This window comes from Liquorilactobacillus oeni DSM 19972, assembly GCF_001436275.1.
GTDB classification, from domain to species: Bacteria; Bacillota; Bacilli; order Lactobacillales; family Lactobacillaceae; genus Liquorilactobacillus; species Liquorilactobacillus oeni.
The window spans coordinates 1-52,671 of sequence record NZ_AZEH01000019.1; the positions used below are offsets into that span (position 1 = coordinate 1).

Annotated in this window: 43 protein-coding genes; 10 read left to right on the forward strand and 33 right to left on the reverse strand. The window is 35.2% G+C overall.

Annotated features, from left to right (window positions below; all coding sequences use genetic code 11):
- Positions 1 to 627: 627 nt before the first annotated feature.
- From FD46_RS00915 to FD46_RS00950, 8 genes are all read right to left on the reverse strand, one after another.
- On the reverse strand, positions 628 to 2,691 hold the full coding sequence (locus tag FD46_RS00915; protein WP_057895306.1) for an LTA synthase family protein: 2,064 nt from the start codon (positions 2,689 to 2,691) through the stop codon (positions 628 to 630).
- A 101-nt stretch (positions 2,692 to 2,792) separates the two neighbouring features.
- Positions 2,793 to 3,026: a YkuJ family protein gene (locus FD46_RS00920; RefSeq protein WP_057895307.1), complete on the reverse strand. Its 234-nt coding sequence runs from the start codon at positions 3,024 to 3,026 to the stop codon at positions 2,793 to 2,795.
- Between the two features lie 279 nt (positions 3,027 to 3,305).
- Complete coding sequence (locus FD46_RS00925; protein ID WP_057895308.1) at positions 3,306 to 4,322, reverse strand: lysylphosphatidylglycerol synthase transmembrane domain-containing protein; 1,017 nt, start codon at positions 4,320 to 4,322, stop codon at positions 3,306 to 3,308.
- Positions 4,306 to 5,346, reverse strand: coding sequence for a glycosyltransferase family 4 protein (locus FD46_RS00930; protein ID WP_057895309.1), 1,041 nt, complete (start codon positions 5,344 to 5,346; stop codon positions 4,306 to 4,308). Before FD46_RS00930 ends, FD46_RS00925 begins: the two co-directional genes overlap by 17 nt.
- A 29-nt stretch (positions 5,347 to 5,375) precedes the next feature.
- Complete coding sequence (locus FD46_RS00935) at positions 5,376 to 6,557, reverse strand: glycosyltransferase family 4 protein (protein WP_057895310.1); 1,182 nt, start codon at positions 6,555 to 6,557, stop codon at positions 5,376 to 5,378.
- A 257-nt stretch (positions 6,558 to 6,814) separates the two neighbouring features.
- Positions 6,815 to 8,536: a phosphoenolpyruvate--protein phosphotransferase gene (ptsP, locus tag FD46_RS00940; RefSeq protein ID WP_057895311.1), complete on the reverse strand. Its 1,722-nt coding sequence runs from the start codon at positions 8,534 to 8,536 to the stop codon at positions 6,815 to 6,817.
- Positions 8,536 to 8,802: a phosphocarrier protein HPr gene (locus FD46_RS00945; protein WP_057895312.1), complete on the reverse strand. Its 267-nt coding sequence runs from the start codon at positions 8,800 to 8,802 to the stop codon at positions 8,536 to 8,538. Before FD46_RS00945 ends, ptsP begins: the two co-directional genes overlap by 1 nt.
- Before the next feature lie 186 nt (positions 8,803 to 8,988).
- On the reverse strand, positions 8,989 to 9,168 hold the full coding sequence (locus tag FD46_RS00950) for a hypothetical protein (protein ID WP_057895313.1): 180 nt from the start codon (positions 9,166 to 9,168) through the stop codon (positions 8,989 to 8,991).
- 184 nt (positions 9,169 to 9,352) lie between these two features.
- On the opposite strand from FD46_RS00950, the gene FD46_RS00955 reads away from it, so the two are divergent.
- From FD46_RS00955 to FD46_RS00965, 3 genes are all read left to right on the forward strand, one after another.
- A complete protein-coding gene (locus FD46_RS00955) occupies positions 9,353 to 11,554 on the forward strand; it encodes an ATP-dependent Clp protease ATP-binding subunit (protein WP_057895314.1) in 2,202 nt (733 codons plus the stop codon).
- A 337-nt stretch (positions 11,555 to 11,891) separates the two neighbouring features.
- Positions 11,892 to 12,164, forward strand: a complete 273-nt coding sequence (locus FD46_RS00960) for a DUF1827 family protein (RefSeq protein WP_057895315.1) — start codon at positions 11,892 to 11,894, stop codon at positions 12,162 to 12,164.
- Between the two features lie 85 nt (positions 12,165 to 12,249).
- On the forward strand, positions 12,250 to 13,314 hold the full coding sequence (locus FD46_RS00965; protein WP_057895316.1) for a MucBP domain-containing protein: 1,065 nt from the start codon (positions 12,250 to 12,252) through the stop codon (positions 13,312 to 13,314).
- Positions 13,315 to 13,392: 78 nt separating this feature from the next.
- On the opposite strand, the gene FD46_RS00970 is transcribed toward FD46_RS00965, so the two are convergent.
- The 7 genes from FD46_RS00970 to rlmD form a co-directional block, all read right to left on the reverse strand.
- Positions 13,393 to 14,970: a peptide chain release factor 3 gene (locus FD46_RS00970; protein ID WP_057895317.1), complete on the reverse strand. Its 1,578-nt coding sequence runs from the start codon at positions 14,968 to 14,970 to the stop codon at positions 13,393 to 13,395.
- A 63-nt stretch (positions 14,971 to 15,033) separates the two neighbouring features.
- Entirely contained in the window at positions 15,034 to 16,314 is a 1,281-nt protein-coding gene (locus FD46_RS00975) for a hemolysin family protein (protein ID WP_057895318.1), read from the reverse strand.
- A gap of 70 nt (positions 16,315 to 16,384) precedes the next feature.
- Positions 16,385 to 17,851 carry an ATP-binding cassette domain-containing protein gene (locus tag FD46_RS00980; RefSeq protein WP_057895319.1) on the reverse strand — a complete coding sequence of 489 codons (1,467 nt, stop codon included), beginning with the start codon at positions 17,849 to 17,851 and terminating at the stop codon, positions 16,385 to 16,387.
- A gap of 151 nt (positions 17,852 to 18,002) precedes the next feature.
- The gene (locus FD46_RS00985; RefSeq protein ID WP_057895347.1) at positions 18,003 to 19,124 is read right to left on the reverse strand and encodes an AI-2E family transporter; all 1,122 of its coding nucleotides are present in this window, start codon (positions 19,122 to 19,124) and stop codon (positions 18,003 to 18,005) included.
- A 118-nt stretch (positions 19,125 to 19,242) separates the two neighbouring features.
- A complete protein-coding gene (gene ntdP / locus FD46_RS00990; protein ID WP_057895320.1) occupies positions 19,243 to 19,788 on the reverse strand; it encodes a nucleoside tri-diphosphate phosphatase in 546 nt (181 codons plus the stop codon).
- Between the two features lie 110 nt (positions 19,789 to 19,898).
- Entirely contained in the window at positions 19,899 to 21,071 is a 1,173-nt protein-coding gene (locus tag FD46_RS00995) for a serine hydrolase domain-containing protein (RefSeq protein WP_057895321.1), read from the reverse strand.
- A gap of 32 nt (positions 21,072 to 21,103) precedes the next feature.
- Positions 21,104 to 22,492, reverse strand: a complete 1,389-nt coding sequence (gene rlmD, locus FD46_RS01000) for a 23S rRNA (uracil(1939)-C(5))-methyltransferase RlmD (RefSeq protein ID WP_057895322.1) — start codon at positions 22,490 to 22,492, stop codon at positions 21,104 to 21,106.
- A gap of 113 nt (positions 22,493 to 22,605) precedes the next feature.
- On the opposite strand from rlmD, the gene recX reads away from it, so the two are divergent.
- Entirely contained in the window at positions 22,606 to 23,397 is a 792-nt protein-coding gene (gene recX / locus FD46_RS01005) for a recombination regulator RecX (RefSeq protein ID WP_057895323.1), read from the forward strand.
- A 194-nt stretch (positions 23,398 to 23,591) separates the two neighbouring features.
- On the opposite strand, the gene FD46_RS01010 is transcribed toward recX, so the two are convergent.
- The 4 genes from FD46_RS01010 to map form a co-directional block, all read right to left on the reverse strand.
- Positions 23,592 to 24,512 (reverse strand): YihY/virulence factor BrkB family protein, encoded by a 921-nt coding sequence (locus FD46_RS01010; protein WP_083479327.1) that lies wholly within the window; start codon positions 24,510 to 24,512, stop codon positions 23,592 to 23,594.
- A gap of 62 nt (positions 24,513 to 24,574) precedes the next feature.
- Positions 24,575 to 25,081, reverse strand: a complete 507-nt coding sequence (locus FD46_RS01015; RefSeq protein WP_057895324.1) for a LysM peptidoglycan-binding domain-containing protein — start codon at positions 25,079 to 25,081, stop codon at positions 24,575 to 24,577.
- Between the two features lie 438 nt (positions 25,082 to 25,519).
- Positions 25,520 to 26,392 carry a UTP--glucose-1-phosphate uridylyltransferase GalU gene (gene galU / locus FD46_RS01020; protein WP_057895325.1) on the reverse strand — a complete coding sequence of 291 codons (873 nt, stop codon included), beginning with the start codon at positions 26,390 to 26,392 and terminating at the stop codon, positions 25,520 to 25,522.
- Between the two features lie 162 nt (positions 26,393 to 26,554).
- Positions 26,555 to 27,343, reverse strand: coding sequence for a type I methionyl aminopeptidase (gene map / locus FD46_RS01025; protein ID WP_057895326.1), 789 nt, complete (start codon positions 27,341 to 27,343; stop codon positions 26,555 to 26,557).
- Between the two features lie 174 nt (positions 27,344 to 27,517).
- On the opposite strand from map, the gene FD46_RS01030 reads away from it, so the two are divergent.
- From FD46_RS01030 to FD46_RS01040, 3 genes are all read left to right on the forward strand, one after another.
- The gene (locus FD46_RS01030) at positions 27,518 to 27,976 is read left to right on the forward strand and encodes a flavodoxin (RefSeq protein WP_057895327.1); all 459 of its coding nucleotides are present in this window, start codon (positions 27,518 to 27,520) and stop codon (positions 27,974 to 27,976) included.
- Positions 27,977 to 27,998: 22 nt separating this feature from the next.
- Positions 27,999 to 28,931, forward strand: coding sequence for a glycosyltransferase family 2 protein (locus tag FD46_RS01035; protein ID WP_057895328.1), 933 nt, complete (start codon positions 27,999 to 28,001; stop codon positions 28,929 to 28,931).
- Between the two features lie 83 nt (positions 28,932 to 29,014).
- A complete protein-coding gene (locus tag FD46_RS01040) occupies positions 29,015 to 31,873 on the forward strand; it encodes a YfhO family protein (protein ID WP_057895329.1) in 2,859 nt (952 codons plus the stop codon).
- A gap of 321 nt (positions 31,874 to 32,194) precedes the next feature.
- On the opposite strand, the gene FD46_RS01045 is transcribed toward FD46_RS01040, so the two are convergent.
- The 4 genes from FD46_RS01045 to FD46_RS01060 all read right to left on the reverse strand — a co-directional run bounded on the left by FD46_RS01045 (position 32,195) and on the right by FD46_RS01060 (position 36,936).
- A complete protein-coding gene (locus FD46_RS01045) occupies positions 32,195 to 33,976 on the reverse strand; it encodes an ABC transporter ATP-binding protein (protein ID WP_057895330.1) in 1,782 nt (593 codons plus the stop codon).
- Positions 33,977 to 33,979: 3 nt separating this feature from the next.
- The gene (locus tag FD46_RS01050) at positions 33,980 to 35,707 is read right to left on the reverse strand and encodes an ABC transporter ATP-binding protein (protein ID WP_057895331.1); all 1,728 of its coding nucleotides are present in this window, start codon (positions 35,705 to 35,707) and stop codon (positions 33,980 to 33,982) included.
- A 76-nt stretch (positions 35,708 to 35,783) separates the two neighbouring features.
- Entirely contained in the window at positions 35,784 to 36,485 is a 702-nt protein-coding gene (locus tag FD46_RS01055) for a LiaF transmembrane domain-containing protein (RefSeq protein ID WP_057895332.1), read from the reverse strand.
- 4 nt (positions 36,486 to 36,489) lie between these two features.
- Positions 36,490 to 36,936 carry a LytTR family DNA-binding domain-containing protein gene (locus FD46_RS01060; protein ID WP_057895333.1) on the reverse strand — a complete coding sequence of 149 codons (447 nt, stop codon included), beginning with the start codon at positions 36,934 to 36,936 and terminating at the stop codon, positions 36,490 to 36,492.
- Positions 36,937 to 37,270: 334 nt separating this feature from the next.
- Between FD46_RS01060 and FD46_RS01065 the strand changes: the two genes are divergently transcribed.
- From FD46_RS01065 to FD46_RS01075, 3 genes are all read left to right on the forward strand, one after another.
- Positions 37,271 to 38,578: a GntP family permease gene (locus FD46_RS01065; protein WP_057895334.1), complete on the forward strand. Its 1,308-nt coding sequence runs from the start codon at positions 37,271 to 37,273 to the stop codon at positions 38,576 to 38,578.
- A 24-nt stretch (positions 38,579 to 38,602) separates the two neighbouring features.
- Positions 38,603 to 39,748: a glycerate kinase family protein gene (locus FD46_RS01070; RefSeq protein WP_057895335.1), complete on the forward strand. Its 1,146-nt coding sequence runs from the start codon at positions 38,603 to 38,605 to the stop codon at positions 39,746 to 39,748.
- A 152-nt stretch (positions 39,749 to 39,900) separates the two neighbouring features.
- Complete coding sequence (locus tag FD46_RS01075) at positions 39,901 to 40,740, forward strand: YitT family protein (RefSeq protein ID WP_057895336.1); 840 nt, start codon at positions 39,901 to 39,903, stop codon at positions 40,738 to 40,740.
- A gap of 38 nt (positions 40,741 to 40,778) precedes the next feature.
- Here the strand turns inward: FD46_RS01075 and FD46_RS01080 are convergent, their stop codons facing one another.
- From FD46_RS01080 to FD46_RS01130, 10 genes are all read right to left on the reverse strand, one after another.
- Entirely contained in the window at positions 40,779 to 42,905 is a 2,127-nt protein-coding gene (locus FD46_RS01080) for a methyl-accepting chemotaxis protein (RefSeq protein ID WP_083479328.1), read from the reverse strand.
- Between the two features lie 237 nt (positions 42,906 to 43,142).
- Positions 43,143 to 43,517 carry a PTS glucitol/sorbitol transporter subunit IIA gene (locus FD46_RS01090; RefSeq protein ID WP_057895338.1) on the reverse strand — a complete coding sequence of 125 codons (375 nt, stop codon included), beginning with the start codon at positions 43,515 to 43,517 and terminating at the stop codon, positions 43,143 to 43,145.
- A 20-nt stretch (positions 43,518 to 43,537) separates the two neighbouring features.
- Positions 43,538 to 44,560, reverse strand: coding sequence for a PTS glucitol/sorbitol transporter subunit IIB (srlE, locus tag FD46_RS01095; RefSeq protein ID WP_057895339.1), 1,023 nt, complete (start codon positions 44,558 to 44,560; stop codon positions 43,538 to 43,540).
- 26 nt (positions 44,561 to 44,586) lie between these two features.
- Positions 44,587 to 45,138: a PTS glucitol/sorbitol transporter subunit IIC gene (gene srlA, locus FD46_RS01100; RefSeq protein WP_057895340.1), complete on the reverse strand. Its 552-nt coding sequence runs from the start codon at positions 45,136 to 45,138 to the stop codon at positions 44,587 to 44,589.
- 20 nt (positions 45,139 to 45,158) lie between these two features.
- Positions 45,159 to 45,644: a transcriptional regulator GutM gene (locus FD46_RS01105; RefSeq protein ID WP_057895341.1), complete on the reverse strand. Its 486-nt coding sequence runs from the start codon at positions 45,642 to 45,644 to the stop codon at positions 45,159 to 45,161.
- Complete coding sequence (locus FD46_RS01110; protein ID WP_057895342.1) at positions 45,645 to 47,510, reverse strand: BglG family transcription antiterminator; 1,866 nt, start codon at positions 47,508 to 47,510, stop codon at positions 45,645 to 45,647.
- Between the two features lie 12 nt (positions 47,511 to 47,522).
- Entirely contained in the window at positions 47,523 to 48,326 is an 804-nt protein-coding gene (locus tag FD46_RS01115) for an SDR family oxidoreductase (RefSeq protein WP_057895343.1), read from the reverse strand.
- A 646-nt stretch (positions 48,327 to 48,972) separates the two neighbouring features.
- Positions 48,973 to 49,401: a GtrA family protein gene (locus tag FD46_RS01120; RefSeq protein ID WP_057895344.1), complete on the reverse strand. Its 429-nt coding sequence runs from the start codon at positions 49,399 to 49,401 to the stop codon at positions 48,973 to 48,975.
- Entirely contained in the window at positions 49,382 to 50,350 is a 969-nt protein-coding gene (locus FD46_RS01125; RefSeq protein ID WP_057895345.1) for a glycosyltransferase family 2 protein, read from the reverse strand. Before FD46_RS01125 ends, FD46_RS01120 begins: the two co-directional genes overlap by 20 nt.
- Positions 50,351 to 50,361: 11 nt before the next feature.
- Positions 50,362 to 52,263: a DUF6020 family protein gene (locus FD46_RS01130; RefSeq protein ID WP_057895346.1), complete on the reverse strand. Its 1,902-nt coding sequence runs from the start codon at positions 52,261 to 52,263 to the stop codon at positions 50,362 to 50,364.
- Positions 52,264 to 52,671: the final 408 nt, after the last annotated feature.

The window sequence follows — 52,671 nt, forward strand, 5'->3', positions numbered from 1 at the left end:
AGCCCTGCACATTTGATTTGTCGAAACTTTGTTCAGTTTTCAAAGGTCTACCTTGTCGTTTAACACAACTATTTAATAATAGCATCTGTTGTAATGAAAGTCAATAATTTATTTTGTATAAACATCCAAAACCATCAACATTATAGCTTAACATCAAGTCTACTGAAGAATCAATCAAAGCCCTTCAATCTCAACGACAATGAATATAATACCAAGTAATTAAGTATGCGTCAAGACTTTTATTTGTTCGTCAGCAATGTATATATTTAGCCTTTCATCTTTCTAAATATTCGCATTTGGTACTTATTAGTAACAATAAAATTTTAATTCTTTGTAGATTCCTCATAAATCCTTATTATTAGATAAGCTAAAGTGATATATTTCGTGATTTTTGAAATTTAATAATAAAACAGAGCAAAATTAAATAGAGTAACTTTTCTAAAACCCTCTATTTTGCATAAAGAATAGCAACACAAACATATATATGGCTATCAGCTTCTACGTATCAATAGAATAAAAAGAAGCCTCTCATACTTAATAAACAAAAAAACCGTAGTATTTGCAAGTGTTCTACAAATACTACAGTTCCTTATTTACATATAAACTATATGTTATTTTTTACATAAATCATTTCAGTTCCGGAGCGTCAGTACTAAATAGGTTAACTGTAGAATTACCATTCTTTTGCTGAAGCAAACTATTCTTCGAACTTTTTTGTTTCTGTTTTAACTCCTTCATCCCATCAGTATATTTATAATCATAGTCTTTTTTATTGACCTTTTTAAACCCAGACGGAGTATAGAACCTCAATAGATCTCCTGTAACTATTTTATCAGAAAGAGATAACACCTTGTCAGTCCTCGCCTGCATTTCGTTAACGCTCTTCTTTTGTTGAGCTGTCAGGCTAGAAGAAACAGCTTTCCCTTTATTGTCATATACCTGATTTCCTATCTTAGAAAATGTTGGAGAAACAAAATTGCCATCTCTAAAAGCAACTGTCTGATTTCTATTCACAGACAACAAATCATTACCTAACTGAATCGTATCGGTATTTTTAAGTCCAAGTAAATCCATCAATGTAGGCATAACATCAATCTCACCACCATAAGTATGGTTAATTCCACCCTCAAGTCCGTTCATATGGATCATGAATGGCACCTTTTGAAACATTGCAAGATCATAGTTTGAAACAGAACTCTTACCTAGTAGCTGGGCAATCGCTTTTTTATGGTTATTCGAAATACCATAATGATCTCCATACACAACTATCATTGAGTTATTATAAAGTCCAGATTTTTTTAGATAATTGATAAATTCACCAAAAGCCTGATCCAGATAGTGTGCAGTCTGAACATAACCATCGACCGTCTGATCACCAGTTGTTGTTTTTGGAATACTTTGATTCTGTTTATCCAACTCATAAGGATAATGGTTAGTAACTGTAATTATTTTAGCATAAAAAGGCTGTGGCAATTGTTCAATATATTGAGTAGCCTGCTTAAGAAAAATTTTGTCTTTCAAACCATAACCAACGCTATAGTTTGTCTTCTGTTTATAATAATCATCATCAAAAAAATATTGATATCCCCATGATTTATACGTATTATCCCTGTTCCAAAAACTGCCTACATCTCCATGAAAAGCAGCGGTTGAATAACCATGCTGATCAAGAATAGCTGGGAGCGCCTGAAAAGTATTGGAAGTACCATAAGAGGTCATAACCGAACCAGAGGGAAGACCAAATAGCGAATTTTCAAGCATAGTCTCTGCGTCAGAAGTCTTCCCCTGTCCTACTTGGTGGAAAAAGTTATCAAACGACAGTGTATTGGTATCACTGAAAAATTTGTTTATATTAGGGGTAACTTCTTGCCCGTCTACCTTGTAGTTAATCAAAAATTGCTGAAAACTTTCAAGATGGAAAATAAATACATTCTTTCCTTTGGCTTTACCAAAATAAGAAACATTCGGTTCACTGCGGTTAGTCTTCAAGTAATTCAAGACATCATTCAGATCGCTGCTACTTGCGTTGGCCCTAGTAGAACTTTCTTTATACGTCTGATAAGCATTATAACCAGCATAAAAGTTAATTCCAAGATACTTTACAATATAGTTATTATCAAATGTTCTTGTAAGCAGCTGCGGTCTATCTTTTTCAGAAACAGAAAGATTAATTCCAAAAAGAGCAATTGCTAAAACTGAAAATAAAGCCGCATTCCTAATCTTTATCCTCCGCTTGTCAACCTTGATAAGCTTAAAAATAAGAAGCAGTCCCAAAACAATAACATCTAGAAAAACCAAAAAGTCACTTGGATGAATAATTTCAAGAATACTTAGGCCAAGATTATTAGACACTGAGCCTGAAGATTTGATAATTCCTAATGAAAGAAAATCAGAAAATTCCCGATAATACAGAATATTGGCAAATAACCACACTGATTCAAGAAGAGTGACAGTCATCATTATCCAGTACGACTTCCGCCCTCTAAAATACAATGCAATACCTAGAAGTAAAATTCCCATGGGTAAAGGATTCAAAATCAGTAAAAGTTTTTGAACGCTATCATTTACCCCAAGAGTAAACTTTGTCTGATAGGTAAAGTATGTTTTCAACCAAAAACAAAACACTACCAGTACAAAAAAACCAAGTTTTGTATTTAGGACATTCCTAATTTTTTTTAAGACTGACCCCATTTAACTGCCTCCATTTTAAAATTCCTTTTAGTAAAACATTATAGCCTTTTAACAGTGTTTTTTAAAACTAAAAAGCCTATCTTCACACATATTTAACATTTTCAGTCATTCAAGAGTTCATAAATTTCTATCGCAGCCAAATCAACATTGTCAAACTCAAACTTCTGATTTCCCGGAAGTTCTTCAAGAACAAAGGTCTGTGTTTCTGTATCATAAGTCACAGTACCACGCTCTTTTCCATCTACTTCAAAACGTCGTTGCTGATCCTCTGAACTCTCCGCACTAACCATTGCTTCCAGCCTCGAAATAATAGCCTTTAATTGTGATTTTTCCATAATATGATTTCCCTCTTCGTATTTTTATATCTTTTATTATATTGTTCATTGCCTGAATAAAGAAATAATATACACGTATTTACAGTTTTTTACCATCATTCTTTAGTAAAAATAGAGAAAAAAGAATGTGACCTAAGTCGGTAAAATTTGTTATGAGTAATTCGAGGTTAGACGAAAAATTTTAACTTATGGAACACGTTTATCCGGAATAAGTAGAGGAACTAGGCTAAAGTTTCACTTTTGACCCAGCCCCACACAAAAACTGTAAACACCTACCTTCTAACCTTTCTTCATTTTTTGCGGTTTAACTACGAGAGCGACCATTCCAAGAAACATTCCAAAATAATACGTGATAATTCTCCACAAAATCATTGCCAATATCAACTTACTGGAATTCGTAATAAAGCTTGAAAAAATAGTCGAAAAACTGTACTCAGCTCCTCCAGAACCGCCTGGTATCGGAAAAAGCGAAATTACCATTACTATTAAAATATGCATGGTAACTATCATCCAAAAATTAACACCCGAAATTCCCAGACCCAAAAGAATAAAATACGGAATAACATAGTAAAAAAATAATTGTACCAGCGTCAAACAACTAATTTTCAATAATAGTCTGCCATCTTTTTTTAAACGTAAACTCTCTTCATAAAAATTATCTATTTTTTCATCTATCTTAACTTCTAACTTCTCGTAACGGTCAGTTTTGGAAAATTTCTTAAATGGTTTAAAAAAAAACTTAACAGTTTTTTTAGTAAAATTATACCAATACATCACCATTAGAAGAGCCACAATTACACAAAGATGAACCACAAATCCCAGCACAAAAAGAAGTGACAAAACCTGCATCTTATCAGCCACATAGTGAAAGCCTGTTGTCAACGCAAAAATAAAATTCACAACAATCATTGACTGATATACTACAAATTTCATCAACAACACAGACGTTGCTCGTCCAGCATCAGCTCCTGATTGCAGCATTGCAAAAAGCTGTGCAGGCTGACCTCCAGAAGAAAACGGTGTAATTCCATTAAATAGCTGCTCAATAAAAGGTATTCTCAAAGCATCACGCCAACGCAAGGTCATTGTTTCTTTATGTAAGAGAGCTTTAACAACCGCTGCTTCGAAAAATAGGGAAAAAAACATACTTAAAAAGGCAACTAAAAGCCAACCCCACTGCAGCCTTTTAATATCTCCGATCAATTCTGAAAAAGACACATCTCTAACGGAAAACCAAAAAATAAATATCCCTAAAACCAACATAAGAAAAAAAACAATTTTATTTTTTTTTGTCATGTCCCACCATCTCAGTCTGTTCGCAATAAAAATCATACCAGATAGAAGCTAAATGTTTTTCAGAATAACGCTCAGCTGCTTCTAATGATTCTTTATGAAAACGTCTTAATAACTGCGGTCTACTTGCTAATTGCTCTAAACAGGCTTCAAACTCTGCAACACTATTGCCTGAAAGATAATAACCCTCAATAATTGCTTGATACAACTTTAAATTTCTCAAAACAACCGGAATTCCACAGCTAAAAGCCTCTAAAACACTCATTGGGAACAACTCATTGAATGATGGTAACAAAAAAACATTAGCAAGATTATAAAAATCGTTCATCTTCTCACGATCAACTATTCCTGGAAACAAAAGATTTTTTGGTGGATCGGCAACAACCTTTTTCAGCTTAGCATATCCGTCTGTTATCTTGCCAAAAGAAAAACCGCCTACCCATATAAACTGATATTGCGGAAGCCTTTTTGCAAGTTCGATGAAATCAAAAACTCCTTTACGTTCTTGAATTTGCCCAGTTCCGATGATTGTAAACCTAGTGGACTCAATGCCATATTTTTTTCGGAGCAAAAACTTCTTCTCCTTAGAAAATTCATAAAATTCAGTTTTTGAAACAAAATTCGGAATATAAGTTATCTTTTCTTTAGAAATTCCATATCTTTCAAGCTTTTTAATGAAACTTGGATTAACTACAACTAAACTATCCATTCTCTTGTAAAAGGCAATCAAATACCAAAAAAAAATTTGTTTAAAAGGTTGGGGGATTTTTAAGCTTCCCTCCAATGTTTCAGGCAGAAAATGCACATAACCAATTTTTTTCCCTTGACCAGGAAAAAAGGTATATAGAAAAAATTTAAAATCAACTGTATGATAATGGCTGATATCTGCCTTACCACATTTATTAACCGCGACTTGTATTTTGTCAGCAAAATGTTTTTTCAATAACCTAATCAATTCAGTATATGCACTGCCAACTCCTTGTCCTTTGACCTTAGTCGCAGAAGAAAACATGTGGATCCTCAACATATAAAAACTCCTCTAAAATATCAGTTGGATTAACCAATTTCTCCAGTATGGCTGGTTTCTTTTTGTTTATCATAAGCTTCTTGACAATCCTTATAAAACTTAAGGATCCGCTCACCAAAATTGTCGGCAGAAACACTCGCACGTTTAGCAGCCAGCTTTTCAGGTGAAATTTTTATCTTTCTACGTTTCAAATACTTGCAGATAACCTCAACTAATTCATCATTATTGCTAAAAGTACATCCGAAATCTGTATCTTCAAGTAATTCATCCGTATAAGGACTATGTGTTGCCACTACCCGCACACCAGATGCCAATGCTTCAATATACGTCAAACCCTGGGATTCAGAAACAGAGGTTGAAACAAAAAGGTCCGCCATTTGATAATATGCCGCTACTTTATCATTATCAATTTCACCAGCAAAAATGATTTTATTTTCCAATCCTAATTCTTTCGTTTGCAGCTTTAAACTTTGCATTGCAGGACCATCACCTACTATCATCAACTTTGCAGTTTGGATCCTTTGCAATACTGTTGGCATTACCGCTATAAGCCTATCAATATTTTTCTCATAGGCCAGCCGACTCAACGTCAATAACAAAGGCGTCCCCTTGGAAATATTATAGTAAGAACGCAAATCAAGCTCTGATTTGGTCCGGAATTTTGCCACATCTACACCTGTTGGAATAATAGAAATCGGACTTTTAATACCATAACGCTCAAGCGTATTAGAAACCCGTTCACTCGGGGCAACAATTCCATTCATATGATAACAAAAAGTACGTGACATCTGTTTTACATGATATGGCCTCAATAACTTGCCCTTAGCCACATAGTGAAGATAATCTTCATACATAGTATGGTAAGTGTGAATACAAGGTATCTTCAAATTTTTTGCAACAAACTTACCAATCCAACCCATTGAAAATTCTGTTTGGGTATGCACAATGTCCAGTCCCAATTCCTTAGCAACCTGATATGCTCTGAATAATCCTCTTACCGCAATCCGTCTATCAGTGAATGAGATAAACGGTATGCTGGTAAAGCGATAAATATTTCTTTCATATTGGCTAGGTTCTACATTCGGGTCAGTTGTTGTAAAAATATAAACATTATGCCCACGGCTTTCAAGCTGTTCACGCAAAGTTTTAATAGAGGTAGCCACGCCACTAACCTGTGGATAGTACGTATCTGTAAAAATACCGATATTCACGAGCATCCCCCTTAACATTAATTAGTCATTGTTAATTATATTGTTTCAATCTATTTATTGCAACGATTGTTAAAGTGTTCCTGCTCATTCGCTGCAAATCTTAACAAAAAAATATGCTGATCGTTATTATTTAAAATTTAAGTTTTAAGCAAAAGGTAATATTACTGGGATAAATACAACTTATTGCTATGATTAAAAAAAGCTAAATTCCAAATATGAAATTTAGCTTTTTTTATTTTTGTTCTGAAAGACTAGCTTTACTTAGTATACTTCTTTACAAGTTCAACTACCTCTTCCGTAGTTTCACAATCTGTCACAGCTTTCTGAGCTAACTCACTCATTTTGGTTGTGTCAAGTTTCTTCATTAAACTACGAGTTTTCAAAATAGAAGTTGCACTCATTGAAAATTCGTCAAGGCCAAGCCCAGCCAGAAGTGGAACCGCAATCTGATCTCCAGCCATTTCGCCACACATCCCTGTCCACTTGCCTTCAGCATGTGAAGAATCAATAATGTTCTTAATCAAACGCAAGATAGAAGGATTATAAGGCTGATAGAGATAAGAAACACGTTCATTTCCACGATCAGCAGCCATTGAATACTGGATAAGATCATTAGTACCAATGCTAAAGAAATCAGAATATTTCGCCAACTTATCAGCAATCATTGCTGCTGCTGGGATCTCCATCATCATACCAACTTCGATATCATCAGCTACCGGCGTCTTAGCAGCAACAAGTTTAGCTTTTTCTTCTTCATAAATTGCCTTAGCAGCCTTGAACTCTTTAACAGTCGCAATCATAGGAAACATAATTGCTAAACGGCCATAGTGAGATGCACGCAGCAATGCACGCAACTGTGTCCGAAAAATATCTTGTTTATTAAGACTGATTCGAATAGCACGGTAACCCAAGAACGGATTCATTTCTTCTGGTAAAGGTAAGTAAGGCAATTTCTTGTCTCCACCAATATCCATAGTCCGTACTACAACTTGCTTGCCGTTCATTCCCTCAACAGCCTGTTTATATGCCTTGAACTGATCATCTTCACTAGGAAGTTCGCTAGCATCCATATAAAGAAATTCAGAACGGAAAAGACCAACTGCTTCAGCACCATTATCATTTGCACCTTCAACATCTTTAGGTGTCCCGATATTTGCGCCTAAAATGAATTGTTTACCATCAGCTGAAACAGACTTAGCATCTTTTAATTGCTTCCACTCAGCTTTTTGTCTGGCAAAGGCAGCTGCTTTTTCTTTATACTCTTTAAGTTCAGCGGCTGAAGGATCTACAAGTGCAATACCCGCAGAACCGTCAATAACGACTTCCTGCCCTTCTTTGATAGTCGTTGTAGCATTTCCAGAACCCACAATCGCAGGGATCTCTAAAGTACGCGACATAATAGCAGAATGTGAAGTGCGCCCTCCGATATCAGTAATGAAACCCTTTACGAATTTACGATCAAGCTGCGCAGTGTCAGAAGGCGTCAGATCATGTGCAACAATAACAACTTCTTCGTCAATTAAGGCAGGATTTGGTAAAGTTACACCCAGTAAGTGACTCATCACTCTTTTTGTCACATCCCGAACATCACCGGCACGTTCTTGCATATAAGCATTATCTGTCATGCCTTCAAACATTGCAATAAAGGTATCAGTAACATCCTTAAGTGCTTTTTCAGCATTTGTTTTATCTGCCTTAATCTTCTTTTCAATATTTCCAATAAGTTCAGGATCAGACAAAATAGTGAGATGTGCTTCAAAGACTTCAGCCTCATCTGCTCCCAGATTAGCCTTTGCTTTTTCTTTGATGATTTTTAATTCAGCTTTTGCCTCGTCAACCGCTTTACCCAACCGTTTAATCTCAGCTTCAGGATCATCAATTGCTGTTTCGGAAAATGATAAATCGGGTTGTACAAGCATATATGCTTTTGCAGAAGCGATTCCATCGCTAGCAGCAATCCCCTTTAACTTTTCCGTCATTATTCAGCAAGTCCTTCCTTTTTCATTGTATCTGCAATAGCAGCAACTGCATCAGCTTCATCTGCACCATCAGCAGCAATTGTAACGTCAGCATTTTGTCCAACGCCTAAAGACATAACACCCATGATAGATTTCAAGTTAACAGACTTGCCATTATAACTTAGTGTAACATCTGAGTTATACTTGCTTGCTGCCTGTACCAAAAGTGTTGCTGGACGTGCATGAATACCTGTTTCTGCAATAATGTGAAATTCTTTCTTTTCCATAGTTGAATCGTACTCCTTTGCAATATAGTAAGTAATTAAGGACTGCAACGCATAAAATATATAAATGAAAACAATTAAAGAACACGTTTTCATTAATAAATAGCGCAACTCTCCCCACCAATCTAAATGGTAGCATGAATCAAATTACAAGACAAGCCCTTTATGCTTATCCATTAACAGCTTGAATTATTTTTCATAATGATAGATAATCACTCCCTTGTGTTTAGCCTCGCCAATAATTTTTTTGCGGTACTGCGAGTTCATCAAGGCCTTTTGAAATTGCATAAAATTATCAGGCATCACTTCTAACTTGTCCTTTTTTCCTCTTGCAAGCTCCGTTAAAAGCTCTCCAAAATTTGTTTCCACTTTCTCATCTTCTTTCCATCTATTCGCTCTATTTGCGCTTAATAATATCTGATTATTAAAAAAAAAACAAATTTATGAGCATTCCACTTGCGCTTATAAACTAAACTTAGTATACTTTCTCGTGAAAGGTCAAAGAAAGTCAAACTAATTTTGACCACTAAAAAAGGAAGGTCGTGAAACGACGATGATATGTCAAAATTGCCATCAAAATCCTGCTACTATTCATCTGTCGACTAGCATTAATGGCAGACAAACATCTATCGATCTTTGTCAAAATTGCTATCGAGTTATGAAAGAAAGAGCTCAGGGGAATCCTACACAAGGTTCAGCGCAAGATCCTTTTGGGTTTGGAAATTTAAACGATATTTTCCGTTCTATGAGTGATGGAGCAGCAAATAATTCCCAATACCAGAATAAGACAGAAAATCCACACCAATTTGCTGGAAATGGCGGACGCGGAAATCGCAGTGGGGGGATACTTGCACAATATGGAATAGATCTTACCGCTGAAGCAAAAAACAATAAAATTGATCCTGTAATAGGTAGGGATAAAGAAATTGCACGAGTTACAGAAATTCTTAATAGAAGAACAAAAAATAATCCAGTACTGATTGGTGAAGCCGGAGTCGGAAAAACAGCTGTTGTTGAAGGATTAGCGCAAAAAATTGTCAACGGTGACGTTCCACAAAAACTTTTAAATAAAAAAGTTATTCGACTTGATGTTGTTTCTCTTGTCCAAGGCACTGGAATTCGCGGTCAGTTTGAACAGCGTATGCAGCAATTGATGACTGAATTAAAGCAGAATCAAGATATTATTCTCTTTATTGACGAAATCCACGAAATAGTTGGTGCCGGAAATGCTGAGGGCGGAATGGACGCCGGCAACGTTTTAAAACCTGCACTTGCTCGTGGTGAACTTCAGCTCGTTGGTGCAACCACAATGAACGAATATAGGACAATCGAAAAAGACGCAGCCCTTGCCCGCAGACTTCAGCCTGTACAGGTCAATGAACCAACTACTGAAGAAACAATCGCTATCTTAAAGGGTATCCAGGGAAAGTATGAATCCTACCATCATGTTCGTTACACTTCTAAAGCTATCAAAGCAGCCGTAGAATTATCTAATCGTTATATTCAAGATCGTTTTTTGCCGGATAAGGCAATTGATCTGCTGGATGAATCCGGTTCACGTAAAAATCTTACTATCCAAGCAGTAGATCCCCAAGTAATAGAAGAAAAAATCAAAAAGGCAGAAGAACAAAAAAAGGATGCACTTAAAAAGGAAGACTATGAAAAGGCAGCTTATTATCGTGATCAGGAAAATAAGTTTGCAAGTCTAAAAAATTCAAAAACTACTAATGAAGATACACCTGAAGTTACTGAACAAGATATCGAAAAAATTATTGAAGAAAAGACAAATATTCCAGTAGGCGAGCTAAAGGAAAAAGAACAGCATCAGCTTAGGAATTTGGCTGCTTCGCTGGAAAATCATGTTATCGGCCAAAATGAAGCTGTCGACAAGGTAGCAAGAGCCATTCGCCGTAATAGAATCGGCTTTAATAAATCAGGTCGGCCAATCGGCTCATTCTTATTTGTAGGGCCTACCGGCGTCGGAAAAACTGAAACAGCACGTCAACTTGCCAAAGAGCTTTTCGGTACAGAGGACTCAATGATCAGATTTGATATGAGTGAATACATGGAAAAACACTCAGTTTCAAAATTAATTGGCTCACCTCCTGGATACGTTGGTTACGAAGAAGCCGGTCAATTGACTGAACAAGTACGACGTCATCCATACAGTTTAGTTCTTTTGGACGAAGTTGAAAAAGCCCATCCTGATGTAATGCACATGTTTCTACAGATCTTAGATGACGGGCGTTTAACAGATTCACAAGGAAGAACTATCAGTTTTAAAGATACGATTATAATTATGACTTCTAACGCTGGAAGCGGAGATTCAGTAGCAAATGTTGGATTTGGTGCCGAAGTTGCCGGAAAAACACATTCAGTAATAGATACACTTTCAAAATACTTTAAACCTGAGTTCTTAAATCGTTTTGATGATATCGTTGAATTCAATGCTTTAAGTAAAAAAGATTTAGTATCAATCGTTTCATTAATGCTTCATGACGTTCAGGATATGCTTTCACAACAAGGCTTGGTATTGACAGTAACAGACAAGGTAAAAGAAAAGTTAGTTGATCTGGGTTATGATCCTAAAATGGGAGCTCGGCCTTTGCGTAGAGTTATCCAAGAGCAAATTGAAGATAAAATTGCTGATTACTACCTTGAACATTCACAAATAAAAAGTTTTAAGGCAGAGTTAAAGAATAACACAATTCAAATCTTATCTGCAGCAAGTACCGTTCCTTCAGTAAATGACTAGGTCAACGATAGCAAATGGGACGTAAAAAGAAGGGACTGAGTCAAAACTTATGTTTTGGCTCAGTTTTTTTGGACTCTTTTGCAATTCCATATTAATGTGTTTCAATAGTCAGTCTTTTCCGCTTAATCACAAATTACTCATAGTCAAATTCGGACTATGTTCGTAATTAGCAGTTAATGCTTAAAGCCTAACGACTATTAGCACGCTCACTTCTTTTTTATTCATTCTGTGTTTCACCATAAATTGTTAAATTTATTGATAAACTAACTTTTTTATACGTTCTCAAGTAGTTTTTATATTATAATGAAGGTAGTGGAAACTAAAAGGGGGATTCAATATGCATCTTATTGACGTAAGCAATAGCTATTCAAGAAGAATTCAGCGGGAATTGACTCATTCCGATACTCACTTTATAAAAATCTACACACTTGGTAATACTCGTGTGGTTTTTAAGAAGAAAGCTAATAACGAAGAGATTGTACTTTCAAACAAAACACGTGAAGTTACAAATGAAGAAGTTGATCTTGTACTAAAAAAACTAACCAACGCCACGCGTACATCTAGTGAAATCACTCGTACTAAAAATACTGTTGATATTCAGTTAAGGTAGGATAACCTGTCTTCTTCATTAGTTTATTGTTATTTGTAAAACATTTATTCTGATCAGCCCAATAATTTTTAAGGTGGTGCTTATTTTGTCGTTTTCGCATTTTCTAAAAAAGCTGCTTTTGAGAAGCATTCCCTCCAAACACAAAAAAGCACACAATAGACAGCTTCATGCCGCTTTAAAAAAAAAAGTAACTAGTTTACCGTCGAAAAGAAACAAAGAAACTTTGCCGCAGGCTTTACAGCCAATCAACAAGGAACAGCAAAATGCCCTTTTGCTTATCGTTCATCATGATACAAAAGGACATGATCTTACAGCACCCGAGATAGTTAGCGGAAAAATCGGTGAAAAAATAAATTTCAGATTTAAGGCCTTTGACAATTACAACTTAATCAAAATTAAGGGATTTACGAGAAGCTTTACTACTCACTATGCCTTATTGACGTTAGTGTACCTTAAAAAAAATGCTGGATCCATCTGGATAATCAGCCGTGATTTTGATCAGCGTACTTTACTTTGCAAGCCCAAAGTAATAACCGGAAAAATTGGCGACACATTTCAAGTCTATTCTCCTTCTTTCCAAAATTATCACCTTGTAAGTGTTAAGGGACAAGTGAAAGGAGAGTTTTCAGCTTTCTCTTCACAAACTGTTTTATACTACCGAAAAAATACTTGGCTTAGCGTTAAAAACAGCAGAGTTCTTCTCAAAATATTAAGGAGTCCTAACTGCTTTGATCTTCCGGATGGCAACTTATTAAAAGTTGTTTTACCAGCTGGTACAGTTTGGCGTACCTTTACTGTCGTAAGAGCTCCTCACAACAAAATATGGTATTGCCTTGGCGGTGCTCTTTGGGTTGCTTTTGATGAACAAAAAATGGCTTTTGTAAATCAAGATTCATACTTTTTAAATTTTGAATCTGCTGCAAAAAAAAGGTATTCTTTTAAAAAGACTAATACAAAAGCTGTTATCGCCTTTGTCCCAGGCAAACAAGCTGCAATTTTTGAACAGCCTTTCGGAAAAACTGTTACCTTTTTGAAAGATGGGAAAAAAGTTTCTGTTACTAAAAAAACAGTCTTTGAAAACCTTACTTGGTATTATCTGAACGATTACGGCTGGATACAGGAATCATACATTTCCCTTAAAGAAGGATAAAGCTAATTTTTTCAAGAATTGCAAGAGGCTGCAGTACCAAAAAATTTGGTACTGCAGCCTCTTTAGTCTATATTTGCATTAAAGCTTTGCTGTTAATTTTACCTGTGGGTATTTATCTTTAAACCATCGCTCTGAAAATGCATTTTCAAAGAGAAATAATGGATTGCCTTGGAGATCCTTTACTAACAGATTACGTGAAGATGACATTTTTTCATCCAACTGTTCAGGCTCAATCCAACGCGCAATTTTTTTGCCCATGGGAGTCATAACAACCTCTGAGTGGTATTCGTTCAGCATTCTAAATTGAAAAACTTCAAACTGTAATTGTCCAACTGCACCAAGAATATATTCGCCTGTACTATAGCTTTGATATAGTTGCACTGCTCCTTCTTGAACAAGTTGTGCAATTCCCTTATGAAAGGACTTTTGTTTCATTACATTTTTTGCCGTTACCCTTACAAAAATTTCAGGTGTAAACTGGGGCAACTTTTCAAACTTTATTTTATTTTTCCCAGTATAAATTGTATCTCCAATTTGAAAGTTTCCAGTATCATATAATCCGATGATATCGCCAGCTACAGCCGATTCAAGATTTTCCCGTGTGTCAGCCATAAACTGCGTAGAATTCGACAACCGTAACTTCTTTTCATTGCGTGTGAGTGTAACATCCATTCCTCTTTCAAATTTACCGGAACATATTCTGACAAACGCGATTCGATCACGATGATTTGGATTCATGTTAGCTTGGATCTTAAAAATAAATCCAGAAAATTCAGATGCTGTGGGTTCTATCTTTTGACCATCTTCTAGGTCATGAACTGCAGGTGCAGGAGCAAACTTTAAAAAAGCATCCAGAAAAGTTTTTACACCGAAATTTGTCAGCGCTGAACCAAAAAAGACAGGAGTCAATTTCCCTTTTGCTACTTTTTCAGAGTTAAATTTATTTCCTGCATCCTGTAATAATTGAACTTCACCTAAAACTTGTCGGTAAATACTCTCTTCATGCAGCGGTTCAGCAGCATCAATCTCCCCAGCAGCATCTAGTGGGATAAAGCTTTCTGCCCTATCTTCCCGTTGATACAGCTCGATCCTATGATTAAAAATATCATAAATACCCTTGAGACCTTTTCCCATACCAATCGGCCAATTCATAGGGTAAGAAGCAATCCCTAAAACCTCTTCTAACTCAGTCACAAGATCAAGCGGTTCACGACCGTCCCGGTCTAACTTGTTAATAAAAGTAAAAATAGGAATTCCACGCATTTTACATACTTGAAACAACTTTTTGGTTTGCGGTTCAATTCCCTTAGCAGAGTCAATTACCATTACAGCAGCATCAACAGCCATAAGCGTTCTATAAGTATCCTCTGAAAAATCCTCATGTCCAGGAGTATCAAGGATATTAACTCTTTTACCCGCATAATCAAACTGCATCACTGAACTCGTAACTGAAATTCCACGCTTTTTCTCAATTTCCATCCAATCAGATTTAGCGAAACTGCCAGACTTTTTGGCTTTAACAGTTCCAGCTTTGCGCACGACTCCTCCAAATAAAAGGAGTTGTTCTGTTATAGTTGTTTTTCCAGCGTCCGGATGAGAGATAATGGCAAAAGTTCTTCTTTTATTAACAGCATCTGCCAAATTTTCGCTTTTCATAACTAACCTCTTTCGTAAAATAAATATAATAATAAAAAATAAGTCTAATCAAAATTATTTCTTCTATCTTTGGCTCTTTTCACGTCTTACACGTGCAATTGCCAGTGCCGGCGGTAAAATAACTCTCAAAGCCATTATTCTGGAATCGTCCACCTTTTCAGTTGTAAGTACTATATGTTCCGCAGTTTCAAACTTTTCTTTGCTATCATCTTCTGGAATAAAGCCTAACTTAGCAATCATATAACCAGCTATTGTATCAACATCGTTCATTTCTAAGGCCGTTCCAAATTCATTATTAAAGTCATCGAGTGCTAAACGTCCTTGAACAATAAACTCGTTATCAGAAATTTTTTGATAGCCCCGATCCGGATGATCAGACTCGTCTTCTATTTCACCCACAATTTCTTCTATAAGATCTTCAAGCGTGACTAACCCGACGACCCCACCATATTCATCAAAAAGGATGGCTATCTGATTTTTGGTCTTCTGCATTTCAAACATAACTTCATCAATCGGCATTGTCTCTGGAATAAAAAGTGCAGGCTGCATCACTCGTCGGATAGTAACGTGGTCAAATCCATTTTTTCTGGCAGTCCGTAAAATATTTTTAATATGCACAATCCCTACGATATTATCTTTATTCTCGTTAAAAACTGGGACCCTTGAATAGGGCATCTGTAAGATCGCGTCAATATTACGATCGTTATCATTCTGGATGTCGACCATAAACGCATCTGTACGTGCTACCATCACCTCACGTGCCATTTTTTTATGCATCGAGATTACCCCTTCTATCATCTCGAAAGCTTCAGAATTTAATCGTCCTTCATCTCGCTGTTCAGTTATCAAAGCTTCAATGACACTTGCCGATGTCTTTTCAGCCTTCACGCTAGATACTGTATTTTTTTTGCTGCGATTTATAAAAGCAAGAAAAAGCTCTATTAAAATAAAGGGATAACTGCAGATAACCGCAAATCGTTGAATTGCTCTCAGAAGACTGAAGTTATATTTTATTATGATTCTATACAAAGATTGCGTCAAAAAAGTACTTAGTATAATCGCAACAAAACAAAAGACTACCACCATTAAAAAGCCTTTAACAGAAAAAAAATTATCTTGGCTTATAAAAATTTCTGTAGCACACAAAATGCTAAAAAAGTAAAAGAAAAACTGGGCAAGGCTGACTGCCTGCTCATGTTTTTCAAGTGTGCCAAAAACATCACTTTCTATTTTGGAATGAGAATGGTAAATAAGTAAAAAACTTCTAAGAATACTTGCACACACCAGTGTAATCACAGCTAACATTGTGAAAATTAATTTGGCAAGACCGGGGTCTGAATTCATCTTTTCGCTCTCCAATTGTTAAAATTTGATACTAAACTATCTATAAATAAAAGGCTATCCTAACTTAGGATTATTTGGGAACGCGAATAACATCACCAGCTCTTAAATCACTATCAGAATTCATTTTGTTAATCTCTTTAATTTTATCAATAGTGGTTGCATATTTGCTTGCTAATCCTTCTAAAGTATCACCTGACTGAACATTAATCGTTTGAGTATTATCCATAAGCTTCTGTTGGCTTTCACTTGAAGCTTTTGCACTCGATTCACTTGAAGCTTTTGCACTCGATTCGCTTGAACTTTTTGCTTTTGCTTGTGACTCACTTACTGTTTTTATAGAAGATAGACGCGACTGAGATACTTTTTGAGCACTAGTCTTGGTTGCAGCTTCAGCATTCTTTGAGCTTTTTTGTTTTCTTGCTTTTGATGAATTCTTTTCAGCTGAACTAGACTCCTTTCTACCAATCATAGTACTCTGTGCCCTTTCAAATATTTCCGCAGCACCCTTGTAATCCAGTGTAACCCAAAGCGCAGCACCTATCAAAAGAACAACTACAATGATTAATAAAAATTTTGAATAGTTCTTCTTAGCAAGTTGCGTTTTTTGAATCTTCTTCTTTGGTTTTATCGAAGAATTGACTGGGTCAACTCCATGATCCTTGTAAAATGCCTTACGCATCCTAGGCTCATCTTTCCGTGTAAAACCATTCTTAAATTGTTCCACTTTAAATTCTTCATAAACAGTTCCAACTTCAAAATTCTGTCTTTCACGCTGCTTGTCTGAAAGAAAGTCATTTTTTTCAGGTAAGGTTAGTGCTTGATACCAACTAGAAAAATACTCAAACTGAACCATTACCTCTCGTGTAGGACCAAAATCCTGTACTTGTCCGAATTGTAGCCACATGGTTCGTTCACAGAAACGTTCTATATTGATAACATTAGTATCCGCAATTATAAATGAGCTTCCCTTATCTTTGAGAGCATCAATTCTTTTAGCAACTTTTTTAAAAAAAGCCAGATCAACAATACTTAAAAGACTGTCTATCAATACTAATTGCGGTGAGACATGGAGCGCTATTGCTAAAGATAAACGTGATACCAACCCAAGTGAATAAGTTTTCACTGGTCTGTACAGCCACTCGCTAAGTTCACTGAAATTAATAATTGCGTTAATCAAATGATTGGCTTTAAATTCATCAAGCTTCGCGTTAAAAACCGCCTGTTTGATATTCTCCAATCCAGTCAAATTTATATCTGAAGGTGTATGAATACTTGCTAAACTTAACTTAGAATCCATACTGATAAAACCAGTAGTCTGTTTTTCATTACCAGCAAGAATATTAATTAATGTTGCTTTTCCTGAGCCATTTGTTCCTAATAAACCAATTGCTTCTCCTTGATTAATATTCAAAGAAATACCACGCAGTTCCCAGAACTTTTTTGTCTCGCTAACAGGAAGTTTCGACTTCACTATATCTTTTTTTTCCGGTAGCAATGGTGCACATTTTGTAATATATTTTATTTCCATTTTTCTCATATATTCCACCTGTTGTTATTCACATCGTACTATTCACAATATTACAAGAAGGACTATTCTCCGTCAATGTAAAGAAAGAAACTAACTGCCACTAATTTAGATCCAAAAGAAAAATATTTCTTGAAAAGCTTTTTTTTGTACTACCCCACACTTACTTGCTTTTTTCGTTATTTAATAAATAGATATCACGAAAATATTTAACAATGACTTTTAACACAGCATAAAAAGGAATCCCTAATATCATTCCCATCAAACCAGCTAAGTTCCCAGCAACCAGCAGCAACATTATAATAGTTAAAGGATGAATATCAAGCGACTTACCTATTACATTAGGATAAATTAAGTTTCCATCTACTTGCTGTACAATCACACATACAATTACTACAAAAATCACCATTTTGAAAGAAACTGAAAAAGCAAGGATCAAGGCTGGCAATAACCCTAGGTAGGGTCCAAGATAGGGAATAATATTTGTTGTTCCTGCAAGCACACCCAATAAGAGCGCATATGGCATCCCTATTATCCAATAGCCTAATGACGTAAATGTTGCCACAAAAGTACACTCAATAACTTGTCCTGCTATATACTTAGAGATCGTGTCCCCCATTTTGGATAAAAGTTCTTCAACCTGTTCCGCCCGCTTTGTCGGCATCAATTTTTGGATATTGGGAATTAAACGATGACCGTCTTTCAGCATATAAAAAAGCATAAAAGGGACTGTGATAATGGTTACTGTAATACTGGTAATCATCCCAATTACTGTCCCAAGGCTTTTTGTCAAAGATCCTAGAAATTCAGCAACTGAGTTCATAAAATTCTTTCCAATTTTATCAACATAATCTTGCACATTAAGCTGCCGCATCCATTCGTGATCACTTAAATCATTATATAAATGATTTACACTTTTTTGCAGAATACTCAAATAATCAGGAGTATTCAAAATTAACTGTCCTACTTGGGAGATTAAAAGCGGCACCATAAAAGTAAGCGCCAAAGCGATAATCCCAATTAAAATTACAAACACTAACACCACAGCTAAAGCTCTATTAATGCGAAAACGACCAATATGAAGCTTCATAAAAAAAGCAACCACTGGTCTGAAAAGATAATACAAAAAACCTGATATAATCACAGGAATAAAAAGTGTAGAAATAAAAGTACCCACAGGTTCAAATACAAAGCTGATTTTTGTACATACCCAGATTAAAGTAGCAATAAGCAAAGCTTCTACAGTAAAATACATCATTTTTGATTTTTTCAATTTTTCAAGCATTTTAACACCAGCCAATCACTCATTTCTTAAATACATCAAACACTGTTTCATTTTGATAAAAAAACTGCAATCACAATTAAAAATGTGATCACAGCTTTTCGTGTCATAAACACATCGTTTACAAACGCCGTGACAGCTCAAGATAACGATTATACCAAATTTCGACATATTCTTTCGAAAAAGGGCCCTTCTTATTTTCTATCCAGTCAACAAGTATCAGCACATTATGCTTCAAAATTTTATCTGTTTCTTTAGAGTAATTCCATTTTGCAGCATGCTCTTCATACTCGTCAACATCGAGAAGCCTCTTTTCTCCATTAGGAAAAACCTTGACATCAAGGTCATAATCAATATATTTCAATGCCTCTTTGTCTAGAATTGCCGGAGAAGCAAGGTTACAATAATAAGAAATTCCATTGTCCCTAATCATTGTAACGATATTAAACCAGTAATGCTTATGAAAATAAATCAATGCAGGCTCTCTTGTAACCCAACGACGACCATCAGATTCTGTTACCAGAGTATGATCATTACAGCCGATTAACGAATTTTCACTTGTCTTCAGTACCATCGTATCGCGCCACGTCCGATGTAAACTGCCATCGTGCTTATAACTTTTGATGGTGACAAAATCACCTTCCCTTGGTTCCTTTGACTGACGCATGGAAAAACCTGCCTTCTATAAACACAGGTGCAGTTTCACACCGATATCATAACTATTATAGCAAACTTATAACAGAAATCCCAAAAATTATTTGCTTTAAGCTGATTTTTTTAAAATTTTGAAAGCCCATAATAAAGGCTGGTATCTAGTGTCAGATTAAAAGATCCATGTACGTTTGCTACGTTACTCTGCAAAATCACAGCATTTTTACCATGTACTGAGAGGTCCCCAATCGTCTCATAGCCATATTCACAACCATGAATGTGATATCCAGACTTTATTTTCCTTTTAGTAAATTGTGGCAACTGTGCCAGATGATACAACCCTGCACTGTAATTGTTTTTTGGGGGAAATGTTGTATACAGTATCTTTGTTTCATACGATGTCAGCAACTTGTCGCTCAGAAATCCACTTAGCATTCGGTACAAATCTGGAACACTCATATATAAATTTCCCGTTCCAAGCTCATTAGAATACTGAAACGGTTTTTCTTTAATTTCTTTTAAGAACTTATTTTGTCCTTGCGAATAAGCCAAGGCTTTATTTTGCATCATTTTAGCATTTCCATCAAAAAAATATGTCTCTGTTAGCCCCAATGGCTTTTTAATCATTTTTTCAAAAGACTGCTCATATCCTTGCTGAGTAACCTTTTGCAAAATTCCTGCCAATAAAACATAATTAGCCGGTTGATAATTTTGCTGGCCTATACTTTTAACTTGAATCTGAATTTTTGAACTAGTGTAATTTATCAAAGCATTCGGAGAAAGAACTGTCTGAGGTAAAGTTGAAAGGCTAACCCCGGAAGTCATATTAAGCATTTCTCTGATCGTTACTAAATTGGCAAATTTAATTTTAGGATAGAATTTAGCCAACGTATCACTCAAAGATATCCTCTTCTTTTTTTCAAGCTGCATAATCATCATCGCCGTAGCAGCTTTCTGTAAAGAAGCGATTTGATAAGTGGACCTGCTATCATTTGGTCTTCTTTCCTCAAGGTTTGCGTAACCATAACCTCTTTGATAAACAACCTTGCCATTCTTAATAATCAAGGCTTCGCCAACAAAATTATTTTTCTTCAACTGTTGGTCCGCATACCGGCAAAAATTTTTGAGTGCTGATGCACACTTTTGCTTCTCATCGACCTTTTTTATTTTATTTTTTTCAAAAATAGTTTGCTTCTGCGTCTGCCTATTTGCTTTGTCAAAAAACATTATACTTTTTGACGCAATACCAACTACAATAAATAGTAAAAACAATCTTAAAAATAACTTTTTTTTATTCATAAACTTACTACCTCAAAGTTAAACTTACTCCTTTAAAGCCCTAATTTAACTACAGCTTCACAACGTGCGGTTTGAGGAAACATGTCAATTGGTTGAATATATTCTACTCGGTATACTTTAACCAATTCTTTCAAATCACGTGCTAATGTCGATGGATTACAAGAAACATAGACAAACTTTTTAGGTTGAACTTTGAGAATAGTTTTAAGAAGGACCTGATCTAATCCAGTACGCGGAGGATCAACTACTAATGCATCAGCAACAAAACCTTCCTTTAGCCACCGTGGAATCACTTCTTCAGCCTTGCCGCATTCATACCATGTATTTGTACGCTGATTTAAGCGCGCATTTTCTTTTGCATCCTCAATAGCCGCGGCAGTAATATCCATTCCTCTGACTTCTTTGACGTTATCAGCAGCAAAAAGCCCAATTGTTCCCACACCGCAATATGCATCTATTAGTGTCTCACTGGGTGTAAGGGCCAATGCTTCTGCAACCTTCTGATACATAACTTTAGTTTGAAAAGGATTTAATTGGAAAAAAGCACGAGCAGAAAGCTTAAATTTAACTGTTCCTATTTTATCCATAATAAAGTCCTGTCCAGCAAGCAGTTTTGTCTGTTTCCCCCAAATAAGAGACTCTTTCTTATCATTTATATTTTGCAGAATAGAAACAAGTTGAGGTATCTTTTGCAGCAATTTTTCTATTAACAATCTTTTATGCGGAAATTTGGATGAATTTGTGATGAAGACCAACTGAGCTTGTCCATTTAAAAATGATTCCCGTACTACCAAAGTTTTTATAATACCAGAACTCTGCTTCTCGTTATAAATGGGTACTTCAAATTCTTTAAGCAACTTGCAGACTGTATTTATAATCTTCATCGTCAGCGGCCGTTGTGTACTAAAAGTCGGCAGCGCTACAAGTTGATGTGTTCCTCTTTTATACAAACCGGCTACTACTTCTCCATGTCTGTCCATTCGGACTTGAAATTGTGCCTTATTGCGATATCCATAAGGATTTTCCATTCCTATTGTAGCTTTGAGAGAAAAAGAACGGTACCCCTTTGGCTTAAATTTTTCTAGTGATTGTAAAATAACGTCACGTTTAAATTCAAGCTGTTTTTCATAAACAAGGTGTTCCAATTCTATTCCACCAACATCATAATTGTCTTTTTTTTCAACTCTGTCAGGGCTTTTTTTTCTAAACTTATGAACCCTTGCTAATGCAAAGTGAGGGTTGTTTTTGATTGCTTCGGCAACAATTTCTTCATTCGGCAAAGCATTCGGTACAAAAACGACCTTATGCTTAAAATATCCAATCCCCTCGCCATTAATACCTAACCTTTTAATAGTAAGTGGAAACCGTTGCCCAGGCAAAAGGACGACCCCTACTTGTTTTTTTCTTTTTTCCTGTCGCATTAAAGTAAACTCCTTAATATTATAATATCTAATTATAACACTGTTAAATCTTTTTTTTGAAAGGTGGCTTCATGTATAATAATAGTGATTGAAAAACATTTGGAGGCGTATTTATGACAGCTAAAATCACCAGAATTACAACACAAAAAAGAAAGGGCCGTTTTAATATCTTTCTTGATGATGAATACAGCTTTTCAGTCAGTGAAAACGTACTTACAAAATATCGTTTGCATAAGGGACAAGAAATCAATGCCCAACTGCAAGCTATACTCACAAAAGATGAGACTTTATCACAATTTTACGAAAAAGCTTTAAATTATCTTAGCTATCAAATGCGCAGTGAAAAAGAGCTGCGCTTATATCTTAAAAATCAAAATGCTCCAGTTAAAATAATTACTCAGGTGCAAAAAAAGCTACGCACAGAAGCTCTTTTGGATGATCATAAATTTGCAGCAAGCTATGTCAGAACGATGGTAAAGACAGCTGATAAGGGCTTCAAAATGATTGCAGTTCAGTTGCGTAAAAAGGGAATTTCAGAAGAAATAATCGAAGATGCTGCAACAGAATATGATAGAAATACTGTGAGTGTTAAAGTCAGCAAATTAATTGAAAAATTGATGAAGCAATATCGTAATGATTCTTCAAGTATGAAATTTCGGAAAGTAAAACAGCGACTGCTTGCAAAAGGATTTTCTGTTGATGAAATAAATACTGGGTTAGAAAATACGACTCTTAAAGATGATCCTGAACTTGAAGAGGATGCATTAAATACTCAGTTTAATAAACTTATAAATAAGTACCACTCACTGCAACCGGCTATAAAAAAGCTTAAAATAAAACAAGCTCTTTACCGTAAAGGTTTTAAACTTTCTGATATTGACATTTTATTAGAAAACAAATTTTAATAAACAAAAAAGGCTGGGTCAAAAGTTAACTTTTAACCCAGTCTCTCTGTTTTAATCTAAAATATGCAAATCAACGTGTTTCAACAGTCTGTCTTTTCCGCTTAGCCACGAAATAACTCATAGTCAAATGCAAGACTATATTCGCAATTTGCAGTTAATGCGCGAAGCCTAACGGCTATTGCGCACTAGCTCCTCTATTTGTTGCGTTCTTTATCTGAATGACGCTTTTTAAAAAAATGCTGTATCTTGCCTATTTTAGGCTCTATTTTCTGATACTTTTTTTCTTCCAATGTAGCGTTAAGTACTGCACCTAGCATGATGAGCCATCCAGAATAATTCAGCCAAAATAGCAAAACGATGAATGTTCCGATCGTACCATAACTCAGAACCGATTTAGCAAAATATCGCACATAAATTGAAAAAACCTGCGCAAGTATTATCCATCCAAAAGTTGTTAAAACAGCTCCAGGAAGAATCAAATGAAAATGAATTTTAGCATTCGGTAAAAAATAATATATCAAACTGATGATAAGGAATAACCCCAGCACAGTAACTGGCCACTTAAAAATACTAAAAAGACTGCTAAAATCGGTGGAAAGATGAAAAAGTGGGGTAATATAATCCAAAATAAGCTGACCAAAACTAAACAATGTTAAAATTACAGCAATTAGAATAACAAATACCAATGTCAAAAAAAAGGAAACAAGTCTAACTGCAATTGCGCCTTGTGAACTTTCAACTCCATAAGCATTGTTTAAAGCTAATTTTAGTGCATTAACTCCTTGGCTAGCCGCCCATAAAGCCACTAGCGCACTAATTGAAATCAAACCGCCGCTTCCCTTTTCCAAAAACGAAATAACTATGGGATGAAGCGTATTATAAATAGTATTTGGAACTGCCGTCTGCAAGTAAGTCAAGACAGTTTGAGCCTTGATATTCAAAAGCGGCATCAAATTCCCAATTAAAATAATCGTGGGAAAAATCGCTAACAATGAATAATATGCAATCACAATCGCAGTGTTGTTAATATTAACGGTGGCACTCCTTTGGAGCATATTCTTGACTACATTTTTAACCGCTGTAATCTTTGATTGTTTTCCTTTGATTTCCACCATTTCCCTTCAAACCTCAACTAAAACAGTAACCAAATTATAACATGACCTGTTTAATTACACAGCTAATTGCTACTATTTTGGCTTGAGGAAACTGCTGTAGACGTAACAGGAACTTTCAAAGCTGTTCCACTTGAAATCGTACCGCTTTCTAAATTATTAAGATCCATCAATTTCGTAGTTGTAGTCTGATACTTTGCCGCAATTGCAGAAAGAGTGTCGCCTACTTGGACTACATAAGTTTGATAATTATTCTGTCCAGATGAGCTTTTTTTAGAAACATTACTTGAAGAAACTGTACTTGTTTTTGCACTGCTTTGTTTATCGGCTGCCTTATTTGTACTTTGAGAAACTGCAGCTACACTTTCTACCCCATATTTTCGTTGGGCAATACTTTGTTGTTTTTTATACTCAGCCTTTTGTACCTTAGCTGTATTCCCAAAAGAATTTTGAATACGTGCTCGTACCACACTGCTATTCCATCCAAAATACCCTAGTGTAACGAATATAACTATAAGAACTATAACTCCCATCCAATTTCTACTTTTCTGGCGATTTCTTTTTCGAGCCATTACATTTCCCCCTGCGTGAATTAGTTGTTTGAACTCTACCTTAACAATTATCAGATATAACTTAAATAATTTCAATAAAAACTATTAAGTCATTAAGAAAATTACAAATAATTATTTTAAATTCTACTAAAATTCCATCAGCCTTTGACACTCAAACAAGAAGAATTTTTAAATAAGAATTGAATTGCAAGGATCAGACAAACGTAAATATGCAAAATTCACAGCTGCATCAAATAAGATCTAGCCTTCAAAACACATTTGCTAAGATTCTAAAAGGGGGCTATCCCAAAATACCTCTGGCATAACCCCCTAACTCTACCTTTCAACATCAGAATCAATATATTTAAGATACTGTCTTTTCTGAACTTAAACAAAAATTAGTTAAAGTTTGCATAAGAAAGGATTTACTAAGCGTTTGTTTTATTGTTAGTAAAATAATTATTTTAATGTTTTAGACAATTCTTTGATATATGCCTTCAAATCATCTTTAACTTCTGGATGCTCCAAACCAAATTGAATTGAAGTTTTAAGGTAACCGAACTTATAACCAACGTCAAAACGTTCACCCTTGAATTCATGGGCAAAAACACGCTGAATCTTGTTCAAACGGTCAATTGCATCAGTTAACTGAATTTCATTTCCTGCTCCTGGCTTTTGTGTTTCAAGCATTCCAAAGATTTCTGGAGTTAAAAGATAGCGCCCTATAATTGCAAGATCGCTTGGAGCTTTATCTACAGCAGGTTTTTCAACAAATTCCTTAACATCATAAAGCCCCTTGCTCGTTTCAGAACCGGGATCAATTACACCATATTTATAAACTTCTTTATGCGGTACTTTCATTACCGCTAGAGTAGAAGCATGTGTCTGGTCATAACGATCTATCAGCTGTTTAGTCAAAGGAACTTTATCCCTCATCAAATCGTCACCAAGCATTACAACAAAAGGTTCATTGCCTACAAAATCTTTTGCCATTAATACAGCGTCACCTAAACCTCTTGGGTGAGACTGGCGAATAAAATAAAGATTGATATCAGTTGTTTGCTCGACGAGCTTGAGTAAATCAGTCTTCCCCTTCTCCTTTAGATTCTGTTCCAACTCTGGAACAGAATCGAAATGATCTTCAATAGGGCGCTTGCCTTTTCCGGTAACAACTAAAATATCTTCAATACCTGCTTTTTTAGCTTCTTCTACAATGTACTGAATAGTTGGTTTATCAATAATTGGCAGCATTTCCTTTGCCAAGGCTTTAGTTGCAGGTAAGAAACGTGTACCTAACCCGGCAGCCGGAATCACAGCTTTTCTAACTTTCATAATGTGAGCTCCTTTATCTGTTAGCGTTGTCAAAACACATCTTTTATTATAACACCCCACCCACAGATGATAAACCTATTAAAATTGTCGTCTGCTAGTCAGCTCGTTTATACAAAATTAGATTGTTTCAACACCAAATACATTTTATGAAAAAAATTAACTTTAAGCAAGTAAATATTTTTGATCACGTTCAGGATCTTGTGAAGTTAAAATTTTAGGACCATCTTCAGTAATTGCAAGTGTATGTTCATATTGACAAGAGAAACTTCCATCAGCTGTTCTGGCAGTCCAGCCATTCGGATCATCCATTACCGCTTTCCAAGTTCCCACATTGATCATCGGTTCAATAGTAATAGTCATCCCTGGCCGCAATCTTAACCCCTTTCCAGCTTGACCATAATGCGGTACATTTGGGCTTTCATGCATTGTGGGTCCAATTCCATGTCCAATAAACTCGCGCACATCACCATAATTATTAACTTCTTCAGTATAATGTTGAATGGCAGCTCCAATATCTCCAATTCGATTCCCAACTTGTGCCTGATCAATTCCTAAATATAATGCGTCTTTGGTCACTTTCATCAAACGATCGATTTCAGGTGTTGATTTGCCAACAACATAACTCCAGCATGAATCGCTCATTGCACCGTGATAGTTGACAACCGTATCTACTTTTATAAGGTCCCCATCCTTTAAAATTAAGTTCTTACGTGGAAATCCATGACAGATTTCATCATTAACGCTGACACAAGTTGCATATTTATAACCTTCAAAACCAATTTGTTCAGCAATTGCATCATGTTCTTCAAAATGCTTGCGTGCAAATTTTTCAATTTCCCAACTAGAGATACCTGGTTTGATAATTTTTCTTAAACCAATATGCATCCCAGCAAGAATTGCTCCAGATTTTGCCATTTCTTGGATTTCCCGAGGTGATTTTAACGTAATCATTATCTACAATGCCTCCAATTTATTTTACTAACCTATTATAACCTAAAATGCTAACAATAACTTACCAACTTTAGAATGTAGAGAATAGCTAATTACTAAATGTTATTTTTAGTATTCAGTAATTATCTGCTATAATTAGCCACAGTAGATAGTTGAAAGAAGGAGTTTTATTCAATGACAAAAGCCAAAGTGGTGTTTGCTTCAATCACTGGAAATAATGAAGATATTGCAGATATTGTTTCAGAAGCTCTTGAAAACAAAGGAATAGAAGTTGATACTGAAGAAATTTCCCAGTGTGATGCTTCTGACTTTGAAGATGTTGATATCTGCGTAGTCACACCTTACACTTACGACGAAGGTGCTTTACCGGATGAAGGAATGGACTTTTTTGATGATTTAGAGGAGCTTGATCTTAAGGGAAAAACTTTTGGAGTTGCTGGATCAGGAGATACTTTTTACGGTGAATATTACTGTGTAGCTGTTGATAAATTTGAAGAAGCATTTAAGAAAACTGGAGCAGCGAAAGGAGCAAAGAGCCTCAAAATCAACCTTGCCCCCGATACCGACGAAGATATTGCATCATTAGAAAAATTTGTTGATAATTTGATAACTGCAGCAAAAAAAAATAAGTAATGTAAAAAATGGAGTGAAAAAAGTGAGCAGTAAATTGTCAATTATAGTTCCTTGTTATAACGAAGAAGAAGCTATCCCTCTTTTTTATCCTGAGGTCGAAAAAGCAAAAGAAAAAATGCCGGAGGTTGAATTTGAATACTGGTTTGTTAACGATGGTTCCACAGATAATACTTTGTTGGAACTGAAAAAATTAAACAAAAAAGATCCTCAGCATGTTCATTTTGTTTCTTTTTCACGTAATTTTGGAAAAGAAGCCGGGCTTTTTTGCGGTTTACAGCGAGCAACTGGAAATTACATTGTGGTGATGGATGTTGACCTCCAAGATCCACCTGACTTTTTACCTAAAATGCATCAACTTCTTGCTGAGGGAAATTATGATTGTATCGGTACAAAGCGTGCTGATCGTGCAGGAGAACCACCGATTCGTTCTTTTTTTGCCCGACTTTTCTATAAGCTGATTAATCGTATCTCAGATACAACAATAGTAGACGGCGCGCGTGACTATCGTATGATGACACGTCAAATGGTTAATGCAATTCTTTCAGTTAAGGAATATAATCGCTTTTCAAAAGGAATTTTCAGTTGGGTCGGTTTTAAAACAAAGTACCTTGAATACTCTAACAAGGAGCGCAGTGCCGGAACAACCAGCTGGAATTTTTGGAATCTTTTACAATATTCCATCGATGGCATTGTTGCTTTTTCGGATGTTCCGCTTAATATTGCTGCTTTTACTGGCCTCTTTTCTTTTATTGGTGCTGGTCTTGCAATTATCTGGATCATCACAAGAGCTGTTATTTTTGGTGATCCCACCAGCGGCTGGCCTTCATTGGTCTGTATTATTCTGTTCGTAAGCGGTATTCAGCTTTTTTGTTTGGGTATTGTTGGCAAGTACATCGGAAAAATATTTCTTGAAGTTAAACACCGCCCGCTTTATATCGTTAAAGAAGAAAAATAATAAGTTTCTAAAGTTTGATTTCTGCCTTCACAATCTTCATCTAAGTAATGTACAATACTTGGAGATAGTCGGGAGGCTTTTTTGTGCAGTTTTCTTTTAATAAAAAAAATAATTTTAAGCTTTACCTTAAATATACAATAGTTTTTTTACTGATTGCATTCTTTGTTTATGGAATATATTTCATAACCGGACACTCATTAATTTGGCGTCTAGATGGTGCACAGCAACACGTACCTCTTTTAAGCGAGTTCCGCAAAACGTTACTTTCTGTTATTCAACACCCAGGTAATTCTATTCCTCAATGGTCTTGGAAACTAGGACTTGGCGGAGATCTGTTTCAAATTAATTCATATTATGTTTCAGGGGATATTTTTAATTACCTGATTCTACTTTTTCCAGCAACTAAGATTGTATTAGGTTATCAGGTACTGATTATCTTGCGTCTTTATTGTGCTGGCCTTTCCTTTTGCTACTTTTCTTCGCACTTTAAATTTAATAACTTAGTAATTATAAGCGGCAGCCTTATCTATCTTTTTAATGCTTTTCTTTTATATTCGAATATCGCACAGCCTTTCTTTACCATGCCCTTTATTCTTTTTCCGCTTTTGATAATTTGTATTGAGCGTGTTTTTCGTGGATATTCCAATCTGCCACTCACTATAGTATTCAGTTGGATGCTCTTCAACAATTTTTACTTTGCTTACATATTAGGAATTGGAACACTTATTTACTTGATTCTGCGCTATCTTCTTTACTATCGCAGAAAAATTGTTTTAAAGATTACTTTATTGAAATTGTTTTTAAGCACTATCTCTAGCTTACTGATCACTTCTGCCTTTTTGATCCCTGAGATTTTAGCGGTAACTAACTCTACGCGCAGTTCAAATTCCTTTGCAAATGGTTTGAAAATTTACCCTTTATATTACTATCTTGCATTGCCATCCCAATTAATAAACGGGGGAAATCGCGACTTTTATTTCTGGAGTGCTCTCGGATTTGCAAGCCTTAGTTTTTTTGCTATTTGTTACATTATTTTTAAGCATCGTAGTTACCCGCTGCTTTTTACATGTTTTATTCTTGGAGGTATATTATTACTTTTTCCAGCATTCGGTGCTTTTTTCAATGGCTTAACGTCGCCTTCAAACCGTTGGACCCTGCTGCTAGTTTTACCTATTTCTTTTTCAACCTGTATTCTGATCAGTCATGCGCACGAGCTATCCGCAAAGGTGATAAAATATTTTACAGTTTGTCTTTTAAGCTATAGTTTATTTTTATTAGCAACCTATTTCTTTCAAAATAACGAAAAACTTTTTGTCCCGATTATTTTTCTCTTTATTAGTTATGGCTTGTTGCTTTTTTGTAAAGAAACAGCAAATAAAAAAGCAAACCTGCTCTTCTTGCTATTGCTTATGACAAATACAGCACTTAATGCAATTTACTTTGCTGCACCATACAACGGCGGATACTCAAATGAAATGCTTCCTCAAGGAACATTTGAAAAATTAACTTCTAATCGCTATTCTAACCTAGAAAAAGGGCTGAAACCTGCCAACCAATACAGAGTATCGACTATCAGTCAGAATTATAATTTAGGTACAGGAGCTCATTTATATAACTCACAACCTAATAAACTTAACTCTATTGGTTCGTATTACTCCTTACAAAATAAAAACATTGGTGAATTTGCAAATTCTTTACGTAATAGTCAGTTTGAAGCAAATGTTCCTTTAGCTCAAGTCGGTGACCGTACTATTCTAAATAATTTTTTGGGTGTCCGTTATCTTTTTGTTCAAAAAAATCAACCTAATGAAAACAAAATACCTGCAACCTATCTTTTAGACAAAGCTTCTCCAAAAATTAGCAGTGCAAATCAGAACTCTGCAAATGATCAACAGACCTTACGTTATCGAAGTTCATCCGCTTTTCCTTTAATCTATTGGCAAGATAAAGTTATCGCTCCGCAAACTTATAGAACTTTATCTGCTACTGAAAAAGAAAGGGCACTTTCCAAAGGGGTTTATTTGGATAATAAAGAAAGTAAAGATTATAAAAAGGCGAACCTTGCCAATACAACTGAACCAGTAGGTTATCAGCTTATCTCAAGTCGTGGAAATTTAGTTTCTCCGCAAGATATTACTCGTGAGGATAGTTCTGAGACTTACACGATTATCTTAAAAAATCCTGAAAAATATAAAAATTGTGAATTGCACCTAGAATTTGAAAACATCACATATTCACCCTTTTCGCTTCAAAGACAGGTGCAGCTCGAACTATCTCACCAGAAATCTTTAAACGGCAAATCTCCTGCGCTCAACCAGCAGCTTAATTACTATAGTTATTTACGTTATCACATTTTGGAAGGAACACCGGATAAAAGCTACTCACTAAAGGTAAGTTCTGATAAAGGAACAGAAAAAATCTCACAGCCCAGTCAAGCTGAACTTTCTTTCTACAAATCTGTTAGCAATGGTTTATTAAACCTTGGAACTTTTTCGAAACTACCAGATTCATTGGAATTGACTCCATCAAAATTAGGCAATTATAGCTTTAAATTAAAAATTATTGCAGAAAAAATAGATAAAAAATATTTAAATGAAGTAAAAAAATTGCAAAAACACCGATTGCAAAATGTTGTATTTTCACAAAATAAAGTCAAGGGAGTTATTTCAACTTCAAAAAACGGTATTTTGACGTCTTCAATTCCATATTCACGTGGTTGGAACGCTAATATAGATGGTAAGAAAGTCAAAACACTAAAAACGAACATAGGATTCTTAGGTATTCCTTTAAACAAAGGCAAACATCAAATCATTTTTTATTATCAAACCCCAGGCCTAAAAATTGGTGAAATACTTTCCTTACTCGGTCTTATTTTTCTTGTGCTGTCTATTAGCAAGCAACTGCTCCAGCGAAAGTGCAAAAAATCAAGCAGTATCTGGTAGAATTTTAATCATATAACTTTTTCTGCTAAGACAAAAAATAAAAAAGGCTGGGGCAAAACTTATGTTTTGACTCAGCTTTTTTGTACTCTCTTACAGTTTCCATATTAACATGTTTCAATATTCAGTCTTTTCCGCTTAACCACAAATTACTCATAGTCAAATTCTGACTATATTCATAATTCGCAGTTAATGCTCGAAGCCTAACGACTCGACTATTGGCACACTTCCTTTATTTTTTTGAATTCAACTCATAGTTTCCAAATTAAGGCCCTCATCTTTTATCATCCAGAAAAAAGTTGGACACTTTTAGCATTAAAAACATCATTCAAAAACCATCTGATTTGTATACAGATTGTAATAGAACCCTTGTTGTTTGAGAAGTTGTTCATGACTTCCCTTTTCAATAATTTTTCCATCTTTTAATACAATAATTTCGTCAGCTTCCACTATTGTTTTTAAACGATGTGCAATCACAAAACTAGTTCTGCCAGCTATCACATTATCCATTGCTTTCTTAATCTTTTCTTCAGTAACCATGTCAACATTTGAAGTGGCTTCATCTAAAATTAAAAATGCCGGGTCTGTCAAAAGAGTTCTAGCAATACTAATCAATTGTTTCTGCCCAACAGATAGGATTGAACTTTCTTCATCCACTCTCGTTTCGTATCTTTCCGGCAGGCTTTCAATGTATTCATGAATATGTGCTTGCTTGGCTGCAGCAATCATTTGCTCATCATTAGCCTTTGGCATTCCAAACTTGATGTTATCAGCAATTGTTCCTGTAAAAAGTACTGATTCTTGCAACACTATGCCAATGTTTTTTCGCAACGAAAGCAATGAATATCGACGAGTATCTGCTTCATCAAAAAGTACTTCTCCAGAATTAACATCATAAAAGCGATTCAACAAATTCATTACAGTTGTTTTTCCTGATCCAGTTGGTCCAACTAAAGCAATCATCTTCCCTTTGTCAACATTAATGTTGATACCATGTAAAATTTCCTTATCTGGATCATACCCAAAATGTACATCCTGTAAACGGACACCTTTATTAATCTTCTTTAATTCAATCCCATCTTCTTTTCTATCCTCTTCCGGTTGTTTGAGAATATGGGTTAGTCTTCTAGCTCCTGTGAGTGCAAGCTGAATCATAGAGTACATGGAAGTGATTTGCGTAATTGGCTGAAAATACTGCTGTGAATACTGAACAAAAGTCACAATCAAGCCTAATCCAATCGCCTTGCTAACATCTCCGTTAACAATCATCCACGAACCATATGCAATTACAATCGCAAGGTTCAGCAAGGAAAGCCCCTGCATTACTGGAAAAAGCAGTCCTGAATATAATTGTCCTTTAAACGTAGCACGCCGGACCCTTTCGTTGAGAACTTTGAAATCAGCAATTGATTTAACTTGTAAACCGTTCGTTATAATAATTTTCTGTCCATTGATTTGTTCGTTGATATAACCGTTAAGCGCACTTATTTCATCTTGCTGATTATCAATGTAATAACGTGCTTTTCGAATTATAACAAATGCTACTATGATCACAAAAGGTGTGGAAACCACCGTAGCAAAAGCTAGTTTAATGTTTAATGAAAACATTATCCAAATAACTCCGATGTAAAGAATAATTTGAGAAATCAGCTCAAAAATTGCCTGATTCATTGCGTTAAAAATATTGTCCAAGTCTGAAGTAAAGAGCGATAATATCTTGCCGTCTTGATGACTGTCAAAATAGCGAATAGTCATTTTTTGTAATTTTTTAAATAAGCCGCGCTGCATATTATTACCTGAATAAGCACTGATATAAGATATCCAAAAACTAGCCAATAACATAGCAATTACAGATAACAAAAAAAATAAGAATATTAGCCAAAGGGCATGATGAAAGTCAGCAAAAGAAGCCTGTGAACGTGTTAGAGGGTTACTATAAGCCATCAAATAACGGCTCAAACTGGTCATTGCTTTGCCAAGATAGACAGGGGCCTTAATCTGTGCCCAAGTTGAAATGATAGTGAGTGCTGTAACAAACAGCAGCCCCTTCCAGTATGGCCGCAGATAATGTTTAAAATAATCAAGTGCGTCTTTTAAATTTCTCAATTTTTATCTCACCTCTCCGGTATTTTTTGCTAATTGTGCGGCATAAATATCACGATAAACTTGGGATTTCTGCAGTAATTCTGCATGAGTCCCACTGCTGACCAATCTTCCTTGATCTAAGACCAGAATTTTATCAGCATTGATGACCGAAGCAATTTTTTCGGCTATCATAAAGACAGTTGTTTTTGCTAGTTCACGTGCTAAAGCTTCCTGAACCAACTTTTCTGACTTAGCATCAAGTGCGGAAGTCGAATCATCCAAGATCAAAATATTAGGCTTGCCGACCACTCCACGAGCAATTGATAAACGTTGTTTCTGTCCTCCTGAATAGTTAGAGGAACGTTCCTCTACCCGATGGTCAAATCCTTCTTCAAATTTATTAACAAATTCTGAAGCCTGTGCAATGTTTGCAGACCAACTAAGTTCTTTTTCCGTTGCACCTGCTTTTCCTTGTTTAAGGTTGTCAGCAATTGAACCTGAAAAAAGTATCGCTTTTTGCAAGACAAAGCTGACTGTTTTACGTAGTGATCCTTCATTGACATGTTTCAAATCTTTACCGCCAATATACACTGCTCCTTTAGTGGGATCATACAAACGTGCCATTAATTGAGCCAAGGTAGATTTACCAGAGCCCGTAGAACCAACAATTCCAATAAAATCGCCAGGGTATACACTAAAAGTAATATTCTTTAAAGCAGGTGCCTTTGCATCTGGATAAGAAAAGGTCACATCTTTAAATTCCACACTTCCTAACAGTTCAGTATCTGGGGCAGCAGAGTCAAATTGAACGTCTGGTTTAGTTTTAAGTATTTCTTTAATCCGTCCCAAAGAAATTAGACCACGAGATGAAGAAGTCATTGTCATCGCTCCAATAATAATTGCAAACATCAATTGCATTAAATACGAGATATAAGAAGCGATCGCAGCTAGTTCACCAGGGTGGCTTGTAATTGTGCTTCCCACTAAATAAACAGCTAAAAGAATTAATAAGTTAGCAATTAGCATAAAGCTCGGAATCAATAGTGAAAACAGGTATCCAATAGTCAGGTTTATTCCCCGCAACTGCTTTGCAGCATTAGTAAATTTTGCAATTTCATTTCCTTCTTGGTTAAAAGATTTGACTACCCTAATGCCTTGCAATGATTCTTTTGCAATTAGGTTTAACCTGTCTATCCATTTTTGAAAACGTGTAAATAAGCTGCCCATCCGTGCAAAAACAGCACCAGTAAGCCCCAGAACAAACACAACCAGTAAGATTTCAATCCACCACAAGCGTGGGATTGTTAAAATTCCCAAAATAAAAGCACCAAAAAACAGAATTGGTAACCGTAAGAGCTGAGTAAACATCATAACTACCAAGTTTAAAACCTGATTAATGTCATTAATCAGACGAACTACCAAACTACCTGCTGAAAAGTGTTCAATGTTGCCAAATGAAAAACTTTGAATCTTATCATAAGTCTGCGCACGTAAATCCGTAGCAACAGACTGGGCAATTTTTGAAGCAAAGTACGTGCTTGCAATCCCAGCTGCAATCCCGACTAACGCTAATACAATCAATTGAACACCGTAATTTAAGACTTGCTCTTTCTTATCAGCAATAGTTGCATTCATAATGTTTTGTAAAAGCTTGGGCTGCCACAATGCACTTGCAGAAAGAATTGCAATAGTAATTACAGAGCCTATAATCATAGCGGTGTTCTTTTTGAAATATGGTTTTAAAATATCCATTCCTAGTTTCTCCTAAATTAAATTTCTAAAATACTTTTTATTTGATTTCTCAATAATACTAATTTTACAGTTTTCTTTAAAAAACATAATTAACCTCAAGCCCAGAAAGGCTCAGCGTTCCTTTTAGGTAAACACACGGACTGTCTCCTTCTTGCACAACCGTTGTCTTGCCTTTTTCTTCAACTCCGCTTAAAATCGGTTCAACTTGAATAATAACATTCCAAGTTTTAGGCAAAAAAAGTTCAATATTGCTTAAAGAACCCTGTACATCTATTACAGCATTCTGTTCTTTAAGTACCGTATCGTCGAAATAAACTTTAAGATTGGACATCGAAGCATTAATTTCAGCCCTTTTAAAGTTTTCAGAACGAACATAGCGAATATTTGATGCCATCTTAGCTTCTATTTTGACATAAGAAAGATTTTCGCTTTTTGAATTTTCAAAACGTGTAACCTTAGAACGATAATGTTTCCATCCAGATTGAAAAATAATAGATAACCCTATTGCAATAAAAACTGCGGCACCGAGAACCGTCCAAGGGACAAGAAAAGTTATTCCAAGCTGTTTAGCATAAACAATCATTAAAAAGGCAACTGAAAAAACAATTACTGGTATATTAAAGTGTACTATTCCTTCAACAAAACTAGCAATAAAGAAAATCGTAAACAAAATACTCCAAAAACCAAAACTTCCTCCTAACCAGCCGACTCTACTTGCAATTAAAAGCAAGCCGCAAAGCAGAAAAAGTACTCCCCAAAACCATCTTTGCCTTTTCATATTATTACTTCCTTTCCTCCAATTTTTTTCTTAATTCTTTATAATACTTTCTTGAAACGTATACCTGCTTATAAGAATCCTGAAGTTGAACTAAACTGTTAGATAATGAATGTGTTAGTGAAAAAATTTTCTCAGTATTCAAAATTGTTGACTTGGAGATACGCATAAAATTTTGCGGTAAAAGCCTTTCAAGTTCATAAAGGCGGTAACGAGTTATGTATATATGCTCGGCAGTATGGGCATTTACCTGACGACCTTCAGTTTCAAAAAAAAGAATTCGGGGAACTTCCATATAATATTCAGTTATCCCTTTATAAACTTTAAGAGTAGAAATCATTTTATTTTTTTCTTGAAGTAGCTGACAAATTTTATGTATCTGCTCATTTGCAGGGGCATGGATAATAATTTCTGTTTCCTCAAGGCTGCTGTCAATCGTTGCTTTGATTTTCATAGTTATTTCCTTCCATTCTCTTAGTAGACCATAGCTTTTCTTTATAGTAAACAGGAATTGCTTAAGTGGGCAAAATTCTTGCCTATCAGGTAATTTATTTCAAAGTATTTTTTATTTTCATAAATTGTGAAAAGGTAAACTTCATTTTATGCTATACATTTTATAATTTCAGCTTTCCTTTACATATCCTTGAAAACTAGATTCTGCTAGAAGAGAGGCTTTTTAAGCGTAAAAAAAACTATATTCCAAATTTAGATTGAAATTCAAGAAAACTTTCCTTACAATTATCATTGTGCTATTTAATATTATTTTCACAAATAGATGGAGGTTTACTATGGAATCGTCACTTATTATTTCTTGGTGGGCGGCACTTTGCGGTCTGGCAATTGCTATCATTTTAATTCTGAAAAAGTTAAATCCTGTTTATTCACTGCTACTTGGAGCAATAATCGGGTCCATTCTAGGCGGTGCCAATTTAACACAGGTCATTGACATTCTGATAAAGGGCTCTCAAAGCGTCATGGGCACCGTTTTACGTGTTTTGGCCGCAGGAATGCTTGCTGGAGTTATGATGGAATCTGGAGCTGCAGACACTTTGGCAAGAACTATTGTAAATAAGCTAGGAGATCATCTGGCAATATTTGCACTATCACTTGCCACAATGGTTATTACAGCTGTCGGAGTTTTTATTCCGGTTGCTGTTTTGATTGTAGCTCCGATAGCCCTAGAAGTCGGTCAACGGATGAAAATCTCTAAACTTGCACTGCTGGTTGCACTTTCAGGAGGGGGCAAAGCAGGCAATCTTATCTCTCCAAACCCCAATACAATTGCAGCCGCAAAGGGTTTTAACGTTGAATTAAGTCAAGTAATGATTGCTGACTTTATTCCAGCAATGTTTGCGTTAGCTATGACCGTGATAATTGCAAACTGGATAAAAGCAAAAGGCAACCGTGTTCAAGATAACGATTTGCTCAATCTTAATGCCGAAAGCAAGGATAAAAAGCTGCCTTCACTTGGTTCATCCCTAGTAACTCCGGTTATTGCTATCGTACTTTTATTATTAAATCCGATTGGTTCAATTTTTCATCTTTCCTTTCTAACTGCTTTTAACCTTGACGCTTTATACGTCCTTCCATTTGCTGCTGTGGTTGGAGCTCTTGCAATGAAACAAGGCAACAAGCTGCGTGATTATGCCAAAGCAGGGGTCAGCAGAATGACTGATGTCGTGCTTATCTTAATAGGTGCAGGAGCGATCGGTGCTACCATTACTTCTTCAAACCTGCCCGCTGAAATAATTTCACTGATTAAGCTTTCCCATGTTTCTGGTGTTTTACTTGCTCCTCTTTCAGGCTTCCTTATGGCAGCTGCTTCAGCCTCAACTTCAACCGGCGTAATCCTTGCAACAGGATCTTTTTCAAAAGCAATCTTAGGGTTCGGGGTTTCTCCTCTAGCAGCAGCAGCTATGGTCCATACCGGTGGTATCATGCTCGATCAGCTTCCTCATGGCAACTATTTCCACGTAACTGCCAATGCTATGCACATGGATCTCAAAGAACGTTCACGTGCTATTTTTTATGAATTCCTAGTTGGTTCTACAGCAATGATCGTAGCTACAATCATGTATGGCTTTTTACATCTTTAAAATAATTTTATGGAGGATAGATTTATGAAATTTGTAATTGCACCTGACTCTTTTAAAGGCAGTCTCACTGCAAAAGAAGTAGCTGAAGCAATTGAAAACGGTATAAAAAAAATTTTCCCTGAAGCAACATTTGTTAAGATACCAATGGCAGATGGAGGCGAAGGAACAGTCCGTTCACTGGTTGATGCCAGCAATGGATCATTGATCACAAAAGAGGTTACCGGACCCCTTGGAAAAAAAGTAACTGCAACCTATGGATTGCTTGGAGATGGGGAAACTGCTGTTATCGAAATGGCAGAAGCTAGCGGTATCGGCTATATTAACGAAAAAACACGCGACCCCCTTAAAGCAACTACCTTTGGAACAGGTGAGCTCATTATTGATGCACTGGACCACAACGTAAAAAAGATAATATTAGGAATTGGAGGCAGTGCCACAAATGACGGTGGAGCCGGAATGGCTCAAGCGCTGGGCGTTAAGTTACTTGACTCTCTTGGAAACAACCTGCAGTTTGGTGGCGGAGCACTCAATAGCCTTTATAAAATCGACCTTAGAAAAACAGACCGCCGTATTCAAGAAACCGAAATTCTCATAGCTTCGGATGTAGTTAACCCGCTTGTTGGTCCCAAAGGTGCCTCAGCTGTTTTTGGCCCGCAAAAAGGTGCTACTGAAAAAATGATAACTCAATTGGACAAAAATCTGACGCACTACGCGGCCTTGATTAAAGAAACAACCGGTAAAGATCTGGTCAATTTTCCTGGTGCAGGTGCTGCTGGCGGACTTGGAGCAGGCTTACTAGCTTTCACCAACTCAAAGCTGGAAAAGGGAATTGATATTATTATAGACTACACAAAACTGAAAGAAAAAGCGGCAGACGCTGATTTCATTTTTACAGGCGAAGGTGGAGTTGATTTTCAGACTCAATACGGTAAAACTCCTTATGGGGTCGCATTAGCTGCTAAACAAGCTGCTCCGTCTGCGCCCGTTATCGTCTTAGCAGGAAATATCGGAGACAAAATAGATATCCTTTATGAAAAAAATGTGATTGATGCAATTTTTTCAACAGTTTGTGGAGCTAAGAATCTTTCTGCTGCATTTGCAGACAGTCAAAAAGATATTGCCCAAACTGCCGAAAATATTGCACGCTTACTGAAATCAGTTCAAAAATAACAGTTTTTATTTTCAAAAAGGCTGATCATAGTTTCTAAGTATAAATATTACTGAGAAAACTGTGGTCAGTTTTATTATTCTAATAATTAGAACAAATAATATTAGTTTGTTAAACTTAAACTAGAGAATTTTTAGTTTGGAAGGAGCACTACATGAATAAAAGACTGACTAAGCACCCTTTATTTCAATTAATTACCCTGATCATTGCTTTAGAAATCATTACTGTTTCAATTAACTTTTTTTACTCTCCAATTAATATTGCTGCCGGAGGTTCTACCGGGATTGCTATTTTATTACATGCAGCTTTCAAAATCTCACCTGCTCTTTCAGTACTCGTCATTAACGCTCTAATGGTTGTCTTTGCAGCTGTTTTTTTAGATAGGAAAATAGTTCAAAAAATTACCTTAGGAAGCTTTTTGCTGCCTTTATTGATGTATATCACTCCAAGTTTCAAAATCGTTAATGATCCACTGCTGGCAGTTATCATCGGAGGTGCAGTTTTTGCCTTGGGAATTGCAATATTATATAGAATAAATGCTTCAAGCGGTGGAACAACTGTTCCTCCGATGATTCTTAAAAAATATTTTCATATTAATACAGCAGTTTCTCTACTAGCAGTTGACTTTATAGTAACTTTCTTTAACATCTTTGTTTCAGGCTTAAATGCTTTTTTCATGGCTGTTTTTTCGTTAGTTATTACTTCTTTTGTCATGCGTTATATCGAAGCTGGTCTCGATCACAAATACCAAATACAAGTTATGAGTAAAGACAAAACTGCGCAAATTCAAGAAATGATACTCAACGAAAACCATAGTTTGACAGTCTACGATGTCCATGGCGGTTACAGTTCAAATCAAAAAGAATTATTGTTAGTGGTTGTTGATAATCAAAATTATGGCCCACTTTTAAGTGCCATTCACGATATTGATCCAGATGTCTTTATAATTACTACTCATGTAGTCAAAGTACACGGTGGCCGTTTTGGTATATAGTTTTTTAAGGTATTGTAGTTTTAACTTAACTGTAATTTTTAAATTACAAACCCATTTACTAAACTTTCTTTCAGTTTTTCTGCAATCTTGCGTAACTCACCTACGTGATCAGTAAATTCTTGCATAGTTGCCAATACTTCTTCTGCATTTGCTGAGACTTCTTGTGTTCCTGCAGCATTTTCTTCTGTTGAAGCCGAAATACTTGCCAGATTATCCGAGACCTTTTCTTGAATAACCTCAACTTTTTGCGTTAAATCTGCTGTAATCTTTATTCCGTCTAGAAGCTGATTGATCATTTTCACCAAATTGTCTGAAGAGGTAATTGCTTGATTGATCAATTGTGTTTGTTCTTGCCCGCCTTCAAGTGAAGCTGCCGTCCCAGCAACTACTTGCTTCGAATGCTGCTGAATTTTTTGAATGTTTGCTTCAATCTCTTTAGTGGATGTCTTGCTTTTTTTTGCCAACTTTCTAATTTCTGCTGCAACCACAGCAAAACCACGCCCTGCGTCACCTGCACTGGCAGCTTCGATTGAGGCATTAAGTGCTAAAAGATTAGTTTTCGCTGAAATACTATTAATCACTCCGACAACTTCATTAATGTCTTGTATATTTTCATCCATTTTGTTAATATCACGAACTTGGTTCTCAAGCACTTTTAACTGTCGTCCCCAGCCGCTTTCGACTTTTTTCATCACATATACGTTTTCTCGATTAACAACAGTAGTTTCTGCGGATTTTTCCTTCATCATCTGCATATTGTTGCCTAGTTCAGTAACAACGTGTGAAAGATTATGGATCTGTTCTACACTATGCTGCGTTTTTTTAGCTTGTTCTCCAGTTGTTTCAGCTATTCCGGCAATTGTTTTAGCTACTTCTTCCGTTGCAGTATCCGTTTGCTGTGATAATTCTAATAGTGCTCCTGACATTTCTGAAACATTTGTTCCCTCTTTTTGAATACTTAAAATAAGTTTTCCAATTGTACCGATCATTTTATTATAATAAAATATCAGTTGCTGAATTTCATTACCACTTTTTTTACCTTTAATTAATCTTGCAGCAAATTTACCGTAACCTTTTTGTGGTATCTTAGTTCCATCTACTTTAACTAAGTGGCCATTTCCAGCTTCTGCAAAAAAATGAACAAAGATATTAGCAATTACTTTTAGCGCCTTATTAAAAGTTAAAGCAATCAAGACTCCAATTAATAACACAAAAATTGCTGCTATCAAAGAAGCCTTTACTAATGACATGAGTTCAGGAACAAGTTCTTCTTTTTGTACCTGTGCGATCGACCACATCTCAGAATTTTTACCTTTAACATAATAAACAGACTGAACCTTTGAGATTCCATTAGGTTGTATACTGCCATCGGTAGTTTTTTGACTTTCAATACTTTTAAAAACATTTTGATTTTCGATATTTTTTCCAATCATTCTGTGATCAGTAGCAGCAATAACTAACCCCTTTTTAGAAACCAGCAAAGCGCTTCCTGTACGACCAATTTGCATCTGATCTAAGTTAATTTGAATATCATTATACGAAATATTAAAGGATAAAACCCCCAGCTTGCCTGAAGTATCGCGTACAGCTTCAGAAATACTTGTAACGTAGCTATTGCTTGTGGGATCTTTATAAGGATTACTCCAATAAATAACTCCTTCGTTTTTGATAGCTCCAGTATACCAAGCCTGCTTTTTAGGCGAAAAATGAAGATCCAGCTTATCATTATTAGTAACGTATTTATCATCGGAGGTTGCAAAAATCGCATTTTTAATAACTCCGTTTTCATTTTCTGCTGCTCTTATCAATGCATAAATATCATCGAGTTTAAAATTATCGCGAAATTCCGGTTGCTGCAGCATTCCCACAAGTGCTTTTTGTGCTGTATCATGAATCTGCTGCTGTTCATTATTAACAATTTCAACGGCCGATTTTTTGCTGTTGTTATTTCTGGTTATCAAAATATTCTTAGTATTTATGTATGAACTGAATAACATCCCTAAAATTGAAATAAATGCTACTATAATAATCAAGGCGGCCATATATGTTCCAATACTTTTAAAATTTAGTGCTGTTTTCTTATTTGAAAAATAATTAATGCTGAGGCCTGACCTCTTAATTTTCTTCCAAATATTGTTTTTGAAACCGTTAATTTTTGCTCGCATCACATTAATTCTCCTTAGACCAGCATAATTTTATACTATTAGTAACTATCGGCCTTTTTTCAAAAGTTTTTTATCATAATTCCCCTTAGAAATGTAATCTTTTTGTAAATGTTTTTAATAATTTTTTTTAACAAAAAAAAGGCTGAGCCAAAAGTTAATTTTTGACCCAGTCCTTCTGTTTTAAGCTGCAATATGCGCATTAATGTGTTTCGAACAGCCAAAATATTTTTTGCTTCTTTAACCTTCAATAGTAATTTCAGTATTAATTTTAAACTTAGGATACTTTTTTTCCTCTACGTACATTGTTCCTGGCAGTTTTGCTTCTGTAGCACCTGTAAAACTAATCGCAATATGCCCTAGATTTGAAAGATTCGTTTGAACTTCATTTCCGACCGCCGTAATTCGATATTTATTTCCATCAATTTTTAAAACCATGTTATTTTTAATTTCCTTTAAAACCGGTTTGACATTTATAATGTAACAGGATGAACGCAACGCATCCGGAGCTTCACTTCCAAACAAAATAGCCATCCCGATTTCTCCGAAATCTTGTGCTTCTTTCCCGATTTCAACGACATTTGTTTCAAATATCCTATCATACTTCATTTCCATTCACCTCAATTGAAAAAGTATTACTTGCCCGCATATAATCCAAAACTAGCAATCCAAGCAACAAATACGCGCGGTACACCATTTATGAAGCGACTATATAGTACAGATGGAACTCCGACCTCGACGGTCTTAGAATCAGCTTCTGCTAAGCCCAAACCAACAGGAATAAAATCACAACCGTTTTGCGTATTTATTGCAAATAACGCTGGCAACGCATATTGCGGCGGAATATTTCCCTTGCCAATTTCAACACCGATTAAGGTTCCAATAACTTGCCCGATAACTGCCCCTGGGCCTAATAGCGGGGAAAGAAATGGCAATGAACAGATGAAACCTAAAATCATTAATCCCCAAACATTTCCTGCCAATGGCTCCATAACCTTTGCAAAAACTTTACCAATTCCTGAACCATTAATAATACCAATAAGTAAAGCAACAAAAGCCATAAATGGAATAATTGTGTTAATTACTGTTTGAACAGCATCTTTGGCAGCTTGATTAAATGTTGAAACAACACGTCCAGCACCGATTCCAATTTTTGTTAAAAACCCTGGGTCCTTATCCTGCTGCGTCAAAGTCTTAGTATTATCAAACTTTGTACTTTCACCTTTATTTTGATCAGTAACACTTTCAGTTTTGCTGCTAGGTTCAATACTAGTTTCATGTTCATCTGCTAACATTATCTGATCTGTATCAACATTAGAAACATAATTACTTTCTTTCATAAATTGCGCAAGCGGACCGCTTTTACCGGTTGGTAAAACGTTAATCGTTGGAATACCCTTTTTAGGATAAATGCCGCAACGCAGCGTCCCACCACAGTCAACAATTGCCAACGCAGTTTCCTCATCTGGAATAGAAGTTTTAAAACCGTCGACTGCTTGCATTCCGGTTAGCTTTACAATTTTGTCAACAATTGCCGGCTTGTTACCTCCAGTGACATAAATAAATTTATGCTTTTGTGCTGTTGGTGTAATTACTAACGGTCCGCCCCAGCCACCAGAGCCTTTAACAATTCGAATACTTTTAAATTCCTTTGTCATTGTAATTTCCCCCACTTTCATTCAAATTAGTTTTTCAATTCAACTTGCTTAGACAGCTTGATTCCTTGTTGTCTGCAAACATACGCAGTAGTAAAGTCTGTAACCCAACCGCCAATGAAGTTCATCACCAAGCCGACTAATAAATACCGAACAGCCAAATCCATTGTATTTAAACCTAATTTCTGAACGCCTTGTGCAATTCCCAGCCAAATAAAGTATTCAGATGGGTTAATATGAGGAAAGACACCATTACTTGTATGGCAAAACTGGGCAATAGAAGCATACCAGCTAGGCTTGTAATATTCAGGTAAAAACCTTCCCATTGAATGTGCCATCGGATTCCCTAACATAAATGCTGAAACAAATGGCAAAATCAAATAACGGGTCACTGGATTCTTGGATGAGGCTTTTGCCAGCTTAGCCATCTTTTTATCACCTACGAAGGCAATAATTGCATTCATCAATACTAATAACAACAGGACTACCGGAATGATCGATGTCATCCATCCCATAAAAGTTTTTCCACCAGTTTGAAAAAGACCCATGAACCCAGAAGCAAAATCAGTTATATAATGCATATTGTTCAACTCCTTTAAATTTAAGACCCGCTTAATTTCAACAATAGTTTATTTTTTATTTCATTTAATCGAGTAAAGAGCGGCATTGAGAATATATTTACCGTAGTGTCAAATGCCTTTTCATCCATCTTGCCAGTTTTAAAATTGACATAATTTTTATAAGCATCTAAAAGACAGCTGCGTGTAAGGTTATCAAAGCTTTTCAAATAATTATAATCTGCAGCTATAATTTGAAGCTGCTGACCAGTAAGTTTCTCTAATTCTTTAAATTTGGCAAAAATAGTAACCCCTTTCATTATCCGTGCTTCTTTAATTTTGCCAGTATTATCAAGCGACATTAGAATCAAACTTCCAGACCTTATTTTTTGGGGATTTCTTCCTACCAATACTTTCCCTTGTATTCTTAGTTCATGGTAATTTCTAGTAAAATTTTTAATTTGGAAAATACCTAAAATTCCCTGCATAATAAATGCTGTTGCAATGAATAAACCCATAACGATTAGCATTTAGATCCCCTCCGCAATCTGTGAAAATGGCAACGTTTTATTATAGTTCAATAAATTGTTGTAAAGCCCGCCGTGACGTGAAATCGAAAAAATCAAATCATAAACTTCTGACAAAGTCTTGCTTAATAGCGGTTCTAACTTTTGAGGAATACCGATCAGAAAAACTACTCTGACCTTTCTGTTTTGATATACTGTATCTTTATCAAAAATCCCAATTGTCAGGAGAATCCTTTTATGGCTAGAATCATCAATTATATGTGGTATCGAAATTCCATTTTCAAAAACATTACTTGCCTTTTTCTCTCTTTTGATCCAAGTTTTAAGAAAATTTTCCGTTAATTGTTCAGCGTTAATTTCCTGTTGAATCATTTGTTTTGTTCCTTTCAAATAGCCTAATTTTGAATCTAATCGTGTGACCCGCAACTTGCAATATTTTTCTAAGATAGCATCTTCTACAAAAGAGATTCGTATCTTACTGGTTAATTCTTCCGTTCTAAAGACACTATTGATTCTTACCACCGGAACATTCTTATCCTCATACCTAACTGGATAGTTTGAAAAAATAATGAGATATTTTTCGTGAGATCTTTCCAATTCACTGATGGTGTTAAAAGCATCAACTTCTACATAATCCAGCATTATTTCGTTTAACTGCCGAACAATTAATTTTTTTATGCTTCGGCTGATTGGTCCCACAATAGCAGCTTTTAAGGACACTTGATGCCCTTGTTTTTCCTCAAGTTCCATTTGATAGTAAATCGTTAGGTAATTGATTTCACTTTTTGAAATTTTAAACATAGTATATTTTTCGAAAAATGAAGCTGTTTCTAATGATAGTTCAAGCGCAATGGGATATTTTTCAATTGCTTCATCACTTAAAATGTTTTCAGCTTCGGACTTAAAAACAACACGATTCATCATAAACAGAAGGTGATACTTTGTTTGAAGAAAAAAATGCTTATAATCAAGTTGAACATCTACTTTCTGCTTAACAATCTGGGCAGCACTCGTATACATTTTTTTAACTTTTTCTAGACTTTTGTTCAACAACCTTGAATCCATCTTCGAATTAAATTTTATATTGAATGGATAACAGATAAACTGAAGTTCAGTTTGAGTAAAGCCATCTCTTTTTGGAGAAAGATCTTTTAAATATTTAACAAAATCTGCCAGGGTATCAGTATTAAATAAGTTTTTATAAAAAGGAATCTCTTCCTTTATCCGATGTCCATGTCTAATAAGGTTCAAGATAATTGAGATATTTCTTTTAACAAGAAACTCTGTTTTTTCCGTTGTGTCTATTTTACTTATTAGACCCATAAGCTTCTTTTGCTTTAATTCATCAAAATTCAACTCAGGCATTGGATAATAGTCGCATACTAGATTGGCAAGCAGCAAACCATAGACATAGTCTTTTTTTACAGATAGTCTGATCCCATTATTTGTTACAGAAGTTATTTTTACATCGTATTCTCTTAAAATATCTTTCAAACTTGCAAGGTCTTTGACAAGAGTACCCTTGCTGATTGATAATTTTTCAGCTAAATCTTCAAGAACAATATAACCATTTGCCTTAATCAGCTGATATGTGATGAATGCACGCCTTTTTAACGGATCATTAAGATCCAGCGATAACTTTAAAAAAGATGTTTGTAAAGATGTTAATCTTTTATAATCTTTAACTTTCAGATAGTAGCGTCCTTGATTATTCTTTATTTCAGCTATTTCCTGCAGATTCTCATTCAAGCTTACAATATACTTCAACAAGGTACGTTTTGAAATATGGAATTGTGCAATCAGCTCTTCTAAAACTACAGAATCATTAACAATAAAATATTTCAATAAAAGATATTCTCTTCCGTTCATATAATCAATTCCTTAACCTCTGGACTTTCCTCCTGCAACATTAGTTGTTACTCCGGTAATGTAGCTTGCTCTTTTTGATAAATAATAAGCTACTAGATCTGCAACTTCATACAAATGGCCACTTCTTCCCAATGGGGTTGTTGTTGTACTGCTATATCCAGCTCTTATTTGTGCAACTGTTTTATGACGAGTATAAGCCAAAGCCTCTTCATACGCGAGTGTTCGTAAGCCGGTAGCTTCCATGATTCCAGGAGCAACCCCAACCACGCGAACATTGAACTCGCCCAATTCCTTTGCCCAAGAACGTGTCAAGCCATTTATTGCTCCTTTTGTTGCTGAATAAATACTTTGTCCCTGTGATCCTTCTAAACCAGCTTCAGAAGACATATTAACAATCACACCATCTTTTTGCTTAACTAGCTGACGCGCAACAGCTTGGGACAGCAAGAAAACACTCTTTACATTTACGCTAAACATCTTATTAAAGTTTTCGGCTGTAAACTCAAATTTACTATGTGGCTTCTTAGCATCCACCAATAATCGTGGCAAATTAATTCCTGCATTATTTACAAGCCCATCAATTTTACCTTGATCTGAAACTACCTTATCTACTAAGCTAGCCACAGCTGTCTCTGAAGTTACGTCTGTTTGTACAAAAAACAAATCTTTCTCTTTTTTTCCATTGTCCTTTAGGTCTGCATTATAGACAATAGCATTTAAACTTAAAAGTTTGTCTATTATTGCTGCTCCTATTCCGGATGAACCTCCAGTTACAATAAATACTTTTTTTGATAAACCTAGCCAATCTTCTGTCATAAGAAACACCCTCCATATAATTTATTTACAACTATAGAGTAATGTAACCGCTGTCTTTTGTTAATACAGCTTTTTTCACGAAAAATTGAAAAATACTATGTCAATCAATCTTTATTATAAATTTTCAGTTGCCCAACCCAGTCATGACAGTCTTAAAAATAATGAAATTATCTATTAACCTGTATTGTCCAGACAAATAGACGCTGAAACAAATTAATAACTTTTATTTCAGCGCCTAATCTATATAAATCACATTCTATTATTCACTATTTTACTATTTTTTTTACCTAATTTTACTTATCAAGACCTTCTTATTTTTTTAATTCATCTATTTATTGTATTCACATACTGTTTATAATGCTTGCATAATAGAGCAAGATTTGTGTTAACATTAGAGCTTCATGGCTTCTTGTTTCCACAAAAATATAAGAAATTGTATTTTTTTATAACACCACCAAGGTTTCATTTACGGTTACAGGTTAGAAATTTACATACACCATAGTTATAAATATGATCTGGTAATAGTTAGACCTCCTGTTTATGAAGTTAAATTAAAGATATTTTACTTGGAAATAATAAGCTTTTTTACTTCTTTCCAACTTCCCGAATTTTTAACATTCCTGCAAAGATGCTTGAAATCAAAAAATTATTGTTTTATTTTTTTAAAAATATACCACTTGCTGAAAAAATAGTTTGCAAGCACAACGACCACATTGTCCAACACTTTAACAATGAAGGTATCCCACTGTAAGAGTGTAATTCCTATCCATGTAATAATAATATCTATTACAAGTGTCATTATGCGAAAGAAGAAAAAAGAACCCATTTCAGTGAAAAAACTATGCATATTGCGAAATGGAGTGGAGAAAACCCAAATTTTATTAGAAATGTAGGCCACTAAAACAGCAAAGAACCAAGCAATTACATTGCCAACCTGATAGTTCAGCCCCAGCTTAACCCATACCATAAAAATACCGATATTAATAACAGTCGTCACCACTCCCCAAAAAAGGTATGCAATAACAGCTTTATATTTTTGATATAGCTTTTTTATTTTATTTGCTAACAGCTCCATCTTTTTTTACCTGCCTTCTTTGGGTTTTCAATAACACCAGACGAAATTCGAATTCACGTCTTTCTTTTTGCAAAACAGCATCTAATACTAAGCCTGTATAATATGAAATAATCGCCGAAATCACTAAAAACCCACAAAGAATCAAAGTAGGCATCTTATCGACAAAACCCGTTTTCAAGAAAGGGATCCAGATATTTGGAATAAAGAAGATAATTGCAAGAACCAGAAGCAAACTTGAGATAAGCGAATAAAAACGTAGTGGATGATAGTTTCGATACAAAGAGAAAATACGACGTAATACTTTCAACCCATCACTGAAAGTGTTGAGTTTTGAAATACTGCCATCTGGACGGTCACGATAGTCAATTACGTAATTTTCAATTGCCATGTTATTCTCAATCGCAAATATACTCATCTCAGTTTCTATCTCAAATCCCTGCGATAAAACTGGATAAACTTTTACAAATTGATAACTGAATGCCCGATAACCAGTCATAATATCATGAATATTACTCTTAAATAATTTATTAATACTTTGTCTGACGATCCGATTACCAAGATTGTGAAACGGCCTTTTATTCTCATAGAAATAACTTGATGATAGTCTATCGCCGACTACCATATCTATGTTCTTCTGTTTTATCAAATCAACCATAGCAGGAATCGTATCTGCCGGATAAGTATCATCACCATCTAACAAAACATAATATTCAGCATCTATCTCACGAAACATACGGCGGATAACGTTTCCTTTCCCTTGCAAGTACTCATGGCGTACAATGGCACCTGCTCTTTTTGCTTCTTCCACAGTATTATCCATCGAATTATTATCATACACATAAATTTTAGTACCAATAATGCTTCGAGTAGCTCCTTGACAATCTCTAACTACCTTAGAAATTGTTAATCCTTCGTTATAACACGGAATTAAAATTGCTAATTTGTCCAACTTTTTTCTCCTTACTTAACTTTATTTTCATATACTTCACGCCACACATAGGCAACAAATAACGGTAAAATCGCTAACCCCATTATACCGTAACGAGAATATCCATTAACCGGGGACATAGTTGGCACCAAAGTCAAAAGGATTAATGGCAACAGTGCAATTAAATACTGTATCTTTAATTTTGAAATAACTATTCCAAATAAAATAATCATTGTCCAAAAGGGCATCCCAACATTTGCTATTAAAGCTACTACCGGCATTGTTATAATTGCAGAAATAATATCTCTTGAAAGATTTAAAAACCACTTTGGAAATACATAATTATAGTTTTTATACCAATGCGGCTTTAATATTCTAACATTATTCATATAATCAAAGCTCAAAAATAATGAATCATTATTATTAATAGCATTAAAAAATGGATTCAAAAATCTACTGTTAGCTTGCAAATAAACCTTAACGTAATCCAAGGGATGACTTATTCCCATCTTTAACCAGAGTTTTAAAAATGCAGCTGTTTCTTTTTTTATTTTTGGCGTTGCTTCAAGCTTTAATTCGTTGTTGTTTACTTTTTTAATTGCATCTTCATTTGATAAAAAAGTGTTTACAGGATATAATTCTTTCAGCTTATCTGCTTGATTTACATTATATCTGCTCTTAATCTCATTTAATGGCAGTATTTTATTTAATACTTTCTTATCGTCAGTTGAAAAGTGTTCAGGATACATCAAATATTCATATGCTGTTTGGCGCATTGGAATTGTCAAAGCTTCCCCTGGCGACCCGGGAATAACATGTAATGCATTAAGCACTACTTTATTCCAGCCTAAAAATAAAAGTAGACTTGTCAGAAAAACAAAAGCCACTTTAGTCCATTTTTTCTTTAGGAGCATCGAATAAATAGTCAAAAGAAGCAAACTAATAATTACTACGTATCCGCCATCATTTCTAAAGAACATCATTAAAGTACTAGAAACAAACAACAGTAAATAGTCAAGAGTTTGTAGCTTTTTCCTATGTGAAATTGCATCGAAAACTTGCAGATAGTTTAAGCAAAACCAAACACAAAAAGCATAAAAAAGAGAACTTTTGTCAACTGTTTGAACATATGCACCAAAAATTGGTAACGAAAAAAATAGAAAAGTAAATTTACCAGCAATTTTACCAATACGCTTTGATACAAAAATAATTGCTTGCGCATAAATAAAAGCTGAAATAACCGCCTGAATTACAACAATTAAAAAGATCCCTAAATTCGGTCCCCCTAATTTTGAACCTATGTCAAAAACAGTTCCAAAGAAAAGAGTCACAAACCAAGGATGATGATTAGTCGGAACATATGTAAAGTTAAGAAAACTAAGATGAAGATTCTGATATTCATCAAATTGACGAAAAGCATCCCACGTAACAGTTCCCGGTAAAAAGGGAATAATAATCAATAACCAAACCAGCATAAGCAACAAGGCAATCAGGCAAGTGTTATTTTCATAATGACCTGACCCTATCTTTTCTTCAAAAAGATGAGTAATAATCGCAATTGTTGCCGAAAATGTAACTGCAAAACCAATAATAACAAATAAGGTCATTATAAAATTTACAGGATCTCCAGCGATGTATTTGCTGCCTTTGATGTAGGCTGTCACTTCTATTGAACTGAAAGCATATGTAAAGGTATACAAAAAAGACAGTATCGTACCAAAAATCCAAGCAGTTCTTCTTATCTTAACTTTCTTTTTATAATCAATAAAATAAATAAGGATCGCAATCCATAAAATCGCCAGCAGGCTAAGCGACTGATTAATAACAATTCTCCCTGCAATTGCATGATTTTCTTTAATATATACCCCTGGAAAGTTTACAATGAAAGAAAACATTGCAATAATCCACAAAACTGGTTTAACTTTTTTAATCATTTTTACATCCAAGTATCTCACTGTTTTAATTACCTTTCTCAACTATTATATTCATACTTTGATATTCTAATATAAAAACTAAAAAAAAGATAGTTGCGACTTATACGCAACATAAGTAGGTTATAAAGCCGGAAAAGTACGGCATATACGTCAAACGTTTGAACTGTTATTAATGTTCTTTAAAAAAAGTTTAGCCTAAATTTAATGTTTTTAAACGTCAAGCTATTTTCTTCATTATTTTACCCCTAATTATAAGCAAACAGTTTAAAAATAAAAAATTTTTTTACCCAGTTTTGAGTTATATACGCTAAATACACTAAAATCCTAATTTTTAAACCCAAACATCAAGTATAAATCATAACCACCCGTCTAACGGGTGGTTTGCTCCAGGGCTATAAGCCCTATGTA

Excerpts from the sequence above, each read along its gene's own strand:
- FD46_RS01080 (WP_083479328.1), bottom strand. The coding sequence starts at position 42,905 with ATGCGAGCAAAAATTAACGGTTTCAAAAACAATATTTGGAAGAAAATT.
- FD46_RS01030 (WP_057895327.1), top strand. The coding sequence starts at position 27,518 with ATGACAAAAGCCAAAGTGGTGTTTGCTTCAATCACTGGAAATAATGAA.
- FD46_RS01060 (WP_057895333.1), bottom strand. The coding sequence starts at position 36,936 with ATGAAAATCAAAGCAACGATTGACAGCAGCCTTGAGGAAACAGAAATT.
- FD46_RS01010 (WP_083479327.1), bottom strand. The coding sequence starts at position 24,512 with ATGGTGGAAATCAAAGGAAAACAATCAAAGATTACAGCGGTTAAAAAT.
- rlmD (WP_057895322.1), bottom strand. The coding sequence starts at position 22,492 with ATGCGACAGGAAAAAAGAAAAAAACAAGTAGGGGTCGTCCTTTTGCCT.
- ntdP (WP_057895320.1), bottom strand. The coding sequence starts at position 19,788 with ATGCGTCAGTCAAAGGAACCAAGGGAAGGTGATTTTGTCACCATCAAA.
- srlA (WP_057895340.1), bottom strand. The coding sequence starts at position 45,138 with ATGCATTATATAACTGATTTTGCTTCTGGGTTCATGGGTCTTTTTCAA.
- recX (WP_057895323.1), top strand. The coding sequence starts at position 22,606 with ATGACAGCTAAAATCACCAGAATTACAACACAAAAAAGAAAGGGCCGT.
- FD46_RS00975 (WP_057895318.1), bottom strand. The coding sequence starts at position 16,314 with ATGAATTCAGACCCCGGTCTTGCCAAATTAATTTTCACAATGTTAGCT.
- FD46_RS00980 (WP_057895319.1), bottom strand. The coding sequence starts at position 17,851 with ATGAGAAAAATGGAAATAAAATATATTACAAAATGTGCACCATTGCTA.
- FD46_RS00995 (WP_057895321.1), bottom strand. The coding sequence starts at position 21,071 with ATGAATAAAAAAAAGTTATTTTTAAGATTGTTTTTACTATTTATTGTA.
- FD46_RS01115 (WP_057895343.1), bottom strand. The coding sequence starts at position 48,326 with ATGACAGAAGATTGGCTAGGTTTATCAAAAAAAGTATTTATTGTAACT.
- FD46_RS01070 (WP_057895335.1), top strand. The coding sequence starts at position 38,603 with ATGAAATTTGTAATTGCACCTGACTCTTTTAAAGGCAGTCTCACTGCA.
- FD46_RS01110 (WP_057895342.1), bottom strand. The coding sequence starts at position 47,510 with ATGAACGGAAGAGAATATCTTTTATTGAAATATTTTATTGTTAATGAT.
- map (WP_057895326.1), bottom strand. The coding sequence starts at position 27,343 with ATGATTACGTTAAAATCACCTCGGGAAATCCAAGAAATGGCAAAATCT.
- FD46_RS00985 (WP_057895347.1), bottom strand. The coding sequence starts at position 19,124 with ATGCTTGAAAAATTGAAAAAATCAAAAATGATGTATTTTACTGTAGAA.
- FD46_RS01075 (WP_057895336.1), top strand. The coding sequence starts at position 39,901 with ATGAATAAAAGACTGACTAAGCACCCTTTATTTCAATTAATTACCCTG.
- FD46_RS00930 (WP_057895309.1), bottom strand. The coding sequence starts at position 5,346 with ATGTTGAGGATCCACATGTTTTCTTCTGCGACTAAGGTCAAAGGACAA.
- FD46_RS00960 (WP_057895315.1), top strand. The coding sequence starts at position 11,892 with ATGCATCTTATTGACGTAAGCAATAGCTATTCAAGAAGAATTCAGCGG.
- FD46_RS01050 (WP_057895331.1), bottom strand. The coding sequence starts at position 35,707 with ATGGATATTTTAAAACCATATTTCAAAAAGAACACCGCTATGATTATA.
- FD46_RS01065 (WP_057895334.1), top strand. The coding sequence starts at position 37,271 with ATGGAATCGTCACTTATTATTTCTTGGTGGGCGGCACTTTGCGGTCTG.
- FD46_RS01120 (WP_057895344.1), bottom strand. The coding sequence starts at position 49,401 with ATGGAGCTGTTAGCAAATAAAATAAAAAAGCTATATCAAAAATATAAA.
- FD46_RS01090 (WP_057895338.1), bottom strand. The coding sequence starts at position 43,517 with ATGGAAATGAAGTATGATAGGATATTTGAAACAAATGTCGTTGAAATC.
- FD46_RS01105 (WP_057895341.1), bottom strand. The coding sequence starts at position 45,644 with ATGCTAATCGTTATGGGTTTATTCATTGCAACAGCATTTATTATGCAG.
- ptsP (WP_057895311.1), bottom strand. The coding sequence starts at position 8,536 with ATGACGGAAAAGTTAAAGGGGATTGCTGCTAGCGATGGAATCGCTTCT.
- FD46_RS01055 (WP_057895332.1), bottom strand. The coding sequence starts at position 36,485 with ATGAAAAGGCAAAGATGGTTTTGGGGAGTACTTTTTCTGCTTTGCGGC.
- FD46_RS00925 (WP_057895308.1), bottom strand. The coding sequence starts at position 4,322 with ATGACAAAAAAAAATAAAATTGTTTTTTTTCTTATGTTGGTTTTAGGG.
- FD46_RS00955 (WP_057895314.1), top strand. The coding sequence starts at position 9,353 with ATGATATGTCAAAATTGCCATCAAAATCCTGCTACTATTCATCTGTCG.
- FD46_RS00970 (WP_057895317.1), bottom strand. The coding sequence starts at position 14,970 with ATGAAAAGCGAAAATTTGGCAGATGCTGTTAATAAAAGAAGAACTTTT.
- galU (WP_057895325.1), bottom strand. The coding sequence starts at position 26,392 with ATGAAAGTTAGAAAAGCTGTGATTCCGGCTGCCGGGTTAGGTACACGT.
- FD46_RS00945 (WP_057895312.1), bottom strand. The coding sequence starts at position 8,802 with ATGGAAAAGAAAGAATTTCACATTATTGCAGAAACAGGTATTCATGCA.
- FD46_RS00915 (WP_057895306.1), bottom strand. The coding sequence starts at position 2,691 with ATGGGGTCAGTCTTAAAAAAAATTAGGAATGTCCTAAATACAAAACTT.
- FD46_RS01130 (WP_057895346.1), bottom strand. The coding sequence starts at position 52,263 with ATGATTAAAAAAGTTAAACCAGTTTTGTGGATTATTGCAATGTTTTCT.
- FD46_RS00920 (WP_057895307.1), bottom strand. The coding sequence starts at position 3,026 with ATGGAAAAATCACAATTAAAGGCTATTATTTCGAGGCTGGAAGCAATG.
- srlE (WP_057895339.1), bottom strand. The coding sequence starts at position 44,560 with ATGACAAAGGAATTTAAAAGTATTCGAATTGTTAAAGGCTCTGGTGGC.
- FD46_RS01015 (WP_057895324.1), bottom strand. The coding sequence starts at position 25,081 with ATGGCTCGAAAAAGAAATCGCCAGAAAAGTAGAAATTGGATGGGAGTT.